Origin of the sequence: Citrobacter sp. wls710 (genome assembly GCF_005281115.1) — a bacterium.
GTDB lineage: Bacteria > Pseudomonadota > Gammaproteobacteria > Enterobacterales > Enterobacteriaceae > Citrobacter > Citrobacter werkmanii.
The window spans coordinates 1-57,671 of the sequence record NZ_SZXD01000024.1; the positions used below are offsets into that span (position 1 = coordinate 1).

The following is a 57,671-nucleotide window of genomic DNA, read 5'->3' on the forward strand; positions in this document are numbered from 1 at the left end:
AATGTCCGTACATTTAAATGTACGGACATTTGTTTATGTCTGGACATTGTGGCGGCATTTGAATATCCAACAAACTGCCGTAAACACGCATCTTATCATTATCAGATTTTCCAGGGGGATTTATGGCTTCGAATGTACTTGATTCTGTTCTGTTCAGGGACTCTTTCGGCACACCGGCGATGCGCGCTGTGTTTGACGATCGCGAGCTGGTGCGCAAATACGTGGAAGTGGAAGTGGCATTAGCCAAAGCCCAGGCACGCTGTGGTGTGATACCCGAGGCTGCGGCGCAGGAAATTGCAGAAAAATGTAATGCTGACACGCTCGATTTTGATTTATTGCGCCATGAAACCGAAATTGTGGGTTATCCGATCCTACCGCTGGTGCACCAGATTTCTAAACAGGCAGGCGAGTCCGGCGGTTATGTGCACTGGGGGGCCACCACTCAGGACATTATGGACACCGCAGTGGTTCTGCAAATTCGTGATGCTTTTGCGCTCATTGAGTCCGATATGGACAAACTCCGCGCCACGCTGGCCGATCTTTCACGCCGCTACCGTGATACGCCGATGGCCGGGAGAACCCATTTACAACAGGCTTTGCCCGTGACATTCGGCTACAAAGCGGCCATCTGGCTGGATATGTTTGAACGCCACGCGGAACGTCTTTCCCAGGCGCGTCCTCGTGTATTGGTCGGCGAATTTGCGGGAGCGGCCGGTACGCTGGCATCGCTGGGGGATAAAGGGCTGGCGGTACAAAAAGCGATGATGGAAGAGCTTGGGCTAAATGTCCCAACATCCACCTGGCACGTCGCGCGTGATGGTTTTGCCGAAGCGGTGAACCTGTTAGCGGTGATTACCGGGTCGCTGGGCAAGATTGCCTACGACGTAATGCTGCTGGCAGCAAATGAGTTTGGCGAACTGTATGAGCCGTTTGTTAAAGGGCGTGGCGCCAGCAGTACCATGCCGCAGAAACGCAACCCTATTTCCAGCGAGCTGATGCTGGCCTGTGCCAAAGGCGTTCGCCAACAGGCAGGGTTGATGCTTGATGCGATGGTGCAAGATCTGGAGCGTGCAACCGGGCCGTGGCATGCCGAATGGATTGCTATCCCAGAAAGTTTCGTGCTCAGCGCGGGGGCATTGCATCAGGCCAATTTTATGCTGGCGGGGCTGGTGGTCGATGAAGAGGCGATGAAACGTAACCTCGGCATGACTAATGGATTGATTGTGGCTGAAGCGGTCATGATGGGGTTGGCTCCGTATATTGGTCGTCAGGATGCACATGACGTGGTGTATGACGCCTGTCGTATCGTCAACGAACAAGGTGGACGATTGGCTGATGTGCTGAATGCGATGCCATCCGTTGCAGAAAGACTGGATCCGCAATTGATTGAAAAACTGACCGACCCGGCAAATTACCTGGGAATGGCTCCCGCGATGGTCGATCAGGTGCTGGCCAAATATATGTCGCAGAAATGAAGGTTCTCGGGCTAACGGAATAAGGATATTTTTATGTCAACGAATTCTGTCGCGGGAAAATCCATTCTGGCGTTCCTGATACCGCTGGCGATTGGGGGGATGATTTGGTTTTATCCCGTACCTGATGGTCTGACGCCTCAGGCCTGGCATATGTTTGCTATTTTTGCCGCGACCATTGCTGCTATTCTTACCCAACCGCTCCCTTCGGGGGCGGTAATGTTGATTGCGCTTTGTGTGGTGATTTTTACCAAGACATTGCCAGAGGCGAAAGCGCTGTCAGGGTTTGCGTCCGTTACAGTATGGCTCATCTTCTGCGCCTATGTTCTTTCTCTGGGGTTTGTCACCTCTGGGCTTGGGAAACGTATTGCGTATAAAATGTTATCGCTATTTGGCGGCAGTAGCCTAGGTATCGCCTACTCGCTGGGGGTATCCGATCTGATTATGGCTCCGGCAATGCCGTCAGTTACAGCCCGTTCTGGAGGGATTATTTTCCCTATCACTCGTTCAATCAATGACGTATTAGGCTCGGCTCCGGGAGTAACCGGCAAGCGTATTGGTGATTTTTTAACCATGGTGTGCTTTCAGTTTACGCCCATTACCGGGGCGATATTCCTCACCGGGATGGCGGCAAATCCGCTGGTGGCGAGTCTGGCTAAATCCTCATTAGGCGTCGAGATAACCTGGGGCGGGTGGTTTGTTTCCGCTGTTGTTCCTGCGATGGTCTGTTTCTGTTTGATGCCGCTTCTGGTCTATAAGTTGCTGGATCCTGAGCTTAAACGTACGCCAGAGGCAAAAGCGATGGGCAAGCAGGCGCTCGGTGAACTCGGTGCGATGAGCGGTAATGAGAAAAAGGTCGCGTTTGGCTTCGTGTTGGCATTGGTCGGCTGGGGCACCAGCTTAATCACGGGATTATCGGCAACCTCGGTTGGACTGGGATTGGCTGCTTATCTTTTCGCCTCTGGCGCAGTCAGCTGGAAAAGCCTGCTCAATGACCATGCAGCGTGGGACACGGTGATCTGGTTTAGCGTCATTATTAGCCTGGCAACCGGGCTTGCCGATCTGGGCTTTATTAAATGGATGACGATAAAACTGGGCAGCGGTATTCAGGGATTTGGCGCGATAGAGTCCTTTATTTTGCTGGGGATCCTCTATATTTACGTCCATTACCTCTTTGCGACCGCCACCGGCCACGTGGCTGCGCTGTATGCCCCTTTTGCGGCAACGGCGATCGCTGCGGGCGCACCGCCGATGATGGTCGCGATTTGCTTTGGTATCTTCAGTAATCTGATGTGGGGCAATACGGAATACGGTGGTGGACCTGGCCCTATCTATTTTGCCCAGGGTTATTTTGAACGCCCGCGCTTTTACAAAATCAACCTCTGTGTGGTGACGGCAAATGTCATTATCATTTTTGCCGTGGGTATGCTGTGGTGGAAGCTGCTGGGATACTATTAACCGACACGTTTATTCGGCCTGCAATGTACCTGACTGTAGGCCGTATAGGGTTCCCGGCAATTTAAGTCAACGCTGCGAAGCGCTTTCCAGAATGAGGGAAAAAGGTACATCCAGCGCCTGAAATGTGCCACAATAGTGGCTGTTTATACAGTATTTCAGGTTTTCTCATGGCACTTACGGCTGCGCTGAAAGCGCAAATCGCCGCCTGGTACAAGGCGCTTCAGGAACAGATCCCCGACTTTATCCCCCGGGCACCGCAGCGGCAGATGATTGCTGACGTCGCGAAAACGCTCTCCGGGGAAGAAGGGCGGCATCTGGCGATTGAAGCGCCGACTGGGGTGGGGAAAACCCTCTCCTATTTAATTCCGGGAATCGCCATTGCCCGTGAAGAACAAAAAACGCTGGTGGTTAGTACCGCCAACGTCGCTTTGCAGGATCAGATCTACAGCAAAGACCTGCCGTTACTGCGCAAAATTATTCCTGACCTGCGTTTTACCGCCGCGTTCGGTCGTGGGCGCTATGTCTGCCCGCGTAACTTAGCGGCGCTTGCCAGTACTGAACCCAATCAGCAGGATCTGCTGGCTTTTCTCGACGACGATCTGACGCCAAATAACCAGGAAGAACAAAAGCGCTGCGCCAGGCTGAAAGGCGACCTCGACACCTATAAATGGGACGGGCTGCGCGATCACACGGATATCGCTATTGATGACGGACTCTGGCAACGCCTGAGCACCGATAAGGCCAGCTGTCTGAATCGTAATTGTCATTATTATCGTGAATGTCCTTTTTTTGTCGCCCGCCGGGAGATTCAGGAAGCCGAAGTGGTGGTTGCCAACCATGCGCTGGTGATGGCCGCTATGGAAAGTGAAGCTGTTTTGCCGGAGCCGAAAAACCTGCTGCTGGTGCTTGATGAAGGACACCACTTGCCGGACGTTGCACGCGATGCGCTGGAGATGAGTGCGGAAATCAGCGCCCCCTGGTATCGACTACAGTTGGATCTGTTTTGTAAGTTAGTGGCAACCTGCCTGGAGCAGTTTCGCCCCAAAACCACGCCGCCGTTGGCAAATGCCGAGCGTCTGAACGGCCACTGCGAAGAACTGTATGAACTGATTTCATCGCTCAACAATATTCTTAATCTGTATATGCCCGCCACCCAGGAAGCAGAACACCGTTTTGCGATGGGGGAATTGCCAGCGGAAGTGATGGAGATTTGTCAGCGCCTGGCGAAGCTCACGGAAATGCTGCGCGGTCTGGCGGAACTGTTCCTCAACGATCTCAGCGAAAAAACCGGCACCCACGATATTGTGCGTCTGCATCGGGTTATTTTACAGATGAACCGGGCGCTGGGTATGTTCGAAGCGCAAAGCAAGCTGTGGCGGCTGGCCTCGCTGGCGCAGTCGTCAGGCGCTCCGGTGAGTAAATGGGCGACGCGTGAAGTGCGTGACGGGCAGATCCATGTCTGGTTCCACTGCGTGGGGATCCGCGTGAGCGATCAACTGGAAAGACTGCTGTGGCGCAGCGTACCACATATTATCGTTACCTCCGCCACGCTGCGATCGCTCAACAGCTTTTCGCGTCTACAGGAGATGAGCGGCCTGAAAGAAAAGGCCGGTGACCGCTTTGTCGCGCTGGATTCTCCGTTTAATCATGTTGAGCAAGGCAAAATTGTTATTCCGCAGATGCGCTACGAACCGTTGATAGAGAACGAAGAGCAGCATATTGCGGAAATGGCTGCCTATTTCCGCGAACAGCTGGAAAGCAAAAAGCATCAGGGCATGCTGGTGCTGTTTGCCAGCGGTCGGGCGATGCAGCGTTTTCTTGAGCATGTCGCCGATCTACGTCTGCTGTTGCTGGTCCAGGGCGATCAGCCGCGCTATCGTCTGGTGGAGCTACACCGCAAACGGGTACAAAACGGTGAGCGTAGCGTGCTGGTGGGTCTGCAATCTTTTGCCGAAGGTCTGGATTTGAAAGGCGACCTGCTGACGCAGGTGCATATTCATAAAATCGCCTTTCCGCCAATCGACAGCCCGGTAGTGATCACCGAGGGTGAATGGCTGAAAAGCCTGAATCGTTATCCTTTCGAAGTGCAGAGTTTACCGGCCGCATCGTTTAATTTAATCCAGCAGGTCGGGCGACTCATCCGTAGCCACGGCTGCTGGGGGGAAGTGGTTATTTATGACAAGCGTTTATTGACCAAAAACTACGGCAAGCGTTTACTGAATGCGTTACCCATATTTCCGATAGAGCAACCTGCTGTGCCAGACGTTATAGTAAAACCAAAAGAAAAAGCGAAACCCACGCGCCGCCGCAGGCGTTAACGATGTGAGCAACAGCAAGGAGTTATCGATGGATTACCGCAAAATCATCAAAGAGATTGGGCGAGGGAAAAATCACGCGCGTGACCTGGATAAGGATACTGCTCGCGGATTGTATACCCATATGCTGAACGGCGACGTACCGGAGCTTGAGATGGGCGGCGTACTGATTGCGCTACGTATTAAAGGCGAGGGTGAAGCGGAGATGCTGGGCTTTTACGAAGCGATGCAGAACCATACCATTCGCCTGACGCCGCCGGTTGCTAAACCCATGCCTATTGTTATTCCCAGCTATAATGGCGCACGCAAGCAGGCGAATCTGACTCCGTTGCTGGCAATTTTACTGCACAAGCTGGGCTTTCCGGTAGTGGTGCACGGCGTCAGTGAAGATCCAACCCGCGTGCTGACAGAAACCATTTTCGAACTGATGGGCATTACGCCAACGCGGCATGCGGGACAGGCACAGGCAAAACTCGATGGTCATGAGCCGGTGTTTATCCCGGTGAGCGCGCTGTGTCCTCCGCTGGAGAAACAGCTGGCGATGCGCTGGAGAATGGGTGTGCGTAACAGCGCGCATACGCTGGCTAAACTCGCTACGCCGTTTGCTGAAGATGCCGCGCTGCGTCTTTCCAGCGTGTCGCATCCGGAATACGTATCGCGCGTGGCGAAATTCTTTGGCGACATTGGTGGTCGCGGTTTGTTGATGCACGGTACCGAAGGCGAAGTGTATGCCAACCCGCAGCGCTGCCCGCAGATAAGCCTGATCGATTCATCCGGTGTGCGAGTGTTGCAGGAGCGTCAGAGTGAGATGCCCGACGAGCCGGTACCGCTGCCAGTGGCAAAAGATCCGGAAACTACCGCGCGCTGGATTGAACGTTGTCTGGCCGGTAACGAGCCTGTTCCGGCCTCGTTGAAAATACAGATGGCCTGCTGCCTGGTCGCAACCGGCGAATCTTCCTCGCTGGCTGAAGGTCTGGCTCGCGTCGGGCAAAGCTTCTAAATTCTTGTTTCCCCGACAGGCCATTTCCAGGCCTGTCGGTTCATTCTTTGCAACAACGTGAAATTTCTGCACGTTTATTGACCTCCTGACTGGCGTGGCGCAGCATAGTTTGTTGAAAAATAAGAAACACAACAAACACGCGACACAACAGGAGATAACAATGAACAGTGGACATCGCTTCCATGTGCCAACGCTGCAAGCCTTCATTCAGGCCGTTTTTCACCAGATGGGGAGTAACGAGCAGGAAGCGCGACTGGTGGCCGACCATCTGATTGCCTCTAACCTCGCCGGGCACGACTCCCACGGTATCGGCATGATCCCAAGCTATATTCGCTCCTTCTCGCAGGGACATCTGCAGATCAACCGTCATGCCAAAGTGGTAAAAGATGCGGGAGCGGTGATTACGCTTGATGGCGATTGCGCATTTGGTCAGGTGGCGGCGCACGAGGCAATGACGCTTGGGATTGAAAAAGCGCGCCAGTACGGTATCGCCGCCGTGGCGTTACACAATTCGCACCATATCGGACGCATTGGTTACTGGGCGGAACAATGTGCGGCGGCAGGTTTTGTCTCAGTACACTTTGTGAATGTGGTGGGTATCCCGATGGTCGCACCGTTCCACGGTCGCGATAGTCGTTTTGGCACCAACCCTTTCTGCGTCGTTTTTCCGCGTAAAAATACCTTCCCGCTGTTGCTGGACTATGCAACCAGCGCCATCGCCTTTGGCAAAACCCGTGTGGCATGGCATAAGGGGGAACCTGTGGCTCCGGGATGTCTGATTGATGCCGAGGGAGCGCCGACCACCGATCCTGCTGTGATGCAGGTCTCTCCGCTGGGTTCGTTGCTGACCTTCGCTCAACACAAGGGTTATGCGCTGGCGGCGATGTGCGAAATTATGGGCGGCGCGCTTTCTGGTGGTAAAACCACACATGAGGAGAGCCTGCAGACCAGTGCGGACGCCATCATTAACTGCATGACTACCATCATTATGAACCCGGAACTGTTCGGCGCGCCGGACTGCGATAACCAGGTCGCGGCATTTGCTGAGTGGGTAAAATCGTCCCCGCATGCCGATGACGCTCCGATCCTGTTGCCAGGGGAGTGGGAGGTGAATACTCGTGAGGAACGGCTGGAACAAGGTATTCCGCTGGATGCCGGAAGCTGGCAGGCAATTTGCGAAGCGGCGCGGCAAATAGGGATGTCCGACACCGTGTTACGAGAGTTTCGTCAACGGTTGGAACAGTAGGCAAAAAAAAGCCCGTCCAGTGGCGGACGGGCAAACAAAGGGTAACAAACAGGGTCAATGAGGGTTGGAGCATTGGGTCGTACAGGTAATCTTTCGGTTATTTATAGATAACCGCGGTGCCGCTCATTTTGTCGTTGCCGACAGCGGAGGTGATGTTGTAACCCGTTGCGCCGGCAGCGGCGGCTTTCTCAGCCAGTTTTGCTTCCAGACCATCCAGCGTGGTGGCGCCATCTGCAGAAACTACACCAATTTTATTCATGCTTTGTGCCTGAGTGGAGGAAACCGGCTCGGCAGCGAAAACGCCAAATGACAGGGTAGAAAGGGCGATGGCGGCAACGGCAAATTTGATATTTTTCATGATTAATCTCTCGCAGGTTTGTTCTGTTAGTCAGTGTTCTGGTAAGAAGACGTTGTTTCGTCGATGTGAGAAGTATCACGTTTTTTTATGCGAGAGAAAATCGAATAGAATTGACGGCATCAATCAAAAAAATTGAATGACAAATAACTTATTGAATATTAATAAATTCGAAAGAGGGATTTACAGTTCTTGTCATTGCGCTTTACAGAGAAAGCGGCAACGGCACATTTTGCTACACAGCATGCGAAAAAGCGTGCTCGTAAAGGAAATCGTCTGCGCTGAAACTTTTGGTAAAGATGAGTCAACGTAGCTGGCTGTCTTTCGAACCTCTGCGATTATATCCTGAAAATGCTAATTTATGTGAATCTTTATCCTGCTGGCAGGCGACGCATAAGCGTACGCCCGGAACCGCCTCACGTCTGGCCTGTGGGATAGGATTACCGCATTCTTCGCATTCATACAGACTTTCCCCGGTCGGTAATTCACCGCGGGCGCGGGCAACAGCATCTTCAATAGTATTGTTGATCTGCTCGTTAACTGCGTCGTCATTTGCCCATCCGGATGCCATATGTACCTCCTGTCATTGTCTACAGAATAAGTATAGCGAATATGATGGCTGAAAAACGACCACGCATCAGCGGTATCAGATTTCGGACCATTCGTGCAGGAAACTGCATTCGGGACGAATGCAGTTGGGCTGAGTAAAGTGGGTTACTTATAGATAGTGGCGCTGCCGTACATCTGGTTTTTACCGCCCGCAGAGTTAACGACAAAGCCTTTTGCGCCTTGCTCTTTTGCTTTCTCTGCCAGCTTGTCTTCGAGATCGCTCAGGTTAGAGGCTCCGGTAGCGAATACTGTACCGGAGGCCTGGAGCTGACCGGTTGCTGGGCTGGTGTTGGGCTGTGCGGCAAAGGACGCGAACGTCATACCGGTTAGTACGGTAGCAGCAAGTAATGTGAGGCATTTCTTCATGGTGATATCCTCTGAGAAACAACAGGTGGTGCCTGATAAGTTTAGGTCGCCTGCGGATGATATTTACCGCAAAAAATTGATGATGAATCGTCTATTTTTTGAACGATTTATTCGGCGTGAAACAGGCATAAAGAATCAAATTTCCTTGATGAGTGTGTTTACCGCGTGGCGTTATGCGGGTATCTTACGCCGCTGTTAAAAGGAGAATGCTATGTCCCCCCAGAAACCGGGATTACACCCACGCAACCGCCACAATGGCCGTTATGATCTTGCGACTTTATGCCAGGTTACCCCCGAGTTGACGCAATTTCTCATCCTCACGCCCGGCGGCGAGCAGAGCGTTAACTTCGCCAATCCGCAGGCAGTGAAGGCGCTCAATAAAGCACTGCTGGCGCATTTTTATGCGGTGAAAAACTGGGATATTCCAGACGGTTTTCTGTGCCCGCCAGTTCCTGGTCGTGCGGACTACATTCACCATCTGGCCGACCTGTTAGGTGAAACGACAGGAACCATTCCGGCAAATGCGAGCGTACTGGACGTGGGAGTAGGGGCCAACTGTATTTATCCGCTGATTGGCGTGCATGAATACGGCTGGCGATTCACCGGTAGCGAAACCGGTAGCGAAGCGTTTCACAGCGCTCAGGCGATCGTTAACGCCAATCCGGGGTTAACTCGCGCAATTCGTTTGCGCCGACAAAAAGATGCTGCGTCAATCTTCAACGGTATCATTCATAAAAACGAGCAGTATGAAGCTACTGTATGTAACCCGCCATTCCATGATTCTGCGGCCTCTGCGCGTGCCGGAAGCGAACGTAAGCGTCGTAATCTGGGTCAGGACAAAGATGATGCGCTGAACTTTGGCGGACAGCAGCAGGAGTTGTGGTGTGAAGGCGGCGAAGTGGCGTTCATCAAGAAAATGATCGCCGAAAGCCAGGCCTTTGGTCGGCAGGTGATGTGGTTTACCACGCTGGTTTCGCGCGGTGAGAATTTACCTCCGCTGTATCATGCATTAACGGATGCGGGCGCGGTGAAAGTGGTTAAAAAAGAGATGGCCCAGGGGCAAAAGCAGAGCCGCTTTATTGCCTGGACCTTTATGGATAACGATCAGCGTCGTCGTTTTATGGCGCGTAAGCGCTAAAGCGTTGGCTCCCCTGGCGGCAGTTGATCGCTTGCCGCCGACGGAGGGCCATTCACCGGTGCAGGCAAGACCTGATACGTCTGTACCGGGGCGCGTACGTTGGCCAGATCGAAATGTTTCTTCACCTGGCTGTCGAGCGCGAAACGTACGGTCCACTGTTTCAGCGGCAGGGTCGTAAATGAGACCCGTAGCGTGAAAGCCGTATTGGTTAACCCCACGATCCCGGCAAACGACGGCTCGCCGATAATAAGCCCGCGAATATCGTCCTTTTCCATCAGCTCAGCGACAGCGTCTTTCAACGCCTGATTGGCTTTATCCGCATCCTCATGACGATCGACATCGTAATTGGCGACGACCGAGCCAATGCCACGCACAAAGTTGGCGAAGGTGGTTATCGATGACCAGGGAATGATATGGTACGCCCCGGTATCCTGACGCACCCCCACAGAACGAATGGACATCCTTTCAACCGTACCGGTGAGTGGACCGATAGTGACTAAATCCCCGGTGTTCATACCATTTTCGAACTGAATGAAGATCCCGGTGATAATGTCTTTTACCAGCGTTTGCGAGCCAAAAGAGATCGCCAGCCCTAGCGCCCCGGCCCCGGCCAGCAAGGGGGCGATATTGACGCCAATTTCGGACAGCACAATCATGATGGTGATGGTGCTGATAATCACCGCCAGCGCATTGCGGAACAGCGTTAACAGCGTGCGGGTACGGGCACTGGGCAACGGGCGACCGTGAATATCGGAAGCCAGACGATTTTCAATCAGGCTGGCAAGGATCGTCCAGCCAATGGCGGAGAAGAAAAGAATCAGCGCGATACGAATCAGGATATCCACCGTTTTTTCTCCGGCGCCGTAATGCAGCCAGTTCCAGAAGTCGAACAATCCCCAGGCATTGAGCAGTAGCATCACCGCGACGCACACCGTAAGGATCCGGGCCACGCTTAACGCCGTCGACAGCCAGCCATTCAACCGTTTTTGTAATTCCGGATAGCTGCGCTGGGTATGTGGCGACAGGGTAATCGTTTTGGCTATCCAACGCGAAAGCATGCCGGAAACAAAGGCGGCAATGCCGATAATCACCAGGCTGCGTAACGTTGCGCCCATCATGAATTTCAGACTGTTGCCAGGGTCAAACAGCGAGAAGAAAAACAGCACAATGAAGTAAGCGCTGGCCAGCCAATGCCATACCAGCGCGAAGGCGCGAATAAACAGGCTGAAAAAGGCTAACGATCTTTCCGCCAGATTGAGCAAATGCTGTGTGATCTCTTTCTTATTTCTAAAAATAAGATACAGCGCCCATAGCGTGATACACAGCATGATGATGACGTTTGCCATCGCACCGACCTGCACGTTGACCTGATTTGAGATAATAGGAACAGCAACAATCAGTCCGTAACCAATCAGGCTGCTTAATGAACTCAAACGGCGATTCCAGTAGCGCGCACCGTCATCCTGAATGTTAAACGGGCGTAGCTCCGCTACCGTCGGGCAAAATATCAGACGTAAAATCGCCTTGAAGAACTCAATCAACGCAAAGGCATTGAGGAACAGGCTTTGCTGGAAAGCGATGGTGCGGCTCCCGGCGTTCATTCGATCGCTCAGAATCTGCCCTATAAACAACGTCAGCGCCAGCAGTAATAAATCGATAATAAATGCGCCGACGATCATTGCCGGAAGCTGTAGCCAGTTGCTGCGTTCGCGGTTTTTCCGTCGCGCCCATTGCCCCATTTTGCGATACAGCGGCAGCGCGCACAGGCGGATCAGCCAGTAAAACCCAAACACTGACGCTGCCAGCATTAAAAAATGGGTCAGGGCATTGGTGAAGGTTTGCGGGTTAAAGGTTTTATGCGGGGCGTCGGTGATGTTGCGGTAAAGCTGGGCAAATCGGTCGGAAAGAACTTCACTATAGTGACGACTGACATCTGTCACGTTTTCCAACACCGTTTTTTCTTCAGTTAGCGTGGGGGGGACAATTACAGGCACGGGCTCGGGAGGAGGCGTTGCCGCGACTTTGCGCAATTGACCGATCAACTCCTGGCGCGATGCTTCATTGTCCAGTACGTCAGCCAGCGCGGCGTAAGCGGCTTTCTTTTGCTCAACATCAGGCTCTTTTGCGGGGGTGGCTTGCGGGTCGGCTGAAGTCGAGGTTGTGACGCCGGGTATCGTCACCGCGTGAGACGGTATGCTCAGCAGACAAAAGAAGACCAACAGGATCCAGCGCATGACTCCTCCCATGAGAAAATAAATTCAAAAGGATAAGTATAGATGCCAGAGCGTAAGAGAATGGAAATGAGAGGATTCTGGTGAAAACCTCCCTTCGGGCGAAGGGAGGTCAACGCATCAGGAAACGTGCTGCAAGAATTCCTGTAAACGCTGGCTGGGTGGATTTTCAATCAGGGCTTGCGGATTACCGTCTTCGGCAATACGTCCCTTATCAATGAAAATCAGACGTGAGGCCACTTTTTCGGCAAAGCCGATCTCGTGGGTCACAATCACCATGGTCATCCCTTCTTCCGCCAGATCCTGCATGACTTTCAGAACTTCGTGGCGCAGTTCAGGGTCAAGCGCTGAGGTTGGTTCATCAAACAGCATCATTTTCGGCTTCACTGCCAGTGCACGGGCGATAGCCACACGCTGTTGTTGACCACCGGACAGTTCAGAAGGGTAGTGATGCGCACGCTCGGCCAGGCCGACCTTCGCCAGTAATTCTTTCGCCAACTTCTCTGCCTGTTCTTTATTCGCCCCGCGTACGCGCTGCGGTCCAAACATGACGTTTTCCAGCGCCGTCAGGTGGGGGAACAGGTAGAACTGCTGAAATACCATCCCGGCTTCCTGGCGAATTAACCGCTCATCGACCTTGGGATCGTTTACTTTCAGACCGTCGACGATCAGATCGCCAGAGGTTATCTCTTCCAGCTTGTTAATGCAGCGCAGCAGAGTAGATTTACCGGAACCGGACGGCCCGATGATGACCACGACTTCGCCCTGCTTAATGTTCAGATCAATATTGTGCAGCACCTGGGTAGGGCCAAAGTGCTTAGAAACGTTTTTAAATTCAATCACAGGATTTTCATCCTTCTTTCCAGACGACGCAGAATGAAGCTCAGCACCAGGGTAATGATCAGATAGAACACCGCAACGGCGCTCCAGATTTCCAGTGCGCGGAAGTTACCGGCAATGATTTCCTGCCCCTGACGGGTCAGTTCAGCGACGCCAATGACGATAAACAGCGAGGTATCTTTAATGCTGATGATCCACTGGTTGCCCAGCGGCGGCAGCATACGACGAAGTGCGAGAGGCAAAATAACGTGACGGATGGTCTCAGTGCGTGAAAGCCCAAGCGCCAGTCCGGCTTCGCTGAATCCTTTATGGATTGAGAGCACCGCACCGCGGGTGATTTCCGCAATATAGGCACCGGAGTTGATCATGATGGTGACAACGGCGGCGCTAAAGGGGTCAATACGTAAATCGTTAAACGCCATTGGCAGGGCGAAGTAGATAAACATCACTTGCACAACGATTGGTGTGCCACGAATGACTTCGATAAACACCAGCGCTACGTGGTTGGCTATCCAACCGCCGAAAGTACGTGCAAACCCTGCTGCAAGCCCGATTACCAGACCGCCAGCCAGACCAAGGATCGAGATCCATAAGGTCATTTTGGCGCCTTCAATTAGAAGCGGGATGGCGGGCCAGATGGCACTCCAGTCAAACTGCATATGTCGTTCCTGTTACCGTGGTGTAAAGATTCAAATGCCCGTTTTGCCAGATGTGCTGTGCTTATCCGGTTTACAGGTCTCAAAAATACTGGGAAAGGCCCGGTATGCATCGCGCCACCGGGCATCACTGCCAGTTATTATTTAGGTTCAGTACCGAACCATTTTTTGTAGATCTCGTTATATGTGCCGTTCTCTTTCAGCGTTTTCAGCGCGCCGTTCACTTTCTCACGCAGGTCATTGCTGCCTTTCGGGAAGGCGATACCGTATTGTTGAGCTTCCAGCGAGTCACCTACGGCTTTGAACTGGCCGTTACCCGCGGTTTTGATGAAATAAAGAATGTTTGGCGTGTCATGCAGCACGGCGTCTGCGCGGTTGGTGCCCAGTTCCATATAGGCGTTATCGATATTCGGGAACTGACGCAGGTCTTTGGTTTTGATATTAGCTTTAGCGTAATCAACGGAACCTGTGCCGCTCTTCACAGCAACGACTTTACCATCCAGGTCTTTCACGCTTTTAACGTCGTTATTATTCGCTTTGACCATCACTAACAGACCGCTTTTGTAGTAGCCGTCAGAGAAGTCGATCGCTTTTTTACGCTCGTCGGTGATGGTGATACCCGCCAGTGCCAGGTCGACGTTTTTGGTTTGCAGAGCCGGGATGATGCCGCTGAAATCCATTGGTTTCAGTTCATAATCCAGCTTCAATTCTTTGGCGACGGCAGCCCACAGATCCACATCAAATCCAACGTATTTGTCACCCTGTTTGAATTCGAACGGTACAAACGCGGTGTCAGTTGCGACAACCAGTTTCTTATCTGCGGCATGGGAGGACACCGCAAAAGCCAGGGTAAGTGCAGCCAGTGAAACTTTTAATACAGACTTCATAGGATTTCCTTTTATATCCACGGGGCGATCCCCTGCGAGAACATATGGCTTAATGAAAAAATCGTGCCACTTTTGCAACTCATTGTTTTAAAAAGAAGGTATTTCTTTTCTCTGCACAATAAGTTGGGCAAAGCGGAAAATCTGCACTATTTTGGGGCACCCATTTGGTGCGTACCTGACACGGTGCAAACGGTATGACTATTTAGCGTAAAAATTGTTGATAAAACAATCTTTCGTTAACGATTGTGTGAGGTGATTATTACAATTAATTTACTTTGGAGTGACGAATGATCAATGTTATGCACCATAAATGTGCAAAACCCCCGCCGGAGCGAGGGTTTTATAGGTAATTCTTATGTCTGCTGTTATTCAATGTTGGCTTCGATAAACCACAGGAATTTGTCGAGATCGCGTGACGCAGCGGTGAAGATATCCGCTGTATCTTCGTCTTTTGCTTCGCTAATGGCTTTACGTACGCTGTTGGCGACCACTGCATAACGATCGGCCAGTTCTTTTAAGTGGTCCTGCACGCTATGGATATCCAGCGGATAGCTTTTCAGTGGCGTTTTGCTGTTAATGACCTGGGTCGTACCCAGTGCCACACCGCCTAACTGTACGGCGCGCTCAGCCATGGTATCGAGATGATCGGTCAGGGCAGTACGGAAGCCATCCAGCATTTCATGGACAGCAATAAAGTTCGCGCCGCGCATGTTCCAGTGAGCCTGTTTAGTGATCAACGACAGGTCGATGAACTGGATCACTTGCTGATTCAGCAGTTCTACCGTGGCTTTCTTTTCGCTGTCTGTCACATCGTTGCGAGTATAAACGAGGGCGGATGCTTTTGTTTTTACCAGTTTTGCGGTACTCATATTTTCATATCCTCTTGATATTTATGTCCCAACTCTTCAACGGGAATAAGTATAGCGCTAATTTTGGATTTATTTTTCCGGTGTTACCTATTGCTTTAATAGTGAAGAGATGAATGGAAATAAAATAATTAATAAAATCATAGGTATACATGATTTCATTACAACGAAATGTTATTTTTATGTTAATGTAAAAAATTAAAAGAAATATGTGGGTGGGTACAAGATATTTATTAGAAAATTATCACGCAGATTAACAAGTGGATATTCTGCATGATTATGCAAACCATGCAGAATATTAAGGGGGTTAATTCACGTCAACTTGCTTAATTTGCGGTTCTTTGCGAATAGTGAGTGTAGAACCCATTGATGCGGCAATAATAGCCCCCAGGGCCAGCGTCTGGATAAGCGTTAACGTTTCACCGAGGAAGATCATTCCCGAAACCGCAGCCAGCGCGGGTTCCATGCTCATCAACGTACCAAAAGTACGCGTTGGCAGTCGCGTTAGTGCGATCATCTCTAATGAGTAGGGGAGCGCGGTGGAGAGTACGGCCACGGCCAGGCCCAACGGCAGTATTGACCAGTGCCACAGGGCATCGCCGGCCTGAATCGCGCCAATGGGAACAAAAATCAACGCAGCGATTAATGAACCCACCGCTACGGTTGCCGGACCGTGTTCTGCGCCGGCACGCTGGCCGGTGAGAATATAAACAGCCCAACAGGCGCCAGCTCCCAGCGCCAGCGCTGCGCCGGTTAAATCAACATGAGAAACGTCCTGGCCAAGCGGTAACAGGAACCAAAGCCCAAGAACGGCCAGGGCTACCCAAATAAAATCTACAGGGCGTCGGGATGAAAACAACGCCACTGCGAGCGGGCCGGTAAACTCCAGCGCCACGGCAATTCCCAGCGGGACGGTCTGAATAGACAGATAAAAGAGGTAGTTCATCCCGCCAAGAGACAGACCATAAAACAGCAGCGGCAGGCGCTGTTCTTTAGCAAAACGTAAACGCCAGGGTTTAAAGAAGGCGATAAGGATGAGTGTGCCCAGCGCGAGGCGCAGCGCGGTAACACCAGGTGCACCGACGAGTGGGAACAGCGATTTTGCCAGTGATGCACCGCTTTGAATGGAAGACATAGCAATGAGTAAAACCAAAATAGGTAACCAAACTGGCGCTTTACGTAACGACCCCGGCATCCTTTCTCCTGACAAATGATGGTTACATCTCTTCATCTGCGCGGCGTTGCGACGCGGATGGCAAAATGTATAGAAAAGTAAAACAGCGAGTGTAATGGAAATACACTCAACTGGTTGAGTATTGGTTGAAAAAAAAATTCTTCAGATCCGTACAATGGTACGAAATTGGTGGATTAATAATCTGCGTGATTAGGAATTATCTGGATGAATGTGTCGTATTGTGCGCGCAATAATGGCTCATTAACTTAAAAAAGTGGTGTAAATTGAAAGGTATAGCTGGTTTGTGAAATGTTTTGTTACATGAAAGAGCCCGTTAGACACCGCGAATCGCAAAGAGTTTCCCATCAATTTTTGTTATATTTAAAACTTAGGATTTACTTGAAGCACATTTGAGGTGGTTATGAAAAAAATTGCATGTCTTTCAGCACTGGCCGCTGTTCTGGCTTTCTCCGCAGGTACTGCTGTAGCTGCTACTTCTACCGTTACTGGTGGTTACGCTCAGAGTGATGCTCAGGGCGCAGCGAACAAAATGAACGGTTTCAACCTGAAGTATCGCTACGAGCAGGACAACAACCCGCTGGGTGTAATCGGTTCCTTCACTTACACTGAAAAAGACCGTACCGATGCTTCTGGCGACTACAACAAAACCCAGTACTACGGCATCACTGCGGGTCCGGCTTACCGTCTGAACGACTGGGCAAGCATCTACGGTGTAGTGGGTGTTGGTTACGGTAAATTCCAGAACGCAGCATCTCCGGCTGACAACCACACCACCAGCGACTACGGTTTCTCTTACGGTGCTGGTCTGCAGTTCAACCCGATCGAAAACGTTGCTCTGGACTTCTCCTATGAGCAGAGCCGTATTCGTAGCGTTGACGTTGGCACCTGGATCGCTGGCGTGGGTTACCGCTTCTAATCACTTCGGTGATATAAAAAATCCGCCTTTTGAGGCGGATTTTTTTTGCGTGTAATTTAGATATTAACGAGATTTGGTCTCAAAGATATCGGTACCCAAATGGTTGTAATCCACCTTCTGCAGTTTGAAGTTGGTGATATACACTGGCCCGGCCTTTTTCTCTGAGATAAAACGGTAGCTGTTGGTAATTTCCTTCGCGCTGATCCCCGTCCATTGAGAGAAAAAGCTAAGAAAATCATTCGCAGAGCGACGGGCTTTTATCACCCGATGGGCTTTATCATCGCTCGACAGCACCATAAAAGGTACCTGGAAATTCTGCTGGAAACGGTCGTCATGCGCCAGGTACTGCACCTCTTTTCCCCGCTCTTTAAAAGCGAGGCCATGATCGGAGAAATAGACCATCGAGAAGCTGGTACCGCTGTTGCGTAATTGCTCGTAAAGCTGGCGCAGCAGGTCATCCGTCTGCGTCATGGTGTACAGATAGCAAGATGTCTCCTTTGACTGGACGAAGGTCTCGTATTTTCCTTGCGTACGGTCGCAGGCCTGCGGATGTGAACCCATTAAATGCAGCACGATGAGCTGCGGCTGAGTGCGCTCGGTGGCCAGCACCTGGGCAGTCATCTTCAACAGTTCTTCGTCACGGGTATTTTTATCCGCTTCGAAATCACCGTTTTTGAGGAAGTGCACTTCATCAGCTCGTTTTGCGATACTGGCGATAGCCGTATCGTATTCACCAATCTGCCCCTGATTGGAAAACCACCACGTCTGGAATCCCGCGCGGTTGGCCAGAGTGACAAAGTTATCCTGGAACTGGGGTTTATTATCAACGACCCGATTAAGCGTTAAGCCAAGCGATTTTTGCGTTGAACCGCTTGCGGCAATGTAATCTGCGAACAGATAGCCGTTAACGGAACTGGCAAACGGGGTGTTGTCCCAGTGACCGCCAAACGCGCCTAATGCATCGCGGCGGGCGCTTTCACCAATGACCACGACATAGGTGTGATACTTTGGCTTCACGGCGGTTACCGTCCAGCTGTCTTTCACACTCGACAGCTTCGCCATGCGCTCCTGTTCATCGAGCACTTCGTTATTATTGACGATCACGTCTTTGGCAAAGCGGAAAACAGGATAACCGGTGTCCTTAAGCTTGAACACGCCGCCCCAGGCCAGGTTTTGTACCGGGGTAACAAAAAACGCGACGACGCTAAATAACAAACACAGGCTGTCGTATTTATTCCAGCTGCGCTTTTGCGCTTCTTTTTTACGGCGTACGGCGATAATGCCGAGGGCAAAAATAAATACCCCAACCAGATAATTGTACCAGGGGAAGATGGTCAGGATCTCGGTGGACTCTTCCATATTGGTTGAATGCAGCGCCAGCAACGTATTGAAGTTAGGCGAACCATAAGCCTGACCAAACGGAAAGTACATTGCCGCAATAAGTGAGCAAATGCCAATCAGCACTTTCTGCGCGCGCGGGGCGCTGCGCCACAGCAGCATTAATATACAGGTGAAAGCAACGCTGTAGAGCAAGCTAAGCGGATAGCCCAACGCCAGGTTGATCAACATAGACTGTAAGAAATAGAGGCCAGTCCACGGACTAATGGCCCGGCTACGAGCAATGATTGAATCTTTGAGGGTTAAATTCATACGCCACTAATGCAAAAACGCCATGTGCTTACCCTGGCGTTAAGGGTCATTGCCTGCCTGAGAGAGCGAGAAGAGGGATAGGGTCCGCATCCGCGAGCCGCAATATACGCAGGGCTGCGAAAAGATAGAGTGTGCATGAGAGAAGGTCAACTACTACAAGGAAATTGTTTTGCGAGAGAGGTGGCAAAACTGACAAAAAGAAGGGTTATTGGGACGAAACCACTACTGTACCCCGGATGACAGCAGGGAAAGGAAGCGGCGTACCGCGACGCCGCATTATTTTCCTGAAGGTTTATCCTGCTCTGGTTTGCTGTTGATCATGTCACACAGCATAGAGATCAGCATCAACCGTACTTTAAAGGGAGAGTGGCTAAACACGCGTATACACCTCTTAAATTCATTCATATAAACCTCCTGACTTCACGATCCCATCGGTCCTTGAGGGATGTCTTTATTATATACAGATATAGCACAGGCTATATTATATAGCTATTGCTAAAACGTTAATTTTTTGTGCCCACGCAACTCTGGTTTACAATGAGCGCTCTCTAATCAGATGCCGTTAACGCGTCACAGTAACGAGGAAGCAGAATGAGTCGTCGCGCAGGTATGCCAACAACAAAAAAAGTGACGCAATTGGTGAATGTCGAAGAACACGTTGAAGGATTTCGTCAGGTCCGGGAGGCGCATCGCCGCGAGCTGATTGATGACTACGTAGAGCTGATTTCCGATCTCATTATTGAGGTGGGTGAAGCGCGCCAGGTGGATATGGCTGCCCGACTCGGGGTTTCCCAGCCGACGGTTGCCAAAATGTTGAAGCGCCTTGCTTCAGTCGGGTTGATTGAAATGATCCCCTGGCGCGGGGTGTTTTTAACCGCAGAAGGCGAACGCCTGGCCCAGGAGAGCCGGGAGCGTCATCAGATTGTGGAAAATTTCCTGTTGATGTTAGGTATCAGCCCGGAAATTGCCCGCCGTGACGCTGAGGGAATGGAGCACCATGTCAGTAAGGAAACGCTGGAGGCTTTTAGCCGTTTTACGCAACAGCAAGGATCTGGCTCTGAATGAGTTTTCCTTTACTACGCGCCTTGCAGCGCGATCGTTTTTTCCAGCTGTTAATCATCGTCGGGGTTGTACTGAGCGTGTTCACGCCATTTACGCCCCGCTCCTGGCCTGGAGCGATTGACTGGCACACCATTATTACCCTTAGCGGCCTGATGTTACTGACCAAAGGCGTTGAATTAAGCGGTTACTTCGATGTGTTAGGGCGCAAGATGACCCGCCGCTTTCACACTGAACGCCAACTGGCGATATTTATGGTGCTGGCGGCGGCGCTACTGTCGACGTTTCTGACCAACGATGTTGCGTTGTTTATTGTTGTCCCGCTGACCATCACCCTGAAAAAATTGTGCGCCATTCCGGTAAATCGTCTGATTATCTTTGAGGCGCTGGCGGTAAACGCTGGATCGTTGCTTACGCCAATAGGCAATCCGCAAAATATCCTGATGTGGGGGCGCTCCGGGTTGTCATTTACCGCGTTTACCTGGCAAATGGCGCCGCTCGCGGGTGCCATGATGCTGACGCTGGTGGTGCTGTGCTGGTTCAGTTTCCCGAACAAAGCATTGCACTATCATACCGGGACGCGCGCGCCGGACTGGCAACCACGCCTGGTGTGGAGCTGTCTGGCGCTGTATATCATCTTTCTGACGGCGCTGGAGTTAAAACAAGAGTTGTGGGGCCTGGCGATTGTGGCGGCGGGATTCATGGTTCTGGCGCGTCGCGTCATCCTCAGCGTGGACTGGACGCTGCTGCTGGTGTTTATGGCGATGTTCATTGATGTGCATTTGCTGACGCAGCTACCGGCATTGCAGGGGATAACCCACCAGATTGGCACGCTCTCTGCGCCGGGTCTTTGGTTGACGGCCATTGGCCTGTCGCAGTTTATCAGTAATGTGCCCAGTACAATTTTGTTGCTGAACTACGTTCCGCCGACGCTGTTGCTGGCTTGGGCAGTTAATGTGGGCGGCTTCGGGCTGCTGCCGGGATCGCTGGCAAATCTTATTGCTTTACGCATGGCAAACGACCGACGGATTTGGTGGCGTTTTCATTGGTATTCGCTGCCGATGCTGATATGGGCGGGACTGGTAGGGTATGGTTTGCTGCAGGTGATGTGAGGATTATGCCCGATGGCGAACGCCGCCATCGGGCATGTATTGTAGATTAGTTCAGACGAACCGGCATACCAGAACGGTTCTGTACCGCCTGATCAACGACGGACTGATCAACGTCAGACTGACCGGTGACGCTGGTAATGCTCTTGTTCAGCGTAATCGGTACGATTTCCCCGCCTTCAAACTGTGCTTCAGTGGTGGACAGTGGGTTGTGTACCTCGATGTAACGGCTGCCGTCTGGTTCGGTAGTGGCTTTCACCGGCTCATCGATAAACTGTACGCGAGTGCCGACCGGCACATTTTCAAACAGGAATTTGATGTCGTCATTACGCAGACGGACGCAACCGTGGCTGACACGTAAGCCAACGCCGAAGTTAGCATTGGTGCCGTGAATAGCATACAGACGACCGATATACAGGGCGTACAGACCCATCGGGTTATCCGGGCCTGCCGGAACCACGGCTGGCAGCGGTTCGCCCGCAGCGCGGTATTCCGCATGCATTTTCGCCGTTGGCGTCCAGGTTGGGCCCGCTTTCTTACGTTCTACTTTGGTGGTCCAGTTGATTGGCGTGTCTTTGCCTAACTGACCGATACCAATCGGCAGAACGATAACGGTGTTGGTGCCTTTCGGGTAGTAGTACAGACGCATTTCAGCGCTGTTGATAACAATACCTTCATGCACGGTATCCGGCAGGATCAACTGCTGAGGAATGTTCAGTACGGTGCCGCCCTTCGGCAGGAAAGTATCCACGCCAGGGTTGGCTTCCAGCATGTTAGACAGACCCATCTGATATTCTGCCGCAAAATACTCCAGCGGTTGGGTATTGCCTTCAGGAATGGTGATGACCTGGTTTTGGCCAATCAAACGGCTACCATCGGTAGGCAGCGGGTACGTGACGGCTGAGGCAGTGTTGCAAAAACCAACTACCGCAAGTGCCGCCGCGAAAAGCGTTGTCAATTTCATATTCATCTTCATGTATGCGAGATTCAGTGCCAGGCAGGCCAGTGGGTTGAGATTTATGTAGTGTTGGGCACGCATTATATGTGCAATCTGAGCAACAAGGAATTCGGATGTGTACTAAATCACATTTTTTTCCTTTTGCTTTCACTTTAGCCCTTCAGCATGAAGGGGCGATCTTATCGTAGACTTATGGCATAATAAGCGGTTTGTCACATATTTCTTTCTCTTTCAGGATACGCCAGTGTTAGTTTCCAGCAACGTCACCATGCAGTTCGGCAGTAAGCCGCTGTTTGAAAATATTTCCGTCAAATTTGGCGGCGGCAACCGTTACGGCCTGATTGGCGCGAACGGTAGCGGTAAATCCACTTTTATGAAAATTCTTGGCGGTGATCTCGAACCGACGCTGGGTAACGTTTCCCTCGATCCGAATGAGCGCATCGGTAAGCTGCGCCAGGATCAGTTCGCCTTTGAAGAATTCACCGTGCTTGACACCGTAATCATGGGTCACGGTGAACTGTGGGAAGTGAAGCAGGAGCGCGATCGTATATACGCGCTGGCCGAAATGAGCGAAGAAGACGGCTATAAAGTGGCTGACCTCGAAGTTCAGTACGGTGAAATGGACGGCTATTCTGCGGAAGCGCGTGCGGGCGAACTGCTGCTGGGCGTGGGTATTCCGGTAGAACAACATTACGGCCCGATGAGCGAAGTCGCACCCGGCTGGAAGCTGCGTGTGCTTCTGGCCCAGGCACTGTTCTCAAACCCGGATATTCTGCTGCTCGACGAACCAACGAACAACCTGGATATCGACACCATCCGCTGGCTGGAGCAGACGCTGAACGAACGTGACAGCACCATGATCATCATTTCGCACGACCGTCACTTCCTGAACATGGTCTGTACGCACATGGCGGATCTGGACTACGGCGAACTGCGTGTGTATCCAGGTAACTACGACGAATACATGACGGCGGCAACCCAGGCGCGTGAACGTCTGCTGGCCGATAACGCCAAGAAGAAGGCACAGATTGCCGACCTGCAATCCTTCGTCAGCCGCTTTAGCGCTAACGCATCGAAATCTCGTCAGGCGACTTCCCGTGCCCGTCAGATCGATAAAATTAAACTGGAAGAAGTTAAAGCTTCCAGCCGTCAGAACCCGTTCATCCGCTTCGAGCAGGATAAGAAACTGTTCCGTAACGCGCTGGAAGTGGAAGCGCTTACCAAAGGTTTTGATGAAGGCCCGCTGTTTAAAAACTTCAATCTGCTGCTCGAAGTGGGTGAGAAGATTGCCATTCTGGGCGCCAACGGCGTGGGTAAATCCACTATGCTGAAAACGCTGGTTGGTGATTTGCAGCCGGATAACGGTACCGTGAAGTGGTCCGAAAACGCGCAGGTCGGTTACTACGCGCAGGATCATGAATATGAGTTCGAAAACGATCTGACGGTCTTCGAATGGATGAGTCAGTGGAAACAAGAAGGCGATGATGAGCAGGTTGTGCGCAGCTTCCTCGGTCGTCTGCTGTTCAGCCAGGACGATATCAAGAAGCCTGCAAAAGTGCTCTCCGGTGGTGAAAAAGGGCGCATGCTGTTCGGTAAGCTAATGATGCAGAAACCGAATATTCTGGTAATGGATGAACCAACCAACCACCTGGATATGGAATCAATTGAGTCGTTGAACATGGCGCTGGAAATGTATCAGGGCACGTTGATTTTCGTTTCTCACGACCGTGAGTTTGTCAGCTCGCTGGCCACCCGCGTGATTGAAATTACGCCGGAGCGCGTGATCGACTTCACCGGTAACTACGAAGATTACCTGCGTAGTAAAGGTATCGACGGCTAATTTCCCGTCGTCTTTCACGCTGCAGATGTGTTGGCTTCACCTGTTCACCCCGGTCACTTACTAATGTAAGCTCCCGGGGATTCACAGGTTTGCCGCCTTCCTGCAGTACGAAATACTTAGGGAAAGGCGTCGAGCCTTTATTCCCTCTCCCTGTGGGAGAGGGGTAGGGTGATGGCATCAGGCAGCACTACACCAGCCACTCGCCCCCTTCAACCCCATTCACCAGCAACTTACGTTTTTCCCCCGCCGGTAATGACACCTTCAGTGCCTTCCACGCCGGACGATAATCCCCGCGCGCGTTCACCTTCAGGTTGATGGTTGCGCCATCGCACACCATTTCCCATTCCACCCACAGCGCATTGCCGTTCTGATAGCCCCAGCTTTCACCGTCGTCTTCAAAGAGCAGCCCGGAGGTCGTGCCGACGCCTTTAACCGGGAACAGCTTCAGCTCGCGGGCCGTATCTTTTTCGGCACTCACATGCGTGATGCGCTCGCTCAGCGGCAGACCGGCTCCGGCGCGCACCAGCAGCGGCAGTTTTTCCAGCGGCGCATCGAGGACGATGGATTGCCCGCCCGCATACCACGCGTGGGTGTAAAAATCATACCAGCCCGTTTCGTTATCCGGCAGCCAGACCCGGCGCTCGCGCTGCCCGGCTTCGACGACGCTGGCGACCAGTAGGTCGCGACCCAGCAGGAAGTCATCGCACTCTTCAAAGGTCTGCGCATCGTGCTCGTGATCGAGGAAGGTCGGGCGCAGCATCGGCTCGTCGTCGGCATGCGCCTGCCAGAGCAGGGTGTAAAGATACGGCAGCAGGCGATAGCGCAGTTCAATGGCACCACGAATGGCAGGCGTCACGCCCGGATACATCCACGGCTCGTTCACCGTGTGGTCATCATTCCATGAGTGAATGGTAAAGCGCGGATGCATCACGCCGTTTTGTACCCAGCGGACAAACAGCTCGGCATCCGGTTTGTCGCCGGAGAAACCGCCGACGTCGTGACCGACGTTGAACAGCCCGGACAAGCTCATCCCCAGCCCCATGCGGGTGTTGAAGCGCAGGGTGTCCCAACTTGTGCGGTTATCGCCGCTCCAGGTCTGCACGTAGCGCTGCATCCCGGCGCAGCCGGAACGGGAGATGAGATATGGGCGCTTCTCCGGGGCGAAACGCTGCTGCGCTTCCAGCGAGGCGCGCATCATCAGCAGCGGCATCACCGGGCGAATATGCTTGATAGCGATTTCCTGGCCGAAGCCATGGCAGCGCGCTTCGCCGTCCCACACTTCAAACTCGTTGTTGTCGTTCCAGGTAGAGTCGATCCCCATCTCCAGCAACTGCGTGGTGACGCCTTCCTGCCACCACTGGATAGTCTGCGGGTTGGTAAAGTCGAGGTTAGAGCCTTCGTCATCCCAGAAGCTGGAACGTTCTGGTGTATTGCTTTCGGAATCGCGAATAAACAGGCCGCGTTCTGCTACTTCGTTATAACGCGGGTGATCCTGCAACAGGCACGGTTTGATATTGGCCGCCAGTTTCAGCCCCGCGTCGTGGAACGCCTGGCTCATCACCTTCGGTTGCGGCACTTTGTCGTAGTTCCAGTTAAAGACGTAACGCTTGCCGTTGATCGAGGTGTAACCGGAAGAGAGCTGGAACGAGTCGCATGGAATAGCGTGTTCTGCGCACAGGCGGATGAAGTTCATCAGTTGGTTCTGCGCGTCCGGTGCGTCGGTGTAGTGCATGGTCGAGCCACTGTAGCCCAGGCTCCATTTTGGTCCGAACAACGTTTTGCCGGTCAGACGGACAAAGGCTTTGGTGACGTCCAGCACTCGCTTGCCGGTAAAGATGTAGTAATCAATATCACCCGCTTCCGCCTGCCAGCGGCGATAGGCGGTGTGGTAGTTATCGATTTCGTTACCCAAATCCAGCCAGCAACTGCTCAGGTTGTCGTAGAACAGGCCGTAGCTCACATCATGGCGATGGGCGATAGTGAACGGGATGTGCTTGTACAGCGGGTCAGTGCTGGCTGCGTTATAGCCCATCGCATCGAGGTTGCGCATCTCATAACGTTTACCGTTGCGCTGCAGATCGCCCGCTTTCTCACCCAGGCCGTAGAAACGCTCATCCTTACGGCGGCTGAGATAGTGCGCCACGCCGTCGCCGTGTGCATTCAGCAGGTAGGCGCTGGTGGGGCGGTCATTGACCAGCGGCTGCCACTCGCCCGCCTCATTGCAGTAGTGCCACTCCAGCCACAGCGGCTGGTGGACGGTCACGCGCAGCCGTTCGGTTGCCACGGTTAGCGCACCATCCTGCTGCGTCAGGTTCCAGGCCGGGCAGGAGAAGCCGCTTATGTCGTCACGATGGCGACCTTCCCACGGCACGTCTTTTTCCGGTGCGATGCTCCAGGTGCGGTCCAGCGCCAGCTCGCCTTTACGCTTAACCAGCACGCGGAAAAGATTCTCTTCCAGCACATACAGACACAGACGGTGCTGGTTATCGACCAGCAGTTCAAGATGGTTTGCTGACTGCTTATCTACGATCCAGTTTTTCAGGGTTTTCATATGTAATACATCCACTATCAGGCGCGTTTAGCGCGACGTTCAGCAATAAATGTTACCAGGAAGACAGCGCCAATCAGGTCAAAGAAGCCCATGGCAATAAACAGCGGGTTAAAGCCGATTTTGTCGGCGGTTACGCCGATTAACAGCGAGAACAGGAAGCTGGCGATCCACGCCGCAGAGCCGCGCATGCCGTTGACAGTCGCCATCTGGCCTTTGTCGAACGACTCAACGACCAGGGCGCTCAGCATGCAGGAGATGATCTGGTGCCCGAAGCCACCGATGGAGATCAGCACGATGGTGATATACGGGTCGCGGGTGATGGCCACGATGCCCAGAGAGATCATCAGGAACGCGCCCGTCACGGAGCTTGCTACCACAGAGTTAACGCGGGAGCAGCCGAACAGACGGGTATACAGACGCGTCAGGTAACCGCTCGCCACGCTACCGAGGTCGGCGGCGAGGAACGGCAGCCAGGCAAACATCGCAATCTGCTTCAAATCCATACCGTGCTCTTTGGCAAGGTACAGCGGCACCCAGAAGCTCAGCACCGCCCAGGCCGGTTCCGCCATAAAGGCCGGGATGGCGATACCGTAGAAGCGTTTGTTTTTTGAGACGGTCTTCAGCGCAGTCAGGAAGGGCAGTTTCACCGCTGGCGGTTCGTTATCCTGTTTGATAAATGCCAGCTCGTCCTTACCCAGGTTCGGGTGCTGTTCCGGATTGTGGTAGAACGCCCACCACAGGATCACCCATAGCAGCGCCAGCACGCCGGTAAACATAAACGCGCCCTGCCAGCCGAACGAGGTGTGAGCAAAGTAGATGATAGGCGGCGCCAGCATCGCGCCGATGGAAAAGCCTACGCCCGCCCAGCCAGCGGCAACGGGACGCTCTGATTTCGGGAACCATTCGCCAATGGTTTTGGCGTTCGCCGGGGTAGCGGCGGCTTCAGAAGCACCCATAAAGAAGCGCAGAATCGCCAGGTGCAGCCAGCTTCCGGCGCCCGCATGGAAAATACACATCAACGCCCAGATCCCGGCGCAGACCATAAAGCCAATTTTCAGGCCGATAACGTCAATCAGCCAGCCGCACAGGGGCTGGAAAATGGTGTAGGCGATCTGGAACGCGCCGACGATCCAGGAGTATTGCTCGGTGGTGATGCCGAGGCTCTCTTTCAGTTCCGGGGCGAGGATCCCGAGCGAGTTTCGGGTGATGTAGTTAACGGTGACGCCAAGTAAGAACAGCACCAGGATGTACCAGCGCAAGTTCTTAATGACGCGACGGGTTTTGCTTGTCGCAATGGTGTTATTGATGTCCTGACTCATTTTACTCTCCACAAGACGGACGGTAAGGGGACGGAGGTTCAGGTGTCACACAAATTTTTATGGCTTTGATTTATATACATTTAAAATATGAAAGTTGATATACAACTAGTATGGAAGTGGTGTGACAAGTTCACCTTAAGGGAGAACATGAGCGGGAAATAGTTGTTTTTGTGCAAAATTTCTCATAAATGACTTAAGTCATTTGGCATGATGGCTCCTATGCCAGTTATTTACTGATAAATGAGCAATGAAAATTTTTTCATTTTGCAAATGGAGCCAGATCACAAAATGGACAAAAGGCTAAAAATTACCGAAATCGCAGCCCGTACTCAGCTCTCAATCAGCACGGTTTCTCGCGTGCTGGCGGGGAAGGCCAACACCAGTGAGAAAGCACGGGCAAAGGTGTTGGCATGCGCGCGGGAATTAGGGGTGATTGAAGGCATGGCGGCCGGGCGTTTGCTGCTTAACTGTCTGGTTGTTTTTGCCCCGCAGCGGGCGTTTGACGAGCGGTCCGACATCTTTTACTACCGCGTGATCCAGAGCGTGAGTAAAGGCCTGGCGTCCCACGAAGTCCGCCTGCGCTACTGCGCGCTGGAAGAGAACGACAGCGATGCGCAGTTGTTTCTGGCGCGAATGAACGAGCCGGACACCCAGGCCGCCATTCTTCTCGGTATCGACGATCCTCATATCCACGATCTGGCGGTGGATGTCGCTAAACCCTGCATGTTGATTAACTGCCGGGACCGGCACATGCGTCTGCCTGCCGTCGCGCCGGACCATCGCGCCATTGGTGAACGGGCGGCGGAATATCTGTTTGAAATGGGGCACCGGGAGGTGCTGAATGTAATGTGTCTTCGCCGCTACACTATGGAGCTGCGCCTGTCGGGGATCCGCGACGCGTGGCAGTCACACAACCTGAAATTTAATGACCTGCGCGATCTGCTGGTGGTGCCGAGCTTTAGCGCTCGTGAAACGGAGGAGCTGGTAAATGTCTGGCTTATCGAGCGGAAGGGTAAGGATCTGCCGACTGCATTTTTAGTTGGCGGCGATTTTATGGCGGCGGGTACCATCAGTGCCCTGCAAAAACACGGCCTGCGCGTACCTCAGGACGTCTCTGTCATGAGCATCGACGGCTTTAATCTGGCGGCAATTCAGGATGTACCCTTAACAGCAGTTCATGTTCCCCGTGATGAACTGGGAACGGAAGCGGTATATATGCTCCAGCAGCGGCTGATGCGCCCGGATGCGCCGGTGGGGACGTTGTTGCTTAACGGCATGCTGGCCGTACGGGAATCAGTACGGCGGATACGTCAGGGGAAACGACGCACCGCCGTGGATCGGGAAGGACTGTACGACAGCTAAGCAATACCCAGCGCACGCTTACCGTGGATATTCAAATCCTCCAGCGTGAAGCGTCCTTCCCAGTCAATTTCATAATCCTCGCGCGGGAAATCACCCGGCGACGCGCCTTTTTCCAGCGCGGCCTTCACTTTATGGGCATAAGCCAGATTCTTTTCGCACATCGGCGCGGCAGGGATGTACATTACATTGCCCCAACCCTGCTGATTTTCCACCGGCGCGACGGAGTGGATCACATCGCAATGCCACCAGACGGAGTCTCCGGCGTCCAGTTGCGGAATACTGGTTAACGCCTCTATCAGCAGCGGATGCCATTGCGTTGAAATCGGCAGAACTCTGCCGGGCGCGACGCCGCAAAGCTCATCTTCCGGCACATCGTCAAGCAATGGACGTAATAGCACATAGGCCATCGCTTCAGGAATCGGGACTACGTGCAACAATCCCTGACCTGGCAACATATCGGAGAGTGCCGTCCAGCCCTGGAAGGTACGAAATACTGAACATTTAGTGGTGTTATCTACCGTGTACTCTTCAACTTCTGTGCGATGCGCCGCCTGCCATGGATCGTAATCTTCCAGCTTGCCATTGAAAACATTAGCAAAGACCTGCTGATATGCCGGCAGAAGCCAGCGCTCCAGCGCGCCGGAATCCGTATGCGCGCCCAGCCCTTTGGACGTTGTTCCCGGCGGACGACGACGTATGCGGTCAGGATAGATGACGCTGATGTCCGGGTTAAACCATTGTTTCCCTTCGCTTGTAAACGTCCACAGGCGATTAAGGAATGACTGCGCATTGGCCATTTCTTCGCTCTGGCGGGCCTGCATCTGCGCCTGGGACCAGTAGATGGGGTAGATCTCCGGGCGGGATGCGCTGAGGGTGCCAAAAAAGTTATCACCGGGGCCTTTGTAGACCTCATCAAAATGGTTGCGATCCAGGTAATCGAGCATCGACTGGTCCCATGCCAGCGCCTGTTCGCGGGGGAAATGCGCCTTAATGACCGCGCATCCGCGACGCTTAATCTCTTCACGCTGCTCGGCGCTTACGCGTCCCGCTTTGATATCCGCATAGGACAACGTTGGCCAAACCGGGGAGCCTTGCGCTTTGAGGGCGTTGATTTCCGCCACGCGAGTGGCAATGGCATCGCTCAGCTGATTGAAAATCAACTGAACATCCCCAAGCTGTGCCCGCAGCTGCTGTTTCATCTGACGGATTGCCGCTTTGTGATCGGCGGGCAATGTGTCGCTGGTAAACGTAAAAGCCATAACCACCTCGCATTAACTTTCATTCGAAATTTATTTAACTTACACATGCAATATAAGTTAAAAATAAGTTAATGCAAGTTTAAAAACTTGATGGTGGGCACGGAATGAATAAAGAGTGAAAAACCGGAGCACGCCCCGGTTAGCAGGATCAGACGTTAAAAGGAGATGTGTTATCCAGCACCGCCTGAATCACGTTCAGCGCGCCCTGATGGTTATTGTCGTCGGTCTGATAGCGGGCAATCGCTTTAATGCTCTCTGCCGCATTGGCCATGGCGAAAGAGTAATGCGCCATTTTCAGCATTTCTGCATCGTTGCCGCTATCGCCAATGGCGACGACGTTTTGCGGAGACAGGTTCCAGCGTTTCAGCAGGCGACTGATACCGTTGGCTTTATGTAAGCCCGGAATAATCAAATCGATAAACCCAAAGCCGCTGGTGACGGGCTTCATTATGCCATCCAGAGCAGTATGCAAGTGATCGATAACCAACGGGATTTGTTGGTCGGGTAAGTTCAGAGAAAACTTAAACAGCACATCATCAATGTCCTGATAATCTTTCACCGGTTTCAGGCGATGATAGTGTTTCGACATCAATGCCACGAAAGGCTCTGGGGCATTCTCGCTGACGTAGGCACTTTGCAGACCACATGCAACAAAATTGAGCTGCTTGTCTTTGAGGAGTTCGCCAATAACAATGCGTGATTCGTGACGGGTGAGCTCACCGTGAAACAGCTGCTTGCCATGCTCATAAACCAGCGCGCCATTCTCAGCGACAAACGATATTTCGTCTTTAAGCTCCGGGAAAAAGGAGATCAGCTGGAAATACTGGTTGCCGCTGGCCACGACAAATTCAATATCTCGTTTTTTCAGTTCCTGATACTGCGCCATAAAACGTGCACGATCGTATTTCTTGGCGTCGTCGAGAAAAGTTCCGTCCATATCGGTGACGATAACTTTGATGGTCATACTTGCTCCTGGCTCATAACTGCGACCAGAAACATTCTAATAACAATGTGACCTGAAGCACAAATTTAATTTCGAATGAAAGTAAAAGGCCGGGTGGCAGCTTCGCCTTACCCGGCTAATGGGGAAATATGTAGGCCCGGTAAGCGCAGCGCCACCGGGCGGGGGAGTTACAACATGTGTTCAGTACGGGCGATGATATCGTCCTGTGCATCCGGAGACAGGGCGGTGAAGAAGGCGGAATAGCCTGCGACACGCACCACCAGGTCACGGTATTGATCCGGGTGTTTTTTTGCTTCCAGCAGCGTTTCACGGGACACAATGTTGTACTGAATATGCCAGCCTTTGTGCTCTTCAAAGAAGGTGCGCAGCAGGATCATCAGTTTTTGCTTATCTGATTCATTCTCCAGCGTGGCCGGATTCAGCTTCTGGTTTAACAACACGCCGCCGAGAATGGAACCGGTCGGCAGTTTACCCACCGAGCCAATCACCGCCGTCGGGCCGAGATGGTCCGTCCCGGAAGCCGGACTTGCGCCTTCAGCCAGCGGGGTGTGAGCTTTACGGCCATCCGGCGTTGCCATGGTTGCCGCGCCAAACGGCACGTTTGCGGAGATAGAAGAGGTCCCGGCGTAGTAATTGCCGCCAACCGGACCGCGACCATAACGTGGATTATGATACTGTTTCAGTTCATCGATATAAGTCTGATAAGCGCGGGCCAGCAGTGTATCAACGGAATCGTCATCGTTGCCGTACTTCGGCGCGCCGTTGATCAGTCGTTGACGTAATTGCTCGTGGGTCAGACCGTCAAAATCATCAGCCAGTGCCGCAGCTAATTGCTGCTGGCCGATAGCGCCTTGATCGAAGACCAGTTTCTTCACAGCCGCCAGGCTGTTGCCGAGGTTGGCGATACCCACCTGCAAACCTGATACCCAGTCATACTTCGCGCCGCCTTGCTTAATGCTTTTCGCGCGTTCGATACAGTCGTCTACCAGCGCCGAACAGAGAATATCGTGTACGTTCTCTTCCAGCATGGTGTCAACGACATACTCGATTTCAATGGATTTACGGGTGTAGTAGCGAATCTGTGTATCCCAGGCGTCCATCACTTCATCGAAATTGTTGAAGTTGCCAGCCGAGAGCGCTTTTTCCTGCGGCAGGAAGACTTTGCCGCTGGTGGCATCGCGTCCGCCTTCCAGCGCCGCCAGCATCACGCGGGCAAAGTTAATAAAGCTCATGCCGGTACAACGGTAGCCCCATTTGCCGCCAACGGCGGTTTCGATGCAACCAATGGCCGCATAGTCATAGGCGTCCTGCGGTTCAATACCAAGCTTTATAAATTCAGGTATGACGATTTCATCGTTGTTAAAGGCTGGCATCCCGAAGCCGCAGCGAATGACCTGCACACAGGCATCAAGGAAATCGTTACTCATCCCCGCGTGATAGCGCACGCTCAGGTTAGGCTGAGTAGAGCGCAGGCGACCGCAGGATTCCAGAATGGCGTAAGAGAGCGGGTTGACGGCATCCACCGCTTGACCGTTAACCAGATTCTGTCCGCCAATGGTCACGTTCTGATACAGCGGGCTGCCCGCCGATGCTTTGGAGTGGGAACCGGAGCGGATTTTGTTCACTTCCAGCAGCTTCAGCCAGCAGCTGTGCAGCAGCTCAATGGCGTGCTCGCGATCCAGCGACTGATTCAGCTCCACATCACGACGGTAGAAAGGATAGAGATACTGATCCATGCGACCAAACGACACTGAATGGCCGTTCGATTCAATTTGCAGGATCAACTGGATGAAGTAGCACAACTGCAGCGCCTGCCAGAACGTTTTTGGCGGCTCATGGGCGATCACATCGCAGTTTTCCGCCATGGTCAGCAGTTCATCACGACGGCTGGCGCGAGTTTCTGTGGACGCCATTTTACGTGCCAGCGTGGCGAAGCGCTCAATGTGCAGGCTGACGGCCTCCAGCACGATATCTATCGCTTTCAGGAACTGATCGCCATGGAGGTCTTCCAGACATGTCAGATTGATGCGGGAACGACGTTCATCGACTTTGTGGCGCAGGCCGTCGAGACCTTTTTCCAGCAGCAGCGGGAAGTTTACCGCCAGGTGTGCGTCGCCGGAGGTCATGTTGCCTTCGGCTTTGATAATGCCGGTTTCCAGCAGACCTTTCTGCTCATCGGTGAACATCCCGTAGCAGCGATCCTGCACGGTCTGACCACGCCACCACGGACATACCTCGTGCAACACACGTTTATTCTCTTCGCTTACCGAGAAGCCTGCGCCAGGTCTGTCGGCGAGGTCATCGATCTCTTTTTCAATCCAGGAGACGGTGTATTCCGGGAAGATCGGCGCGGCGCGCACTTCGCTCGCCTGGTTGCCAACGATCATCTCGTCATGCTTAATCCAGATGGTACGTTCCGCCAGATGATGGGCCAGCGCCAGCGCGCGGCGTACCGGGATTGGCTTATCCAGATGTTGTTGATACATCTCGGTATAGTGCTGGGCGCGCTCGGTGCAAACCGGCGGCTTCACGATGTGGATCAGGGCTGTTTTATGCGCTTTGATACGGTCGCTGAGTGTGTCCAGTTTCAGAGTGGTCATGGCGATTATCCTCGTAGGGTCGCGGTTAAACCTTTATGGCGGGCATACTGCTGAGCAAATTCGAGCAGAGCTGGCGCCTCAAGCGGTTTATCCGGTGCGTTGTAGGGTTGACTGAGTAAGTGGTATTTATTGATGCCCAGGGTGTGATAGGGCAAAAAATGGATCTCCCCGACGTGAAGCTCGTCGGCAGCAAAATCGGTAATAGCCTGGATGGCGGCTTCGTCAGCGTTGAAACCCTGAATCAGCGGTACGCGGATAATCATTTTTTTACCCGCAGCGGCCAATTTTTTCAGATTGTCTAATACACGAGAGGCACTGCCATCGGTCCACTGTTTAAACGGCGCGTCGGCGACATGTTTTAAATCGGCCAGGAACAGATCGACATAAGGTAATGACGGCTCGATATACTTCCACGGCACATGCAGACAGGTTTCGACCGCCGTATGAATGCCCGCATCGTGGCTGGCTTGGAATAATTCTGCCGCCAGTTCTGGCTGCATAAACGGTTCGCCGCCCGAGAGGGTGAGCCCGCCACCGCTACGATCGTAAAACGGTTTATCACGCAGTACGGTCGCCATGATGTCATCCACGCTTTTTACCTCTCCGCAGACGGTCAGCGCCTGGGTTGGACAGCAGTCCGTCAGCGCGGCGAAATCGTCATCGGTCAGTTTTTCGCGATAAATAAGCAGACCGCTCAACGCCCGCTCAATCACCGCGGGTGCCGCCTGAGCACAGAGATCGCAACCGTCGAGACACAAACGTGCGTCGTAGAGCAGGTCCTGTGTGCGGGCGCGGCTTTCCGGATTCTGACACCAACGACAGCCGAGGGAGCATCCCTTAAGGAACACCACGGTACGGATACCGGGACCATCATGCGTGGAATAGCGCTGGATATTGAAAATCATAAGCGGCCTCTTTTCTTTCGTATAAAGATTAAATTACTTTCGAATGAAAGTTATATTGACGTGCGTCAACTAACCGTGAGGTTTCGCCGTGCTACCTTTTATTCATGCTAATTATTCGTTTGAGGAAAGGTTATGGAACTCTATTTAGATACGTCGGATGTTGCCGCTGTCAAAGCTCTGGCGCGTATTTTTCCGTTGGCCGGGGTGACCACTAACCCCAGTATTGTGGCGGCTGGTAAAGAGAGGCTGGAAGTGTTGCTGCCGCAACTGCAGGAAGCGATGGGGGGACAAGGCCGTCTGTTTGCGCAGGTGATGGCGACGACCGCCGAAGGTATGGTCAGCGATGCGCGTAAACTGCGGACAATCATTGCGGATATCGTGGTCAAAGTACCGGTGACGGCAGAAGGTCTGGCGGCGATTAAACTGCTGAAAGAAGAAGGGATCCCGACGCTGGGTACCGCGGTATACGGTGCTGCTCAAGGGCTGTTAGCGGCGCTGGCGGGAGCGGAATATGTTGCGCCATACGTAAACCGCGTGGATGCGCAGGGGGGAGATGGTATTCAGACAGTTACCGATCTGCAAACCTTACTGAACATGCATGCGCCGCACGCCAAAGTACTGGCAGCCAGCTTCAAAACGCCGCGTCAGGCGCTGGATTGCCTGCTGGCAGGCTGTGAATCCATCACGCTGCCGCTGGATGTGGCGCAGCAGTTTATTACCTCTCCGGCTGTGGATGCGGCGATTGTGAAGTTTGAGCAGGATTGGCAGGGGGCGTTTGGACGGACGTCGATCTAGTTTTAGGTCGGATTACTCCGGCATATTTGCGTATGTGATTCCGTTAAAATGAATCTGTTGCAGTTAAGAGCAATAAACTGCGAATCCCCCTCGTAAAACCGGTAAAGCCTGCATGCTACCCGTCATCGCGACGGGTACATTCACGTCATCATGTTTATCAGGTGACGGACCGCCATGAAAAAAACACCTACAGCCACACCGCACGATGCGCTGTTTAAAACATTTTTAAAATACCCTGCCACAGCCCGTGATTTTATTGAAATTCATCTTCCTCCCACGCTACGGGCGCTTTGTGATCTGGCGACGTTAGAACTGCAACCCACCAGTTTTATTGAAGAAAACTTACGCGCATATTATTCAGATGTGCTTTGGTCGATGAAAACCAGTGAAGGGGAGGGTTATATCTATGTCGTGATTGAACATCAAAGTCGTTCTGATGTGCATATGGCGTTTCGCCTGATGCGTTATGCGATAGCGGCAATGCAAAGCCACCTTGACGCCGGGCATACCCGCTTACCGTTAGTCGTGCCGATGTTGTTTTATCATGGCGTCGATACGCCTTATCCCTTCTCTTTATGCTGGCTGGATGAGTTTGATAATCCGCTCCTGGCGCGTCAGCTTTATCTGTCGGCATTTCCATTGGTGGATATTACCGTGGTCCCGGATGAAGAAATTATGCAGCACCGGCGTATCGCACTGCTGGAACTGATTCAAAAGCATATTCGCCAGCGCGATTTATTAGGACTGGTGGACAATCTGGCTACGCTGCTGGTTACAGGAAGTGCTAATGACAGCCAGCTAAAAGCGCTGTTTAATTATCTGCTAATCCAGCATGGTCACAAACCGCGCTTTGGGCGATTTATGCGTAAGCTGGCGCAGCAGGTACCCGAACACAAGGAGAGTACAATGAATATTGTCGAAAAAATACGTAGGGCAGGGGAGCGAAAGGGGCTACGGAAAGGCATGGAGCGCGGTCATGAAAAAGGTTTAGCTGAAGGTCGCCGTGAGGAAGCGCAGCGCATTGCCCACTCAATGCTGGCCGATGGTCTCCCACGGGAGCTTATCGTGAGAATCACCGGACTATCAGAGGAAGATATTAAATCTTTGACGCATTGACTGTATGTTAGTACAGCCCCGGAAAATAAATGCCGCCGGGGCTTACAGTTATTGCCCGCACACCTCACAGCCAGGGTTACGCATCAGCTTCATTTCGCGAAACTGGCAGGTCATGGCGTCGTACATGACGATTTTTCCAGATGTGGGTTTACCGTAGTTTGCCAATAATTTAATGGCTTCCATAGCCTGTAATGAGCCGATCACGCCGATTAGCGGAGCCATTACGCCAGCTTCCACGCAGGTGAGGGCATTTTCACCGAACAGGCGGCTCAGGCAACGGTAGCAAGGTTCGCCTTCCTGATAGGTAAAGACGGTAATTTGCCCTTCCATGCGGATTGCCGCCCCGGAAACCAGCGGAACCTTTGCGCTAAAGCATCCGGCATTAAGCTGATTGCGGATACTGACGTTATCCGTACAGTCCAGCACCAAATCGTGTTCGGCGATCAGCGCGTGAATTTCGCTATCATCCAGCAGCGCATTCACTGGCGTAATGGCGATATAAGGGTTAATCCGCGCCAGCGCGTCGCGGGCGGACAGCACTTTCGGTTGCCCTACGGTTGCATCGCTGTGCAGCGTCTGGCGCTGGAGGTTCGACACGGAAACGGTGTCAAAGTCGAGCAGCGTTAAATGCCCGATGCCTGCGCCTGCCAGGTATTGGGTCGCGGCGCAGCCAAGTCCCCCCAGACCAACGACCAGTACCCGCGCCTCCTTGAGCGCTTCCTGGCCTTCAAAATCGAAGCCGCGCAGAATGATTTGCCGGTTATAGCGCATCATCTCCTGGTCGCTGAGTTCCGCCATTACAGGCCTCCAAACAGCGCGTTAAACGGCTCGACTTCAACCCACTCTCCGGCTTCAACGTTGCCGCGATCGCGTTCCAGCACGATAAAACAGTTGCCGAGGCTAAAGGAGCTAAAAATATGCGAACCCTGGTGTCCGGTGGTGGTGACTTCCAGTTCGCCTTCTGCGGTGCGCTGCAATACGCCACGTTGAAAATCCAGACGTCCTGGCGTCTTCTTCAGACGTGACGCGGTGCGCACGCGTTGGCGAGGAGGCAACCCACAGCCCGTGTTGCCGCTGAGTTTCGCCAGCATTGGTTGCACCAGTTGATAAAAGGTGAGGGCTGCTGACACCGGGTTACCTGGCAGACCGCAAAACCAACTGTTGCTTAGTTTGCCAAAGGCAAACGGTTTGCCCGGTTTGATGGCCAGCTTCCAGAAGGCAATTTCTCCCAACTCTTCCAGAATGGTTTTGGTGTAATCCGCTTCACCGACAGAAACGCCACCGGAGCTGATAACGACATCGGCCTGGCTGTCGGCTTCAATAAACGCCGCGCGCAGGGCGTTGGGATCGTCGCGAATAATCCCCAGGTTGATCACCTCGCAGCCCAACTGTTGCAGCATCAGGTGAACGGCCAGACGGTTGGTGTCATAAATCTGTCCGTCGCCCAGCGGTTGACCCGGCAGTTGCAGTTCATCACCAGTGGAAAACAACGCCACGCGGACTTTGCGCACAACAGGCACATCAGCAATTCCGAGCGAGGCCAGAACCGGGAGCTCGGCGGTTGTCAGGCGGGTCCCGGTGGGGAAGACGACTGCACCGTTCGCAATATCTTCACCGCGCAGACGAATATTTTGTCCGCTGCGGACTTCGGCGGTAAAACGCACACCGTCGTCGGTTTGTTCCGTTTGTTCCTGCATGACCACTGCTTCACAACCGGCAGGCACCGGGGCGCCGGTCATGATGCGGATACAGGTCCCCGCGGGCCATTCGCCGTGAAAAGGCTGTCCGGCAAAGGCTTTGCCTGCTACCGCAAGCGGCAGACCCGAGCGTAAATCATCTAATCGCACCGCATAGCCATCCATTGCCGAGTTATCGAATCCCGGTACATCAATGGGGGATACGACGTCGGCGGCCAGGATACGGCCAAAACATTGAACCAGCGGCAGCGTTTCGACGGCGGTGAGCGGGGTAATACGCGACAGCATCTGAGAGAGAGCCGTTTCAAGCGGCATCAGTCCGGCGGTAAATTCCATGAGAAGACTCCTGCGGGGCAAAATCGAATCCGGCCATTATGTCAGAAAATGGCCGAGGACAGTATGCTACCTCAGGCTTAGAATCAGATCTGATCAAGGTTTTATGCCAGAGGATAGCGACACAGGAACAATGCAGTATAGACTTAATATTTCCGCTTTTTCCCCAGGGGGCTAAATGGCTACTACTATCCCGGAGGCAATTCGACGACAGGTGAATGCCGCCAGCGCGCTCATCCGCCAAGTTTTCGAGGAGAATCTCGTTGCTATTCATCTGTATGGTTCTGCTGTCGAAAGCGGTTTAAAACCTCAAAGCGACATCGATTTGTTGGTCACCATACGGGAACCAATGGATGCCCGGTTAAGAGAAACCGTAATGCGGGAATTGCTGACCATTTCAGCGCCGCCCGGGACCTCAGAACGTTACCGCGCGCTGGAAGTCACCGTTGTTCTGTTCTCGCAGATCGTGCCGTGGCGATTCCCTCCCGTCAGAGAAATGCAGTTTGGTGAGTGGTTGCGTGATGATATTGGTGCCGGCGTATTTGAACCGGCGCTGGCGGATCCTGATCTTGCCATTTTGCTGACCCAGGCCCGGCGCGCCAGCGTACCGTTATTCGGTGAACCCGCTGATATATTATTCAACGCCATTCCTGCCAATGATGTATTGGAAACGTTTCGACATACCCTCGAACAGTGGCAAAAACCGGCAGATTTAGAGGGTGATGAGCGCAATATCATGCTGGCTTTGGCGCGTATCTGGTACAGCGTCGTTACTGGCGATATTGTCGCAAAGGATGAGGCCGCGTCGTGGCTCATGCCGCAATTGCCCGTTGAGCATGCTGGTACGCTGCAAGCTGCATGTTCGGAATATCTGGGGTTAACCAAAACGAACTGGGCTGAATCTATGCCGTCAGTACAACGATTTGTGTTTTATGCAAAAAAAGAGATTACCGATCTGCTTGAATAGGCTATTCAATGTCGTCGGGGATCTCATTCCTGTTTACTCTATCTGTATGACCTGATGGTATCGATTATGAGCTGCAGGCCTTTACCTTTACATGACGTCTGCATCTTTCTATATTCAAAAATCGAATCAATAAGTCACCGAAATTCTGATATTTATAACCCCCGGAACCAGTCACCTTAATGGACGAAAAAATGGGTAAAGCAGTTATTGCAATTCATGGTGGTGCTGGGGCTATTACCCGCGCGCAACTGAGTCAGGAGCAGGAGTTGCGCTACATACAGGCGCTGTCCGATATCGTCGAAACCGGTCAGCGGATGCTCGAAGAGGGGCGTAGCGCACTGGATGTGGTGACCGAGGCCGTGCGTCTGCTGGAAGAGTGCCCGCTGTTTAATGCCGGAATTGGCGCAGTATATACCCGTGATGAAACTCATGAGCTGGACGCCTGCGTGATGGACGGTAATACCCTGCAAGCGGGAGCCGTCGCGGGGGTAAGCCATCTGCGAAATCCAGTTCTCGCGGCACGCCTGGTGATGGAACACAGCCCACATGTGATGATGATTGGTGAGGGGGCAGAGAATTTTGCTATTGCGCAGGGTATGGAGCGCGTTTCGGCGGATATTTTCTCGACGCCAGAACGCTACGCTCAATTGCTGGCGGCGCGAACGACGGGTGAAACGATGCTGGATCATAACGCTACCCCACTGGATGAAAATAACAAAATGGGTACCGTGGGGGCGGTCGCGCTGGACATGTTTGGTAATCTGGCGGCGGCGACATCGACCGGCGGGATGACCAACAAATTGCCGGGCCGGGTGGGTGACAGTCCACTGGTTGGTGCCGGCTGTTATGCCAATAACGCCAACGTGGCGGTTTCCTGCACCGGAACCGGAGAAGTCTTTATTCGTGCTCTGGCGGCTTATGACATTGCGGCGTTGATGGACTATGGCGGCCTGAGTTTATCTGAGGCGTGCGAGCGTGTGGTGATGGAAAAATTACCGGCGCTGGGCGGCAGCGGTGGCTTAATTGCTATCGATCATGAGGGTAACGTCGCCTTACCGTTTAATAGTGAAGGCATGTACCGTGCCTGGGGATACGCGGGCGATAAGCCAACCACCGGTATTTATCGGGAAAAAGGAGATACCGTTGCCACACAGCGATGAGCTTGACGCCAGTGACGTACTGGCAGTGAGCAACCTGAACATTACCTTTGAACAGGAACAGCAGCGTGTCAGTGCGGTGCGCAATCTGTCATTTCGCCTCAAGCGTGGCGAAACGTTGGCGATAGTTGGCGAGTCCGGTTCAGGAAAGTCGGTCACGGCTTTGTCGCTGATGCGTCTGATTGAACAGGCTGGCGGCGAGGTGAGCTGTGATGAAATGCTCCTCCGCCGCCGCAACCGCCAGGTGATAGAGCTGGGTGAACAGAGCGCATCACAGATGCGCCACGTGCGCGGCGCGGATATCGCGATGATCTTTCAGGAGCCAATGACATCGCTTAATCCGGTGTTTACCGTGGGTGAGCAGATCGCCGAGTCTATCCGCTTACACCAGGGGGCCAGTCATGAAGAGGCGATGCTGGAAGCTAAACGGATGCTCGATCAGGTCCGTATTCCTGAGGCGAAGGCGATTTTATCGCGCTATCCACACCAGCTTTCCGGCGGCATGCGCCAGCGCGTGATGATCGCTATGGCGCTGTCGTGCCGCCCTGCGGTACTGATTGCCGATGAGCCGACCACCGCGCTGGATGTCACTATTCAGGCGCAGATCCTGCAACTGATAAAAGTGTTGCAGCAGGATATGTCGATGGGGGTGATCTTTATTACCCACGATATGGGGGTGGTGGCGGATATTGCCGACCGTGTGCTGGTGATGTATCAGGGTGAGGCGGTAGAAACCGGCAGCGTTGAGCAGATCTTTCATGCTCCCCAGAATCCCTATACTAAAGCGCTGCTGGCAGCCGTACCGCAGCTTGGCTCCATGAGCGGACAAGAGTATCCGCGCCGTTTTCCACTTATTTCTTTACACGATCCTAGTCATGTCGAACCGCAAACCGAGCAGGACACCGTGGTTGAAGGCGAGCCTATCCTACGGGTGCGCAATCTGGTGACGCGTTTTCCTCTGCGCAGCGGCATTCTTAACCGGGTAACCCGTGAGGTGCACGCGGTGGAAAACGTTAGCTTTGACCTGTGGCCAGGAGAAACGCTCTCTCTGGTGGGCGAGTCGGGCTGCGGCAAGTCCACCACCGGGCGGGCGTTGTTGCGCCTGGTTGAGTCTCAGCGTGGAGAGATCATCTTCAACGGACAGCGTATTGATACCCTGGCCGCCAGCAAACTGCAGCCGCTGCGCCGGGATATTCAGTTTATCTTCCAGGACCCTTATGCATCGCTCGATCCTCGCCAGACGGTGGGATATTCCATTTTAGAGCCGTTACGGGTGCATGGATTACTGCAAGGTGATGCGGCTGCAAAACGGGTTGCCTGGCTGCTGGAGCGCGTAGGATTGCTCCCTGAGCATGCCTGGCGCTATCCGCACGAGTTTTCCGGCGGTCAGCGTCAGCGTATCTGCATTGCCCGGGCTTTGGCGCTCAATCCCAAGGTGATCATTGCCGATGAGTCGGTCTCGGCTCTGGATGTCTCGATTCGTGGGCAAATTATCAACCTGTTGCTCGACCTGCAGCGCGAAATGGGGATCGCATATCTGTTTATTTCCCACGATATGGCGGTAGTGGAGCGGATCAGTCACCGTGTGGCGGTGATGTATCTGGGGCAGATCGTCGAGATCGGCACCCGGCGGGCGGTATTTGAAAATCCACAGCATCCGTATACGCGCAAACTAATGGCGGCAGTACCCGTTGCCGATCCATCACATCATCGCCCCCAGCGCGTGCTGTTGTCGGATGATATCCCCAGCAATATCCGCAAGCGCGGCGAAGAGATTTCCCCCGTGTCATTACAGTTAGTTGGCCCGGGGCATTATGTAGCGCGTCCACAACAAGAAAATGCTCTTTCGCGTTTATAACAGGCAGACAGGGTTCAAGGAGAATAACATGACAAAAATTGTTGCTCGAAAATGGCTGGTTGCTGTGGGAGTGGCCTCGGCGCTGGCCGCCGCACCGGGCTGGGCCGCCAAAGACGTGGTGGTGGCAGTGGGATCTAACTTCACCACGCTCGACCCCTATGACGCGAACGACACGTTGTCGCAGGCGGTAGCAAAGTCGTTTTATCAAGGACTGTTTGGCCTTGATAAAGAGATGAAGCTGAAAAATGTGCTGGCGGAGAGTTATACGGTTTCTGATGATGGCCTGACTTACACCCTTAAGCTGCGTCAGGGTGTGAAGTTTCAGGATGGCACTGACTTCAACGCCGATGCGGTCAAAGCTAACCTCGATCGGGCCAGTAATCCGGAAAACCATCTGAAACGTTACAATCTGTATAAGAATATCGATAAAACCGAGGTTGTCGACCCATCGACGGTGAAGATTACGCTGAAACAGCCGTTCTCTGCCTTTATCAATATTCTGGCGCATCCGGCAACGGCGATGATTTCTCCCGCCGCGCTGGAGAAATACGGTAAGGAGATAGGTTTCCACCCAGTGGGGACCGGGCCGTACCAGCTTGATACCTGGAATCAGACGGATTTTGTGAAGGTTAAGAAGTTCACGGGCTACTGGCAGCAAGGGCTGCCAAAGCTGGATACGATCACCTGGCGTCCAGTGACCGACAACAACACGCGTGCGGCCATGCTGCAGACCGGCGAAGCGCAGTTTGCCTTCCCGATCCCTTACGAGCAGGCGGCGCTACTGGCGAAGAACAAAAACCTGGAACTGGTGGCCAGTCCGTCTATCATGCAACGTTATATCAGCATGAACGTCACGCAAAAACCGTTCGATAACCCGAAGGTACGTGAGGCACTGAATTATGCCATCAACCGTCAGGCGCTGGTTAAAGTCGCTTTTGCCGGGTACGCGACGCCTGCCACCGGTGTTCTCCCGCCATCGATTGCCTATGCGCAAAGCTATACGCCGTGGCCTTATGATCCAGCGAAAGCGCGCGAGTTGCTGAAAGAAGCGGGCTACCCTAATGGTTTTACCACCACGCTGTGGTCTTCGCATAACCACAGTACTGCACAGAAAGTGTTGCAATTTACCCAGCAGCAGCTGGCGCAGGTGGGCATTAAGGCTCAGGTAACGGCGATGGACGCTGGTCAGCGTGCGGCGGAAGTTGAAGGTAAAGCGCAGAAAGAGAGCGGAGTGCGGATGTTCTACACCGGCTGGTCTGCGTCTACAGGGGAAGCGGACTGGGCGCTGTCGCCGCTGTTTGCATCACAAAACTGGCCGCCAACCCTGTTTAACACGGCGTTCTACAGCAATAAGCAGGTGGACAGTGATCTCGCTGCGGCTTTGCAAACCAACGATCCAGCGCAGAAAGCGAAGCTGTACAAAGATGCGCAGGATATTATCTGGAAAGAGTCGCCGTGGATCCCGCTGGTGGTGGAAAAACTGATTTCGGCGCACAGTACCAGGTTGACCGGATTTTGGATCATGCCGGATACCGGATTTAGCTTTGATGATGCGGATTTAAAATAAGCGATGCATTCGGCCCCGTAATGCAGGGGCCGGCGAAGGGAGCGTGATGCTTAACTATGTTTTCAAGCGCCTGCTGGGGTTGATTCCAACGCTGTTAATTGTGGCGGTGCTGGTGTTTTTATTTGTTCACATGCTACCCGGTGATCCGGCCCGGCTGATTGCCGGACCGGAGGCTGACGCTGAGGTGATTGAACTGGTGCGTAAGCAACTAGGTCTGGACCAACCGCTGCATATTCAGTTCTGGCATTACATGACCAACGTGTTGCAAGGCGATTTTGGAACCTCGATGGTTTCTCGTCGCCCGGTTGCGGAAGAAATTGCCAGCCGTTTTATGCCATCGCTATGGCTGACAATTGCCAGTATGGCGTGGGCAGTGTTATTTGGTATGACGGCGGGGATTATCGCCGCCGTATGGCGTAATCGCTGGCCGGACAGGTTAAGTATGACGCTGGCGGTCACCGGGATCTCTTTTCCGGCTTTTGCACTCGGCATGCTGCTTATGCAGATATTTTCCGTTGAACTCGGCTGGTTGCCCACTGTGGGCGCTGACACCTGGCTGCACTATATCCTGCCGTCAATCACGCTGGGGGCGGCGGTGGCAGCGGTATTGGCCCGCTTTACCCGCGCCTCGTTTGTTGATGTGCTCAGTGAAGACTATATGCGCACCGCGCGAGCTAAAGGAGTGAGTGAAACCTGGGTGGTGTTAAAACATGGTCTGCGGAACGCGATGATCCCGGTGGTTACCATGATGGGACTACAGTTTGGCTTTTTGCTTGGCGGCTCAATTGTGGTTGAGAAGGTGTTTAACTGGCCAGGGCTTGGACGACTGTTAGTGGACTCAGTCGAAATGCGCGACTACCCGGTGATACAGGCCGAGGTGCTGTTGTTTTCTCTGGCGTTTATTCTTATTAACTTAGTGGTGGATGTACTCTACGCCGCCATTAATCCGGCTATCAGGTACAAGTAAGGATGCGATTTTTTAACTGGCGCCGACAGGCGATTTTGAATGCGATGCCTCTTGTTAAGCCAGAGCAGATACGCACGCCGTGGCATGAGTTCTGGCGTCGTTTCCGTCGCCAGCGCATGGCGCTGTTCGCGGGATTATTTGTCCTTGTACTGATTATGGTGGCGATTTTTGCCCGCTGGCTGACGCCATTTGATGCTGAAAACTACTTCGATTATGACCGTCTGAATGACGGACCGTCGATGTTGCACTGGTTTGGCGTTGACTCCCTGGGAAGGGATATCTTTAGCCGTGTGCTGGTTGGCGCGCAAATCTCGCTGGCGGCTGGCGTCTTTGCCGTATTTATTGGCGCGGCGATTGGCACGGTGCTGGGGTTGCTGGCGGGATACTACGCAGGCTGGTGGGATCGACTGATTATGCGCATCTGCGATGTACTGTTCGCCTTTCCGGGGATTTTGCTGGCGATTGCTGTGGTGGCGGTGCTGGGAAGCGGTATTGCCAACGTGATTATTGCCGTGGCTATTTTTTCCATTCCGGCCTTCGCGCGCCTGGTGCGCGGGAATACGCTAGTGCTGAAGCAGCAGACCTTTATTGAATCTGCCCGCAGTATTGGTGCCAGCGATGCAACCATCATCTTTAACCATATTCTGCCGGGAACGGTCTCATCGATCGTGGTCTTTTTTACCATGCGAATTGGCACGTCGATTATCTCTGCCGCGAGCTTGTCATTCCTGGGATTGGGCGCGCAGCCGCCGACCCCGGAGTGGGGTGCAATGCTCAATGAGGCGCGGGCCGATATGGTGATAGCACCCCACGTGGCAATTTTCCCGGCGGTGGCGATATTTCTGACGGTGCTGGCGTTTAACTTACTGGGCGATGGTCTGCGCGACGCGCTGGACCCGAAGATAAAAGGATAAACCGCAGGCCGGATAAGACGTAACGCTTATTCGGCCTACGTTGGGTTACGCTATTTAAACGCGGGTGCCCCACAGATCGTATTCATCTGCGTTTTCGACCTTCACGCGAATGATATCGCCAGGTTTCACCCTGGTTTCGCCATTCAGGTATACCGCGCCATCGATTTCCGGGGCGTCAGCCATACTGCGACCAATCGCGCCTTCTTCGTCAACTTCATCAACGATAACCAGAATTTCGCGGCCCACTTTCTCCTGCAAGCGTTCAGCAGAGATCTGCTGTTGCAACTGCATAAAGCGGTTCCAGCGTTCTTCTTTCACCTCTTCCGGGATTTGGTCTGGCAGGTCATTGGCGCCAGCGCCTTCAACCGGGCTGTATTTAAAGCAGCCGACGCGATCCAGGCGTGCTTCCTTCAGGAAGTCGAGCAGCATCTGGAAGTCTTCTTCTGTTTCACCCGGGAAACCGACAATGAAGGTGGAGCGCAGCGTCAGTTCAGGACAGATTTCACGCCACTGCTTGATGCGCGCCAGCTGTCTGTCGACTGAACCTGGGCGTTTCATCAGCTTGAGAATACGCGGGCTGGCATGCTGCAGCGGGATGTCCAGATACGGCAGGATTTTACCTTCCGCCATCAGCGGGATTACGTCATCAACGTGCGGGTAGGGATAGACGTAATGCAGACGCGTCCAGATCCCCAGTTTTGATAACTGTTCGCACAAATCAACCATGCTGGTTTTGACCGGCTCGCCGTTATGGAAACCGGTGCGATGCTTCACATCCACGCCGTACGCGGAGGTATCCTGAGAAATGACCAGTATCTCTTTCACGCCCGCATCTACCAGACGCTTGGCTTCGCTGAGAACGTCGCCGATCGGACGGCTCACCAGATCGCCACGCATTGAGGGAATAATGCAGAACGTGCAGCGGTGGTTGCAGCCTTCAGAAATTTTCAGATAGGCATAATGGCGCGGAGTCAGCTTGACGCCCTGCTCAGGAACCAGACTCTGGAACGGGTTATGCTTTGGTTTTGGCACATAGTGGTGAACGTGCTCCAGAACCTGTTCATAGCTGTGCGGACCGGTGATTTCCAGCACTTTCGGGTGGACTTCACGGATCTGATCGACTTTCGCGCCCAGACAGCCGGTAACGATCACCTTGCCGTTTTCGTTCAACGCTTCACCGATTGCTTCCAGGGACTCCTGAACCGCGCTGTCGATAAAGCCGCAGGTGTTAACGATAACCATATCCGCGTCGTCGTAGCTTGGCACAACATCATAGCCTTCGGTACGAAGTTCGGTCAGGATGCGCTCAGAATCGACGAGGTTTTTCGGACAACCTAGTGATATAAAACCAATTTTTGCCATTTTCTTATACTGTACATTGCTCGTAATCGGGGGATTATACAGATGCCGTCACGGTACATCTATATCTGATCGGCATAAGACCGGGAGAATAAAGACCAATACCTATAAATAGTGGATCGGTTAGCGGAAGGTGTTTAGCGAGTCTAATTCCGGCTTTAAGTGTCACTTCTTGGCTGTAGAAATTAATTAGCATAAATTTTATCTCGTCGAGCGTTATTAATGAGGTTAAATTTGAAAGATATTGTTTTGCAGTCGAAACTTGAAATGGCTAAAACTCTTTATGCTAATGGTGTGAGTTTATATTATATCTCACTGGCTACAGGCTTAAGTTGGCGTGTATTAATGACAGAATTAACGTTTATCGCCAGTCATGAAATTATTCGGCAAAAAACTGACGCTCGCAAACCCAGAGTTTAAATAATTTACCTGTCTATTACCCATCCTGCAAAATTTGAAAGGTAACGTTAATATGTATATTTCGCCACTACCGCTCGCGGCGGACTCTGATGTTGATAAACTGAGAGATGATATTGCTAATAAGCTTTTATTTACTATTGGTAAAGATCCCGCCATCGCCACGAAACGGGAGTGGCTTAATGCGACGTTATATGCGGTACGCGATCGAATGGTCGAGCGCTGGCACCGTTCTAATCGAGCACAATTCTCTCAGGATGCGCGCCAGGTTTATTATCTGTCGATGGAATTTTTAATTGGCCGTACGCTGTCTAATGCGTTGCTCTCGTTAGGTATTTACGACGAAGTCAGAAGCGCGCTTGAGGCAATGGGGCTGGAACTGGAAGAGCTAATTGACGAGGAAAATGATCCCGGACTTGGAAATGGCGGTCTCGGACGACTGGCGGCTTGTTTCCTTGATTCTCTGGCAACGCTTGGCCTGCCGGGATGCGGATACGGCATTCGCTATAACTACGGTATGTTTAAACAAAATATCGTTGATGGCGTGCAAAAAGAGTCGCTGGACTATTGGTTAGAATACGGTAATCCGTGGGAATTCAAACGTCATAATACGCATTATAAAGTGCGCTTTGGCGGGCGACTGCAACAAGAAGGGAATAAAACCCGCTGGCTAGAAACTGAAGATATTCTGGCGGTGGCCCATGACCAGATTATTCCCGGCTATGCGACGGACACTACCAATACATTGCGGTTGTGGAACGTTCAGGTAAATAGTGAGGTCAATGCGGGCAAACTGAATCAGCAGGAAGACTTTGCTACGGAAGTGGAAAACAAATATCACTTCGAGAGGATCTCGCGAGTTTTGTACCCTGATGATTCGACCGATGCAGGACGTGAACTGCGTTTACGCCAGGCCTATTTCCTGGCCTCGGCCACGATTCAGGACATCCTGAGCCGTCATTATCAGTTGCACCGCACATACGATAATCTGGCCGATAAAATCGCTATCCACCTCAATGATACGCATCCGGTGCTGGCGATCCCAGAGCTGATGCGTTTGTTGATTGATCATCACCAGTTTAGTTGGGATAACGCGTTTGACGTGACCTGTCAGATTTTTTCTTATACTAACCATACGTTGATGAGCGAGGCGCTGGAAACCTGGCCGGTAGAAATGCTAAGTCGACTTTTACCGCGTCATTTGCAGATTATTTTTGAGATTAACGACCGCTTCCTGAAGACGTTACAGGAGCGCTATCGCGATGATAGCGAACTGCTGCAGCGCGTATCGCTGATTGATGAATCTAATGGGCGCGTGGTGCGCATGGCCTGGCTGGCGGTGGTTGTCAGTCATAAGGTAAATGGCGTGTCGGTGTTGCATTCAAAGCTGATGACCGACTCTCTGTTTGCTGATTTTGCGCGTATCTTTCCTCTGCGTTTCACCAACGTAACCAATGGTGTCACGGCGCGGCGTTGGCTGGCGTTGGCTAATCCTCCGCTTGCCAATGTGCTGGATGAGAATATTGGCGAAAGCTGGCGGACCAAATTAATGCAATTGGGCGAGTTAAAGCAATACATAGATTATCCGACGGTGAATGAGGCGGTGCGCCGGGCGAAGTATGAAAATAAGCAGCGATTGGCGCAACATATTGCCGCCCATTACGGCGTGGTGGTGAATCCTGATGCGCTGTTTGATGTGCAGGTGAAACGTATTCACGAATACAAGCGGCAGCTTATGAATGTGCTGCATGTGATCACGCGCTATAACCGGATTAAAGCCGCGCCGGATGCCAACTGGGTTCCACGGGTGAATATTTTTGCCGGAAAAGCCGCCTCGTCTTATTACATGGCGAAGCAAATTATCCGCTTAATTAATGATGTGGCGCAGTTAGTCAACAATGACCCGCAAACAGGCGGCAAACTAAAGGTGGTTTTCATCCCGGATTACAGCGTCAGTCTCGCACAGCTAATTATTCCTGCTGCCGATCTGTCAGAGCAAATTTCCCTGGCCGGGACGGAAGCCTCCGGGACCAGCAATATGAAGTTTGGTATGAATGGCGCGTTGACCATTGGTACGCTCGACGGCGCGAATATTGAAATGCGCGAGTACGTTGGGGAAGATAACATCTTCATCTTTGGTAATACGGCTAATCAGGTTGAAGCCTTACGACGCGATGGCTATGACCCGCGACGCATCTTTGAAAATGATGAGGAATTGCACCAGGCGCTGACGCAAATCGGTACGGGTATGTTCAGCCCGCAGGAGCCCGGACGTTACAGAGACGTGCTGGATTCATTAATCAATTTTGGCGACACCTATCAGGTGTTGGCGGATTACCGCAGCTATGTGAACTGTCAGGATGCGGTGGATGAGCTGTATCGAACTCCCCGGGAGTGGACGACCAGGACGATGCACAATATTGCCAACATGGGGTATTTCTCATCGGACAGAACGGTGCAGGAATATGCCGACCATATCTGGCGCATAGCTAAAATTCACGTATAGCAATTTCCCTAACGCTGAGCCTCCCTGGTTTTTATAACAGGGAGGCGGTTTGCAAATTGGCGAGTATGGGGGAGAGGATCTTATGGGTATTGCTGTCTTTGCGTGATGAAGCAAACACACTAAATTGCGGCAGGGGAAACGGCGTGTTTATTTTTTTCAGCCCATACAGATGAGCATGTGTTGCAAACACCTTTTCCGGGATCACCCCTATACAATGGGTATTGGACACAATCGTCAGTATCGCCGTAAATGATGAGGTCAGCAGGCAGCGATCCCCGGATCTGAATTTTTTATCCACAATACTGCGATGGTAAATGATTTTTTCATTCTTGGTATTATAACCCACCAGGTTCGCGTTTCTGAATTGTGCTTCGCTAATGGAACTACCGTATAAAGCATTATTCTGCGACGCTACCAGTACCAGGCGCATATCGCATATTTTCTGGCATGAAAGGCTTGCTGACTCAACGGAAAAAGTTGAAAAAACGACATCCGCCTGGCGCATATTCAATAACTCAATAATGCTCTGTTCATTCAGGTCGGCGGTGAGGTGCAGGAGACTGATATCGGCGTCGGTATCGATTATTCTCGCGGTAACATCGGGAATGACGATAGGGGATATAAAAGATTCCGTATAGAGCGTTAGCCTTTTTTTGGCGGCAGGCGTGGAAAGCGGCATCAGCAACGACAGTTTGTCGATAATAGGGATCGTATTATCATAAAGCTCATCAGAGTAGACCGTCGGTAACAGCGCATTTCCGCTGCGGACAAACAGATTATCCCCCATCATTTCGCGCAGTTTTCTCAAGGACTGGCTGACGGCAGAAGGTGAGATATTCAACATATCAGCGACTCGGGAGATGCTGCCTACGCTATAGATCAAACAGAAAATCGTCAGCAGATTGAGATCAATTTTTGATAGTGTGCGAATTTTCTCTGCATCATTTGCTTTCGACATAGACCCCTCATAATCAGCACTACGGCAGTAATCACATCAGGTATAGCAAAAAATGTCATGCTAGCGGGAAACTGACCATTTTCGCTAAGCGCATCGCCTGGAGTTGTAACATTGTAAATTATGTTAATCAATTGAGCTTTGTTGATGTAGGACATCTATTTGTTCAAAAAACAACCATACTATTAAGTTGCACCATGGTTGGAAAGAGGAGGAACAAAGTATGGTTGTTGACAGACTGAGAACCGATCTTCTCAACAAATTGATAAACGCCCGTATCGAACTTGCCGCTTATCTGCTGTTGAGAAAAGCGAAAGGCTACATGTCAGTCAGCGAGAGCGATCGTCTGCGTGATAATTTTTTTGTGCTGAATCGCGAACTGCACGAGCAATCACAGCTTCACGGTATGCATCTTGATCAGGAAGAGTGGAATGCCCTTCATCGTGCTGAAGGGGCGTTAGCCGCCGCCGCTGTTTGTCTTATGAGTGGACATCACGATTGTCCAACTTTTATTGCCGTTAACGCAGATAAACTGGAAAACTGCCTGACAACGCTGACGCTGAGCATCCAGTGTTTGCAATCTTATCCAACGCTGGAACACGTCTGAATCAGGGGGAGGGCGCTCCCCCTTTTCGTTAAGATTATGTAAATGTAGCGGGATAATTCCCCCTGCTGGCTACGCTTTATGCAGAGCCATTCAGGAGGTGTTATGCGTCAACTCTTTCTCTGTGCTATCCCACTTGCGCTATTTTCCTCTTATGCCGCCGCGGTAAAGGTGGAGGTGCTGCAAACCAAACTTGATCACCCGTGGTCGCTGGCTTTTTTACCCGATAATCGCGGTATGTTAATTACGCTCAAAGGCGGCCAGCTTCGACTCTGGCAGCCTGATAAGGGACTTTCCGACCCGCTGACCGGCGTACCTAAAGTCTGGGCGAATGGTCAGGGAGGATTGTTGGATGTGGTGTTAGCGCCTGACTTTGAACGATCCCGGCGAGTGTGGCTCAGCTTCGCTGAAGCCGACAGTGAGGGTAAAGCCGGCACGGCGGTGGGTTACGGACGACTGAGCGACGATCTCAAACACCTGCAAGCGTTCCAGACCGTTTTTCGCCAACAGCCGAAGCTCTCAACCGGAAACCATTTTGGCGGGCGCATGGTGTTTGATGGTCATGGCTATCTGTTTATCGGCCTGGGTGAGAATAACCAACGTGCAACCGCCCAGGATCTAAATAAATTGCAGGGCAAGGTGGTACGTCTGACCGACGAGGGCAAAACGCCGCCGGATAATCCGTTTGTGAATCAGTCGGGGGCGCGGGCAGAAATTTGGTCGTATGGCATCCGTAATCCACAAGGTATGGCAATGAATCCGTGGAGCGATGCGCTGTGGCTCAATGAGCATGGTCCGCGTGGAGGCGATGAAATCAATATCCCCGCAAGAGGCAAAAACTACGGTTGGCCGATCGCAACCTGGGGGATTAACTATAGTGGTCTCAAAATTCCAGAAGCCAAGGGGCAAATTGTTGCGGGTACAGAACAGCCTATCTTTTACTGGGAAAAGTCACCGGCAGTCAGCGGAATGGCTTTTTACAATAGCGATACCTTCCCGCAGTGGCGGCAGAAGCTGTTTATCGGCGCGTTGAAAGATAAAGAGGTGATCGTGCTGAGCGTCAAAGGGAATACGGTCACCGAAGAGGGGCGCCTGTTGCAGGAAAGGGGACAGCGGATCCGCGATGTGCGCGTCGGACCAGACGGCTATTTGTACGTGTTAACCGACGAGTCCGACGGGGAATTATTGAAAGTGAGTCCCTGAGCTGATTAACTGACCGGGATCATCACCACTTTTTGAAATGCCGGGCGTTCCGTCAGTTGCTGATACCAGCGTTCCAGGTGTGGACGCGGGGTCCATGTCAAACCAACGTTGAACAGGTTATAGACAAATGGCGCAATGGCGATATCCGCCGTGCCAAATTCCGCCCCGGAGAACCACGGCTGGTCCGCCAGCGCGTTATCCAGAATAGCAAACAGGTTATCGCAAACCTGAATACTTGCCTCAATGGCTGCCATGTCGCGTTGATCGGCTGGCGTTCTGACCAGACCAAATAAGATAACCCGGTGCGCAGGACTCAGCGTCTGGTTCGCCCAATCCATCCATTTTTCGCCGACGGCACGCGCGGCAGGCGCCTCAACCCACAAACGCTTTTGCCCGTACTGCGCCGCCAGATAACGGACAATGGTATTGGATTCCCACAGGACAACGTCTGTTTCATCATCGCGTAGCAGTGGGACCAACCCGTTCGGGTTCATCGCCAGATAGTCGGCATCGCGGTTACCGCCATGCTGCCCGCCTGCCAGAATTTGGTTATACGGCAGTTCCAGTTCTTCGAGCGTCCACAATACTTTTTTTACGTTGGTCGAGTTATTGCGACCCCACAGTGTAATCATAGTAACCCCGCAAATTAATTGAGCAGCTTATGGCTGCAGATGCCATCTGACTAGCTCACATGGTGGGGGAAACCTAATATTTACGCAACAACGTCTAAAAAAATCGTGCCAGGGGCAGCGCTGCGCGGCGTTATTGCATAAACTTTAAAAACTTTACCAACTTACGGTTTCTTTAAGCTCGTTAGTGCGTTATTACTCACCGCACTTATTTTACACGTCATCCATCAGACTTTTTCTGCAATGGGTTGGTCGAGATTGTCTGACCAGTTTTGTGTAAACACGGTGTGGTATGACGTGGTTTTTTAGAATGGATACTCGGGTGGCATTTATGACGCAATACTTCTCTTCACTTCGCAGCTTTGCTGCTGGTTCTGCACTCTTAATCCTTTTGGCACCGACCGTACAGGCGGCGGAGCAACCCACGGCTCCTCCGAGCGTGGACGCGCGTGCATGGATCCTGATGGATTACGCCAGCGGCAAGGTGCTGGCAGAAGGTAATGCTGATGAGAAACTGGATCCTGCCAGTCTGACCAAGATCATGACCAGCTATGTGGTCGGTCAGGCGCTGAAGGCCGGAAAAATTAACCTCAACGACATGGTCACCGTGGGCAAAGATGCCTGGGCGACCGGTAATCCGGCCCTGCGCGGTTCGTCGGTTATGTTCCTCAAACCTGGCGATCAGGTTGCGGTATCCGATCTGAACAAAGGCGTTATCATTCAGTCTGGTAATGATGCCTGTATTGCACTCGCTGATTACGTTGCCGGGAGTCAGGAGTCCTTCATCGGTCTGATGAACGGTTACGCGAAAAAACTGGGACTGACCAATACCACGTTCCAGACGGTGCATGGCCTGGATGCGGCAGGGCAGTTCAGTACCGCGCGTGATATGGCGTTGCTCGGCAAGGCGTTAATCCACGATGTGCCCGAAGAGTACGCTATCCACAAAGAGAAAGAGTTTACCTTTAATAAAATTCGCCAGCCCAACCGCAACCGTCTGTTGTGGAGCACCAATCTGAACGTGGACGGAATGAAAACCGGTACCACGGCGGGCGCGGGTTATAACCTCGTCGCTTCCGCGACCCAGGGCGATATGCGTCTGATCTCCGTCGTGCTGGGGGCGAAAACCGACCGTATCCGTTTTAATGAGTCCGAAAAGCTGCTGACCTGGGGCTTCCGTTTCTTTGAAACCGTTACGCCGATTAAACCGGATGCCACCTTCGTGACTCAGCGCGTCTGGTTTGGCGATAAGAGCGAAGTCAATTTGGGGGCTGGGGAAGCGGGTTCGGTAACTATCCCGCGCGGTCAGCTTAAGAACCTGAAAGCCAGCTTTACGCTAACCGAGCCACAGTTAACCGCGCCGCTGAAAAAGGGGCAGGTTGTGGGGACTATCGACTTCCAGTTGAACGGTAAATCTATCGAGCAACGTCCGTTGATGGTGATGGAAGCAGTGGAAGAGGGTGGTTTCTTTAGCCGGATGTGGGATTTTGTGATGATGAAGTTCCACCAGTGGTTTGGCGGCTGGTTCTCTTAATCTAATCGATTGCCGGATGGCGCTAACATCGCTGTCCGGCAGTATCATCTAGTACAACAGCTTTATGCGTTGCGCCTTGGCGTATTCCACAAACTCATCGTCGGGGCGGCTGTCACTGATGATGGTATCAAAACGTTTTAATTCCCCCATCCTCGCAGGACGTACCTTCCCAAACTTGCTGTGGTCGACCACCAGAACGTGATGCTGCGCCATCGACATTGCCCAGTGTTTCACCGCTAATTCTTCCAGATTAAAGCAGGTCGCGCCTTTCTCAATGTGCACGCCTGCCGCGGAATAAAAGGCGATATCCGGACACAGATTATTCAGTGTTTCCTGAAAATCGAGCGGTTTGAAGATGGCGTTACTGGCATGAAATTCCCCGCCACATAGAATGACGCGACACTGCGGTTTTTCCTGCAATACCAGAAACGTATTTAGCGAGTAGCAGATTGCGGTGAAAGGCAGTTCATTGTCGATAGCCTCAATAATCCACGGCGTGGTCGTGCCGCAGTCGAAAAAGATGGTCTGATGCGCCTGCACGAGGCTTGCCGCCTGCTGTGCGGCACGGCGCTTTTCATCAACCAGACGGGATTTTTGATCGCTGATTAAATAGTGGTTGGCGCTGCGGGGCTCCAGAACAATATAGCCCCCGAGTAAGACGACAGGCGCATTGTTATTATTCAGGTCGCGACGAATGGTCATCTCAGATACGCCCAGCAGCGTCGCGGCTTCTTTGAGGTGTAATTTATCGCTGCGTTTCAGCGCCTGTAGCAACTGACCAATACGCTCGTCGCGTCGAGTTTCCATAGTTCCCCTGGAGAGTAGTATAAGTGCTCGTATTGCGCCTAATACTACTCTTTTTACCGTGGGTTAGTCACGCACCCAGCCTTTACGGATGGGCAGAGCGAAACAGGTGCGATAGCAGGTCTGCAAGCCGAAATATAGGGTGGCGCCGAACCGTTGCCAGATCATCTGGGCGCTCAGGCAGCCGATCAGCCCAGCCAGGAATCCGCCCAGCATATCCAGCGGCCAGTGTACGCCAAGGTAAACGCGCGACCATGCAATCGCCACGGCGACAACCATCAGCAGCGCGCCAGTCCACAGACGATGCCAGAACAGGAAAGCCAGAGCAAAAGTAAAGATAACCGTGCCGTGATCGCTCGGGAAAGAGTCATCCGCCGCATGGTGGAGGAAGTTGTACCCAATGTGGTTAACGAACGGACGATCGTGGGGGAACAGATGCCCCATCAGCCATGAAATAGTCAGGCCGACTGCCAGCGCTATCGCCATTTTTATGACCAACTGGCGCTGGAGAGTAACCTGAGCGCGCGGTCCCCAAAGCCAGAGAATAACGGCTAACAGCGGGACAATGCTGATTAAATCTTTGGCAATAAATATGGCGAGCGAGATAGCCCATTGCGCAGAGTCCGGCGTGGCATTGATGAGATAAAAAAGCGAGTTGTTCAGGTTTTCCAGCATAACGTCCAGACTCAGTGTAATTGTTAAAAGGCCCATAGGGGGAGAGCATAAAATTGCTGTTACAGGATAAAAAGCGGTCTTGTCTTATTTGTCTGCTAAATGACTATTTTTAAGACAATTAATGGGACTTATTGAGCATGATAGCGGCCTCAACTTAAATTAACCTTAAAGCAAAATGTTCTTGAGCAAATGAATGTAAAAATGTGCGCATTTTGCTTTCAAATCACATAATTCACTATCACCGGTACGGCGCATTTATTACACTTTGCGCGTTTTTTCATTTGCTAAGAGACTGCATGCAAAACCGTTTATCTTCAGGCGCCCGGTTGGGGCGTCAGGCATTACTTTTCCCTCTCTGTCTGGTGCTTTACGAATTCTCTACTTATATCGGTAACGATATGATCCAGCCCGGAATGTTGGCGGTGGTGGAGCAATATCAGGCCGGATTAGACTGGGTACCCACTTCCATGACTGCCTATCTGGCGGGT

General features: G+C 52.6%; 50 protein-coding genes (1 of these 50 running past the window's edge). 25 read left to right on the plus strand and 25 right to left on the minus strand.

All coding sequences use genetic code 11. The features are described from left to right. The first annotated feature begins 122 nt into the window (after positions 1 to 122). From FDX14_RS07140 to FDX14_RS07160, 5 genes are all read left to right on the plus strand, one after another. Positions 123 to 1,475 (plus strand): class-II fumarase/aspartase family protein, encoded by a 1,353-nt coding sequence (locus FDX14_RS07140; RefSeq protein WP_061381908.1) that lies wholly within the window; start codon positions 123 to 125, stop codon positions 1,473 to 1,475. A gap of 33 nt (positions 1,476 to 1,508) precedes the next feature. Continuing rightward, positions 1,509 to 2,930 carry a DASS family sodium-coupled anion symporter gene (locus FDX14_RS07145; protein WP_137349271.1) on the plus strand — a complete coding sequence of 474 codons (1,422 nt, stop codon included), beginning with the start codon at positions 1,509 to 1,511 and terminating at the stop codon, positions 2,928 to 2,930. A 167-nt stretch (positions 2,931 to 3,097) separates the two neighbouring features. Further along, positions 3,098 to 5,248 (plus strand): ATP-dependent DNA helicase DinG, encoded by a 2,151-nt coding sequence (gene dinG, locus FDX14_RS07150; RefSeq protein ID WP_038639097.1) that lies wholly within the window; start codon positions 3,098 to 3,100, stop codon positions 5,246 to 5,248. 28 nt (positions 5,249 to 5,276) lie between these two features. Further along, entirely contained in the window at positions 5,277 to 6,245 is a 969-nt protein-coding gene (gene ybiB / locus FDX14_RS07155) for a DNA-binding protein YbiB (RefSeq protein WP_061381906.1), read from the plus strand. A 160-nt stretch (positions 6,246 to 6,405) separates the two neighbouring features. Next, the gene (locus tag FDX14_RS07160; RefSeq protein ID WP_137349272.1) at positions 6,406 to 7,491 is read left to right on the plus strand and encodes a malate/lactate/ureidoglycolate dehydrogenase; all 1,086 of its coding nucleotides are present in this window, start codon (positions 6,406 to 6,408) and stop codon (positions 7,489 to 7,491) included. 97 nt (positions 7,492 to 7,588) lie between these two features. On the opposite strand, the gene ybiJ is transcribed toward FDX14_RS07160, so the two are convergent. The 3 genes from ybiJ to mcbA all read right to left on the minus strand — a co-directional run bounded on the left by ybiJ (position 7,589) and on the right by mcbA (position 8,821). Then, positions 7,589 to 7,849: a DUF1471 family protein YbiJ gene (gene ybiJ / locus FDX14_RS07165; protein ID WP_006685371.1), complete on the minus strand. Its 261-nt coding sequence runs from the start codon at positions 7,847 to 7,849 to the stop codon at positions 7,589 to 7,591. 301 nt (positions 7,850 to 8,150) lie between these two features. Then, positions 8,151 to 8,417: a DksA/TraR family C4-type zinc finger protein gene (locus FDX14_RS07170; RefSeq protein ID WP_042309595.1), complete on the minus strand. Its 267-nt coding sequence runs from the start codon at positions 8,415 to 8,417 to the stop codon at positions 8,151 to 8,153. 143 nt (positions 8,418 to 8,560) lie between these two features. Then, positions 8,561 to 8,821, minus strand: coding sequence for a DUF1471 family periplasmic protein McbA (gene mcbA / locus FDX14_RS07175; RefSeq protein ID WP_006685368.1), 261 nt, complete (start codon positions 8,819 to 8,821; stop codon positions 8,561 to 8,563). A 211-nt stretch (positions 8,822 to 9,032) separates the two neighbouring features. Here mcbA and rlmF point away from each other — a divergent pair, with 211 nt between their 5' ends. Beyond that, positions 9,033 to 9,959, plus strand: coding sequence for a 23S rRNA (adenine(1618)-N(6))-methyltransferase RlmF (gene rlmF / locus FDX14_RS07180; RefSeq protein WP_137349273.1), 927 nt, complete (start codon positions 9,033 to 9,035; stop codon positions 9,957 to 9,959). On the opposite strand, the gene ybiO is transcribed toward rlmF, so the two are convergent. From ybiO to rhtA, 6 genes are all read right to left on the minus strand, one after another. After that, positions 9,956 to 12,193, minus strand: a complete 2,238-nt coding sequence (ybiO, locus tag FDX14_RS07185; protein WP_079224874.1) for a mechanosensitive channel protein — start codon at positions 12,191 to 12,193, stop codon at positions 9,956 to 9,958. The genes rlmF and ybiO overlap by 4 nt on opposite strands. A gap of 117 nt (positions 12,194 to 12,310) precedes the next feature. Beyond that, positions 12,311 to 13,033, minus strand: a complete 723-nt coding sequence (glnQ, locus tag FDX14_RS07190; RefSeq protein WP_042309588.1) for a glutamine ABC transporter ATP-binding protein GlnQ — start codon at positions 13,031 to 13,033, stop codon at positions 12,311 to 12,313. Further along, the gene (gene glnP, locus FDX14_RS07195) at positions 13,030 to 13,689 is read right to left on the minus strand and encodes a glutamine ABC transporter permease GlnP (RefSeq protein ID WP_006685364.1); all 660 of its coding nucleotides are present in this window, start codon (positions 13,687 to 13,689) and stop codon (positions 13,030 to 13,032) included. Before glnP ends, glnQ begins: the two co-directional genes overlap by 4 nt. 137 nt (positions 13,690 to 13,826) lie before the next feature. Next, positions 13,827 to 14,573 (minus strand): glutamine ABC transporter substrate-binding protein GlnH, encoded by a 747-nt coding sequence (glnH, locus tag FDX14_RS07200; protein WP_038639115.1) that lies wholly within the window; start codon positions 14,571 to 14,573, stop codon positions 13,827 to 13,829. A 365-nt stretch (positions 14,574 to 14,938) separates the two neighbouring features. Further along, a complete protein-coding gene (dps, locus tag FDX14_RS07205; RefSeq protein WP_038639118.1) occupies positions 14,939 to 15,442 on the minus strand; it encodes a DNA starvation/stationary phase protection protein Dps in 504 nt (167 codons plus the stop codon). 304 nt (positions 15,443 to 15,746) lie between these two features. Further along, a complete protein-coding gene (rhtA, locus tag FDX14_RS07210) occupies positions 15,747 to 16,634 on the minus strand; it encodes a threonine/homoserine exporter RhtA (protein ID WP_042309586.1) in 888 nt (295 codons plus the stop codon). Between the two features lie 400 nt (positions 16,635 to 17,034). On the opposite strand from rhtA, the gene ompX reads away from it, so the two are divergent. Continuing rightward, positions 17,035 to 17,550 (plus strand): outer membrane protein OmpX, encoded by a 516-nt coding sequence (gene ompX, locus FDX14_RS07215; protein ID WP_003035257.1) that lies wholly within the window; start codon positions 17,035 to 17,037, stop codon positions 17,548 to 17,550. Positions 17,551 to 17,613: 63 nt separating this feature from the next. Here the strand turns inward: ompX and FDX14_RS07220 are convergent, their stop codons facing one another. After that, positions 17,614 to 19,200 carry a phosphoethanolamine transferase gene (locus FDX14_RS07220; RefSeq protein WP_137349274.1) on the minus strand — a complete coding sequence of 529 codons (1,587 nt, stop codon included), beginning with the start codon at positions 19,198 to 19,200 and terminating at the stop codon, positions 17,614 to 17,616. A 276-nt stretch (positions 19,201 to 19,476) separates the two neighbouring features. Then, positions 19,477 to 19,605, minus strand: coding sequence for a manganase accumulation protein MntS (gene mntS, locus FDX14_RS07225; protein ID WP_042309581.1), 129 nt, complete (start codon positions 19,603 to 19,605; stop codon positions 19,477 to 19,479). Positions 19,606 to 19,791: 186 nt separating this feature from the next. Between mntS and mntR the strand changes: the two genes are divergently transcribed. Continuing rightward, complete coding sequence (gene mntR / locus FDX14_RS07230; RefSeq protein WP_042309579.1) at positions 19,792 to 20,265, plus strand: manganese-binding transcriptional regulator MntR; 474 nt, start codon at positions 19,792 to 19,794, stop codon at positions 20,263 to 20,265. After that, positions 20,262 to 21,371 carry an anion transporter gene (locus tag FDX14_RS07235; RefSeq protein ID WP_079224870.1) on the plus strand — a complete coding sequence of 370 codons (1,110 nt, stop codon included), beginning with the start codon at positions 20,262 to 20,264 and terminating at the stop codon, positions 21,369 to 21,371. The genes mntR and FDX14_RS07235 overlap by 4 nt, the downstream gene beginning before the upstream one ends. 46 nt (positions 21,372 to 21,417) lie before the next feature. On the opposite strand, the gene ldtB is transcribed toward FDX14_RS07235, so the two are convergent. After that, a complete protein-coding gene (gene ldtB, locus FDX14_RS07240) occupies positions 21,418 to 22,338 on the minus strand; it encodes a L,D-transpeptidase (protein WP_042310152.1) in 921 nt (306 codons plus the stop codon). Positions 22,339 to 22,570: 232 nt separating this feature from the next. Between ldtB and FDX14_RS07245 the strand changes: the two genes are divergently transcribed. After that, complete coding sequence (locus tag FDX14_RS07245; RefSeq protein ID WP_042309575.1) at positions 22,571 to 24,166, plus strand: ABC-F family ATPase; 1,596 nt, start codon at positions 22,571 to 22,573, stop codon at positions 24,164 to 24,166. Positions 24,167 to 24,353: 187 nt separating this feature from the next. Here the strand turns inward: FDX14_RS07245 and FDX14_RS07250 are convergent, their stop codons facing one another. Both FDX14_RS07250 and FDX14_RS07255 read right to left on the minus strand, forming a co-directional pair. After that, positions 24,354 to 26,717, minus strand: a complete 2,364-nt coding sequence (locus tag FDX14_RS07250) for a glycoside hydrolase family 31 protein (RefSeq protein ID WP_061381900.1) — start codon at positions 26,715 to 26,717, stop codon at positions 24,354 to 24,356. Between the two features lie 17 nt (positions 26,718 to 26,734). Then, complete coding sequence (locus tag FDX14_RS07255) at positions 26,735 to 28,036, minus strand: MFS transporter (protein ID WP_137349275.1); 1,302 nt, start codon at positions 28,034 to 28,036, stop codon at positions 26,735 to 26,737. A gap of 288 nt (positions 28,037 to 28,324) precedes the next feature. On the opposite strand from FDX14_RS07255, the gene FDX14_RS07260 reads away from it, so the two are divergent. Beyond that, positions 28,325 to 29,398, plus strand: a complete 1,074-nt coding sequence (locus FDX14_RS07260) for a LacI family DNA-binding transcriptional regulator (protein WP_061381946.1) — start codon at positions 28,325 to 28,327, stop codon at positions 29,396 to 29,398. On the opposite strand, the gene FDX14_RS07265 is transcribed toward FDX14_RS07260, so the two are convergent. The 4 genes from FDX14_RS07265 to FDX14_RS07280 form a co-directional block, all read right to left on the minus strand. Then, the gene (locus FDX14_RS07265) at positions 29,395 to 30,657 is read right to left on the minus strand and encodes a DUF1479 domain-containing protein (protein ID WP_137349276.1); all 1,263 of its coding nucleotides are present in this window, start codon (positions 30,655 to 30,657) and stop codon (positions 29,395 to 29,397) included. The genes FDX14_RS07260 and FDX14_RS07265 overlap by 4 nt on opposite strands. A 148-nt stretch (positions 30,658 to 30,805) precedes the next feature. Then, positions 30,806 to 31,621, minus strand: a complete 816-nt coding sequence (locus FDX14_RS07270) for a Cof-type HAD-IIB family hydrolase (protein ID WP_061381898.1) — start codon at positions 31,619 to 31,621, stop codon at positions 30,806 to 30,808. 167 nt (positions 31,622 to 31,788) lie between these two features. Then, positions 31,789 to 34,221: a glycyl radical protein gene (locus FDX14_RS07275; protein ID WP_137349277.1), complete on the minus strand. Its 2,433-nt coding sequence runs from the start codon at positions 34,219 to 34,221 to the stop codon at positions 31,789 to 31,791. A gap of 5 nt (positions 34,222 to 34,226) precedes the next feature. Next, on the minus strand, positions 34,227 to 35,126 hold the full coding sequence (locus FDX14_RS07280) for a glycyl-radical enzyme activating protein (RefSeq protein ID WP_137349278.1): 900 nt from the start codon (positions 35,124 to 35,126) through the stop codon (positions 34,227 to 34,229). 132 nt (positions 35,127 to 35,258) lie between these two features. On the opposite strand from FDX14_RS07280, the gene fsa reads away from it, so the two are divergent. Together fsa and FDX14_RS07290 are read left to right on the plus strand one after the other, a co-directional pair. Beyond that, on the plus strand, positions 35,259 to 35,921 hold the full coding sequence (fsa, locus tag FDX14_RS07285; RefSeq protein ID WP_137349279.1) for a fructose-6-phosphate aldolase: 663 nt from the start codon (positions 35,259 to 35,261) through the stop codon (positions 35,919 to 35,921). A gap of 174 nt (positions 35,922 to 36,095) precedes the next feature. Continuing rightward, a complete protein-coding gene (locus FDX14_RS07290; RefSeq protein ID WP_137349280.1) occupies positions 36,096 to 37,037 on the plus strand; it encodes an Rpn family recombination-promoting nuclease/putative transposase in 942 nt (313 codons plus the stop codon). A 48-nt stretch (positions 37,038 to 37,085) separates the two neighbouring features. Here FDX14_RS07290 and moeB read toward each other — a convergent pair whose 3' ends face one another. Next, the gene (gene moeB, locus FDX14_RS07295; protein WP_137349281.1) at positions 37,086 to 37,835 is read right to left on the minus strand and encodes a molybdopterin-synthase adenylyltransferase MoeB; all 750 of its coding nucleotides are present in this window, start codon (positions 37,833 to 37,835) and stop codon (positions 37,086 to 37,088) included. Continuing rightward, positions 37,835 to 39,070: a molybdopterin molybdotransferase MoeA gene (gene moeA, locus FDX14_RS07300; protein ID WP_042309558.1), complete on the minus strand. Its 1,236-nt coding sequence runs from the start codon at positions 39,068 to 39,070 to the stop codon at positions 37,835 to 37,837. The genes moeB and moeA overlap by 1 nt, the downstream gene beginning before the upstream one ends. A gap of 175 nt (positions 39,071 to 39,245) precedes the next feature. Between moeA and FDX14_RS07305 the strand changes: the two genes are divergently transcribed. The 6 genes from FDX14_RS07305 to gsiD all read left to right on the plus strand — a co-directional run bounded on the left by FDX14_RS07305 (position 39,246) and on the right by gsiD (position 46,497). Continuing rightward, on the plus strand, positions 39,246 to 40,034 hold the full coding sequence (locus FDX14_RS07305) for an aminoglycoside adenylyltransferase family protein (RefSeq protein ID WP_137349282.1): 789 nt from the start codon (positions 39,246 to 39,248) through the stop codon (positions 40,032 to 40,034). Between the two features lie 191 nt (positions 40,035 to 40,225). Continuing rightward, positions 40,226 to 41,194, plus strand: a complete 969-nt coding sequence (gene iaaA, locus FDX14_RS07310) for a beta-aspartyl-peptidase (RefSeq protein WP_137349283.1) — start codon at positions 40,226 to 40,228, stop codon at positions 41,192 to 41,194. Continuing rightward, the gene (gsiA, locus tag FDX14_RS07315) at positions 41,178 to 43,049 is read left to right on the plus strand and encodes a glutathione ABC transporter ATP-binding protein GsiA (protein ID WP_137349284.1); all 1,872 of its coding nucleotides are present in this window, start codon (positions 41,178 to 41,180) and stop codon (positions 43,047 to 43,049) included. Before iaaA ends, gsiA begins: the two co-directional genes overlap by 17 nt. Before the next feature lie 28 nt (positions 43,050 to 43,077). Further along, complete coding sequence (gene gsiB, locus FDX14_RS07320; RefSeq protein WP_042309552.1) at positions 43,078 to 44,616, plus strand: glutathione ABC transporter substrate-binding protein GsiB; 1,539 nt, start codon at positions 43,078 to 43,080, stop codon at positions 44,614 to 44,616. A 46-nt stretch (positions 44,617 to 44,662) separates the two neighbouring features. Continuing rightward, positions 44,663 to 45,583, plus strand: coding sequence for a glutathione ABC transporter permease GsiC (gene gsiC, locus FDX14_RS07325; protein ID WP_042309550.1), 921 nt, complete (start codon positions 44,663 to 44,665; stop codon positions 45,581 to 45,583). Positions 45,584 to 45,585: 2 nt separating this feature from the next. Next, entirely contained in the window at positions 45,586 to 46,497 is a 912-nt protein-coding gene (gsiD, locus tag FDX14_RS07330; RefSeq protein ID WP_061381894.1) for a glutathione ABC transporter permease GsiD, read from the plus strand. Positions 46,498 to 46,551: 54 nt separating this feature from the next. On the opposite strand, the gene rimO is transcribed toward gsiD, so the two are convergent. Then, complete coding sequence (gene rimO, locus FDX14_RS07335) at positions 46,552 to 47,859, minus strand: 30S ribosomal protein S12 methylthiotransferase RimO (protein ID WP_038639187.1); 1,308 nt, start codon at positions 47,857 to 47,859, stop codon at positions 46,552 to 46,554. Positions 47,860 to 48,090: 231 nt separating this feature from the next. Here rimO and FDX14_RS07340 point away from each other — a divergent pair, with 231 nt between their 5' ends. After that, the gene (locus FDX14_RS07340) at positions 48,091 to 48,276 is read left to right on the plus strand and encodes a glycine cleavage system protein T (RefSeq protein ID WP_227093261.1); all 186 of its coding nucleotides are present in this window, start codon (positions 48,091 to 48,093) and stop codon (positions 48,274 to 48,276) included. 52 nt (positions 48,277 to 48,328) lie between these two features. Beyond that, complete coding sequence (gene glgP / locus FDX14_RS07345; protein ID WP_061381892.1) at positions 48,329 to 50,779, plus strand: glycogen phosphorylase; 2,451 nt, start codon at positions 48,329 to 48,331, stop codon at positions 50,777 to 50,779. A 31-nt stretch (positions 50,780 to 50,810) separates the two neighbouring features. Here the strand turns inward: glgP and FDX14_RS07350 are convergent, their stop codons facing one another. Continuing rightward, on the minus strand, positions 50,811 to 51,737 hold the full coding sequence (locus tag FDX14_RS07350; protein ID WP_079224849.1) for a LysR family transcriptional regulator: 927 nt from the start codon (positions 51,735 to 51,737) through the stop codon (positions 50,811 to 50,813). Between the two features lie 220 nt (positions 51,738 to 51,957). Here FDX14_RS07350 and bssR point away from each other — a divergent pair, with 220 nt between their 5' ends. Further along, complete coding sequence (bssR, locus tag FDX14_RS07355) at positions 51,958 to 52,341, plus strand: biofilm formation regulator BssR (protein ID WP_038639191.1); 384 nt, start codon at positions 51,958 to 51,960, stop codon at positions 52,339 to 52,341. Between the two features lie 102 nt (positions 52,342 to 52,443). After that, positions 52,444 to 53,541 (plus strand): PQQ-dependent sugar dehydrogenase, encoded by a 1,098-nt coding sequence (locus tag FDX14_RS07360; RefSeq protein WP_042309544.1) that lies wholly within the window; start codon positions 52,444 to 52,446, stop codon positions 53,539 to 53,541. Between the two features lie 5 nt (positions 53,542 to 53,546). Here FDX14_RS07360 and FDX14_RS07365 read toward each other — a convergent pair whose 3' ends face one another. Then, positions 53,547 to 54,173, minus strand: a complete 627-nt coding sequence (locus FDX14_RS07365; protein ID WP_137349285.1) for a glutathione S-transferase family protein — start codon at positions 54,171 to 54,173, stop codon at positions 53,547 to 53,549. A 328-nt stretch (positions 54,174 to 54,501) separates the two neighbouring features. On the opposite strand from FDX14_RS07365, the gene dacC reads away from it, so the two are divergent. Continuing rightward, the gene (gene dacC, locus FDX14_RS07370; RefSeq protein WP_032940149.1) at positions 54,502 to 55,704 is read left to right on the plus strand and encodes a serine-type D-Ala-D-Ala carboxypeptidase; all 1,203 of its coding nucleotides are present in this window, start codon (positions 54,502 to 54,504) and stop codon (positions 55,702 to 55,704) included. A gap of 48 nt (positions 55,705 to 55,752) precedes the next feature. Here dacC and deoR read toward each other — a convergent pair whose 3' ends face one another. Next, the gene (gene deoR / locus FDX14_RS07375) at positions 55,753 to 56,511 is read right to left on the minus strand and encodes a DNA-binding transcriptional repressor DeoR (protein WP_042309541.1); all 759 of its coding nucleotides are present in this window, start codon (positions 56,509 to 56,511) and stop codon (positions 55,753 to 55,755) included. A 63-nt stretch (positions 56,512 to 56,574) separates the two neighbouring features. Then, positions 56,575 to 57,183: an undecaprenyl-diphosphate phosphatase gene (ybjG, locus tag FDX14_RS07380; RefSeq protein ID WP_038639201.1), complete on the minus strand. Its 609-nt coding sequence runs from the start codon at positions 57,181 to 57,183 to the stop codon at positions 56,575 to 56,577. A gap of 296 nt (positions 57,184 to 57,479) precedes the next feature. Between ybjG and FDX14_RS07385 the strand changes: the two genes are divergently transcribed. Continuing rightward, positions 57,480 to 57,671 carry the 5' portion of an MFS transporter gene (locus FDX14_RS07385; protein WP_038639204.1) on the plus strand. It continues 1,041 nt past the right edge of the window, so the window shows 192 of its 1,233 coding nt (coding positions 1-192); it begins with the start codon at positions 57,480 to 57,482; its stop codon lies beyond the right edge, outside the window.

Bases quoted from the DNA above. Each gene is read 5' to 3' on its own strand.
- FDX14_RS07140 (WP_061381908.1), top strand. From the start codon at position 123: ATGGCTTCGAATGTACTTGATTCTGTTCTGTTCAGGGACTCTTTCGGC.
- FDX14_RS07145 (WP_137349271.1), top strand. From the start codon at position 1,509: ATGTCAACGAATTCTGTCGCGGGAAAATCCATTCTGGCGTTCCTGATA.
- dinG (WP_038639097.1), top strand. From the start codon at position 3,098: ATGGCACTTACGGCTGCGCTGAAAGCGCAAATCGCCGCCTGGTACAAG.
- ybiB (WP_061381906.1), top strand. From the start codon at position 5,277: ATGGATTACCGCAAAATCATCAAAGAGATTGGGCGAGGGAAAAATCAC.
- FDX14_RS07160 (WP_137349272.1), top strand. From the start codon at position 6,406: ATGAACAGTGGACATCGCTTCCATGTGCCAACGCTGCAAGCCTTCATT.
- ybiJ (WP_006685371.1), bottom strand. From the start codon at position 7,849: ATGAAAAATATCAAATTTGCCGTTGCCGCCATCGCCCTTTCTACCCTG.
- FDX14_RS07170 (WP_042309595.1), bottom strand. From the start codon at position 8,417: ATGGCATCCGGATGGGCAAATGACGACGCAGTTAACGAGCAGATCAAC.
- mcbA (WP_006685368.1), bottom strand. From the start codon at position 8,821: ATGAAGAAATGCCTCACATTACTTGCTGCTACCGTACTAACCGGTATG.
- rlmF (WP_137349273.1), top strand. From the start codon at position 9,033: ATGTCCCCCCAGAAACCGGGATTACACCCACGCAACCGCCACAATGGC.
- ybiO (WP_079224874.1), bottom strand. From the start codon at position 12,193: ATGCGCTGGATCCTGTTGGTCTTCTTTTGTCTGCTGAGCATACCGTCT.
- glnP (WP_006685364.1), bottom strand. From the start codon at position 13,689: ATGCAGTTTGACTGGAGTGCCATCTGGCCCGCCATCCCGCTTCTAATT.
- glnH (WP_038639115.1), bottom strand. From the start codon at position 14,573: ATGAAGTCTGTATTAAAAGTTTCACTGGCTGCACTTACCCTGGCTTTT.
- dps (WP_038639118.1), bottom strand. From the start codon at position 15,442: ATGAGTACCGCAAAACTGGTAAAAACAAAAGCATCCGCCCTCGTTTAT.
- rhtA (WP_042309586.1), bottom strand. From the start codon at position 16,634: ATGCCGGGGTCGTTACGTAAAGCGCCAGTTTGGTTACCTATTTTGGTT.
- ompX (WP_003035257.1), top strand. From the start codon at position 17,035: ATGAAAAAAATTGCATGTCTTTCAGCACTGGCCGCTGTTCTGGCTTTC.
- FDX14_RS07220 (WP_137349274.1), bottom strand. From the start codon at position 19,200: ATGAATTTAACCCTCAAAGATTCAATCATTGCTCGTAGCCGGGCCATT.
- mntS (WP_042309581.1), bottom strand. From the start codon at position 19,605: ATGAATGAATTTAAGAGGTGTATACGCGTGTTTAGCCACTCTCCCTTT.
- mntR (WP_042309579.1), top strand. From the start codon at position 19,792: ATGAGTCGTCGCGCAGGTATGCCAACAACAAAAAAAGTGACGCAATTG.
- FDX14_RS07235 (WP_079224870.1), top strand. From the start codon at position 20,262: ATGAGTTTTCCTTTACTACGCGCCTTGCAGCGCGATCGTTTTTTCCAG.
- ldtB (WP_042310152.1), bottom strand. From the start codon at position 22,338: ATGAATATGAAATTGACAACGCTTTTCGCGGCGGCACTTGCGGTAGTT.
- FDX14_RS07250 (WP_061381900.1), bottom strand. From the start codon at position 26,717: ATGAAAACCCTGAAAAACTGGATCGTAGATAAGCAGTCAGCAAACCAT.
- FDX14_RS07255 (WP_137349275.1), bottom strand. From the start codon at position 28,036: ATGAGTCAGGACATCAATAACACCATTGCGACAAGCAAAACCCGTCGC.
- FDX14_RS07260 (WP_061381946.1), top strand. From the start codon at position 28,325: ATGGACAAAAGGCTAAAAATTACCGAAATCGCAGCCCGTACTCAGCTC.
- FDX14_RS07265 (WP_137349276.1), bottom strand. From the start codon at position 30,657: ATGGCTTTTACGTTTACCAGCGACACATTGCCCGCCGATCACAAAGCG.
- FDX14_RS07270 (WP_061381898.1), bottom strand. From the start codon at position 31,621: ATGACCATCAAAGTTATCGTCACCGATATGGACGGAACTTTTCTCGAC.
- FDX14_RS07275 (WP_137349277.1), bottom strand. From the start codon at position 34,221: ATGACCACTCTGAAACTGGACACACTCAGCGACCGTATCAAAGCGCAT.
- FDX14_RS07280 (WP_137349278.1), bottom strand. From the start codon at position 35,126: ATGATTTTCAATATCCAGCGCTATTCCACGCATGATGGTCCCGGTATC.
- fsa (WP_137349279.1), top strand. From the start codon at position 35,259: ATGGAACTCTATTTAGATACGTCGGATGTTGCCGCTGTCAAAGCTCTG.
- FDX14_RS07290 (WP_137349280.1), top strand. From the start codon at position 36,096: ATGAAAAAAACACCTACAGCCACACCGCACGATGCGCTGTTTAAAACA.
- moeB (WP_137349281.1), bottom strand. From the start codon at position 37,835: ATGGCGGAACTCAGCGACCAGGAGATGATGCGCTATAACCGGCAAATC.
- moeA (WP_042309558.1), bottom strand. From the start codon at position 39,070: ATGGAATTTACCGCCGGACTGATGCCGCTTGAAACGGCTCTCTCTCAG.
- FDX14_RS07305 (WP_137349282.1), top strand. From the start codon at position 39,246: ATGGCTACTACTATCCCGGAGGCAATTCGACGACAGGTGAATGCCGCC.
- iaaA (WP_137349283.1), top strand. From the start codon at position 40,226: ATGGGTAAAGCAGTTATTGCAATTCATGGTGGTGCTGGGGCTATTACC.
- gsiB (WP_042309552.1), top strand. From the start codon at position 43,078: ATGACAAAAATTGTTGCTCGAAAATGGCTGGTTGCTGTGGGAGTGGCC.
- gsiC (WP_042309550.1), top strand. From the start codon at position 44,663: ATGCTTAACTATGTTTTCAAGCGCCTGCTGGGGTTGATTCCAACGCTG.
- gsiD (WP_061381894.1), top strand. From the start codon at position 45,586: ATGCGATTTTTTAACTGGCGCCGACAGGCGATTTTGAATGCGATGCCT.
- rimO (WP_038639187.1), bottom strand. From the start codon at position 47,859: ATGGCAAAAATTGGTTTTATATCACTAGGTTGTCCGAAAAACCTCGTC.
- glgP (WP_061381892.1), top strand. From the start codon at position 48,329: ATGTATATTTCGCCACTACCGCTCGCGGCGGACTCTGATGTTGATAAA.
- FDX14_RS07350 (WP_079224849.1), bottom strand. From the start codon at position 51,737: ATGTCGAAAGCAAATGATGCAGAGAAAATTCGCACACTATCAAAAATT.
- bssR (WP_038639191.1), top strand. From the start codon at position 51,958: ATGGTTGTTGACAGACTGAGAACCGATCTTCTCAACAAATTGATAAAC.
- FDX14_RS07360 (WP_042309544.1), top strand. From the start codon at position 52,444: ATGCGTCAACTCTTTCTCTGTGCTATCCCACTTGCGCTATTTTCCTCT.
- FDX14_RS07365 (WP_137349285.1), bottom strand. From the start codon at position 54,173: ATGATTACACTGTGGGGTCGCAATAACTCGACCAACGTAAAAAAAGTA.
- dacC (WP_032940149.1), top strand. From the start codon at position 54,502: ATGACGCAATACTTCTCTTCACTTCGCAGCTTTGCTGCTGGTTCTGCA.
- deoR (WP_042309541.1), bottom strand. From the start codon at position 56,511: ATGGAAACTCGACGCGACGAGCGTATTGGTCAGTTGCTACAGGCGCTG.
- ybjG (WP_038639201.1), bottom strand. From the start codon at position 57,183: ATGCTGGAAAACCTGAACAACTCGCTTTTTTATCTCATCAATGCCACG.